51 protein-coding genes and 1 pseudogene (1 of these 52 only partly in view) are annotated in these 55447 nt (G+C 72.5%); 25 read left to right on the forward strand and 27 right to left on the reverse strand.

Going from position 1 to position 55447, the window contains the following annotated elements:
* Positions 1-34 precede the first annotated feature (34 nt).
* The 6 genes from AMK29_RS17155 (at position 35) to AMK29_RS17180 (ending at position 9929) form a co-directional block, all read left to right on the forward strand.
* Positions 35-3841 (forward strand): S8 family peptidase, encoded by a 3807-nt coding sequence (locus tag AMK29_RS17155; RefSeq protein ID WP_073813643.1) that lies wholly within the window; start codon positions 35-37, stop codon positions 3839-3841.
* 137 nt (positions 3842-3978) lie between these two features.
* Positions 3979-4980, forward strand: a complete 1002-nt coding sequence (locus AMK29_RS17160) for a transcriptional regulator TrmB (RefSeq protein WP_073813645.1) — start codon at positions 3979-3981, stop codon at positions 4978-4980.
* Between the two features lie 256 nt (positions 4981-5236).
* Positions 5237-7051, forward strand: coding sequence for an ATP-binding SpoIIE family protein phosphatase (locus tag AMK29_RS17165; RefSeq protein WP_073813647.1), 1815 nt, complete (start codon positions 5237-5239; stop codon positions 7049-7051).
* A gap of 182 nt (positions 7052-7233) precedes the next feature.
* Positions 7234-7863, forward strand: coding sequence for a hypothetical protein (locus AMK29_RS17170; RefSeq protein WP_073813649.1), 630 nt, complete (start codon positions 7234-7236; stop codon positions 7861-7863).
* The gene (locus AMK29_RS17175; RefSeq protein ID WP_073813651.1) at positions 7863-8681 is read left to right on the forward strand and encodes a hypothetical protein; all 819 of its coding nucleotides are present in this window, start codon (positions 7863-7865) and stop codon (positions 8679-8681) included. The genes AMK29_RS17170 and AMK29_RS17175 overlap by 1 nt, the downstream gene beginning before the upstream one ends.
* 189 nt (positions 8682-8870) lie before the next feature.
* Positions 8871-9929: a hypothetical protein gene (locus AMK29_RS17180; RefSeq protein WP_073813654.1), complete on the forward strand. Its 1059-nt coding sequence runs from the start codon at positions 8871-8873 to the stop codon at positions 9927-9929.
* Between the two features lie 74 nt (positions 9930-10003).
* Here AMK29_RS17180 and AMK29_RS17185 read toward each other — a convergent pair whose 3' ends face one another.
* A complete protein-coding gene (locus AMK29_RS17185) occupies positions 10004-11122 on the reverse strand; it encodes a lytic polysaccharide monooxygenase (RefSeq protein ID WP_073813656.1) in 1119 nt (372 codons plus the stop codon).
* 156 nt (positions 11123-11278) lie between these two features.
* Positions 11279-12415, reverse strand: a complete 1137-nt coding sequence (locus AMK29_RS17190; protein WP_073813658.1) for a GH12 family glycosyl hydrolase domain-containing protein — start codon at positions 12413-12415, stop codon at positions 11279-11281.
* 315 nt (positions 12416-12730) lie between these two features.
* On the opposite strand from AMK29_RS17190, the gene AMK29_RS17195 reads away from it, so the two are divergent.
* Positions 12731-14971 (forward strand): glycoside hydrolase family 9 protein, encoded by a 2241-nt coding sequence (locus AMK29_RS17195; RefSeq protein ID WP_073813660.1) that lies wholly within the window; start codon positions 12731-12733, stop codon positions 14969-14971.
* 66 nt (positions 14972-15037) lie between these two features.
* Here AMK29_RS17195 and AMK29_RS17200 read toward each other — a convergent pair whose 3' ends face one another.
* The 12 genes and pseudogenes from AMK29_RS17200 to AMK29_RS17255 form a co-directional block, all read right to left on the reverse strand.
* Entirely contained in the window at positions 15038-15379 is a 342-nt protein-coding gene (locus AMK29_RS17200) for a thioredoxin family protein (RefSeq protein ID WP_073813662.1), read from the reverse strand.
* Positions 15380-15463: 84 nt separating this feature from the next.
* Complete coding sequence (locus AMK29_RS17205; protein WP_073813664.1) at positions 15464-16069, reverse strand: hypothetical protein; 606 nt, start codon at positions 16067-16069, stop codon at positions 15464-15466.
* Between the two features lie 194 nt (positions 16070-16263).
* A complete protein-coding gene (locus AMK29_RS17210) occupies positions 16264-17244 on the reverse strand; it encodes a phosphotransferase family protein (protein ID WP_073813666.1) in 981 nt (326 codons plus the stop codon).
* Between the two features lie 120 nt (positions 17245-17364).
* On the reverse strand, positions 17365-18741 hold the full coding sequence (locus AMK29_RS17215; protein ID WP_073813668.1) for an alkaline phosphatase family protein: 1377 nt from the start codon (positions 18739-18741) through the stop codon (positions 17365-17367).
* A complete protein-coding gene (gene eboE, locus AMK29_RS17220; protein ID WP_073813670.1) occupies positions 18741-19949 on the reverse strand; it encodes a metabolite traffic protein EboE in 1209 nt (402 codons plus the stop codon). The genes AMK29_RS17215 and eboE overlap by 1 nt, the downstream gene beginning before the upstream one ends.
* Entirely contained in the window at positions 19949-20806 is an 858-nt protein-coding gene (locus AMK29_RS17225; protein ID WP_073813672.1) for a TatD family hydrolase, read from the reverse strand. Before AMK29_RS17225 ends, eboE begins: the two co-directional genes overlap by 1 nt.
* Positions 20793-22196, reverse strand: coding sequence for an EboA domain-containing protein (locus tag AMK29_RS37795; RefSeq protein WP_073813674.1), 1404 nt, complete (start codon positions 22194-22196; stop codon positions 20793-20795). Before AMK29_RS37795 ends, AMK29_RS17225 begins: the two co-directional genes overlap by 14 nt.
* Entirely contained in the window at positions 22193-23074 is an 882-nt protein-coding gene (locus tag AMK29_RS17235; protein WP_073813676.1) for an SCO3242 family prenyltransferase, read from the reverse strand. The genes AMK29_RS37795 and AMK29_RS17235 overlap by 4 nt, the downstream gene beginning before the upstream one ends.
* A complete protein-coding gene (locus AMK29_RS17240; RefSeq protein ID WP_073813678.1) occupies positions 23071-24255 on the reverse strand; it encodes an inositol-3-phosphate synthase in 1185 nt (394 codons plus the stop codon). Before AMK29_RS17240 ends, AMK29_RS17235 begins: the two co-directional genes overlap by 4 nt.
* Positions 24248-25279, reverse strand: a complete 1032-nt coding sequence (locus AMK29_RS17245) for a sugar phosphate isomerase/epimerase family protein (RefSeq protein ID WP_073813680.1) — start codon at positions 25277-25279, stop codon at positions 24248-24250. Before AMK29_RS17245 ends, AMK29_RS17240 begins: the two co-directional genes overlap by 8 nt.
* Positions 25280-25417: 138 nt before the next feature.
* A pseudogene (locus tag AMK29_RS17250) lies at positions 25418-25801 on the reverse strand (PQQ-dependent sugar dehydrogenase); the annotation flags it as partial.
* Positions 25792-26346, reverse strand: a complete 555-nt coding sequence (locus AMK29_RS17255; protein WP_443334069.1) for a Gfo/Idh/MocA family protein — start codon at positions 26344-26346, stop codon at positions 25792-25794. The pseudogene AMK29_RS17250 and the gene AMK29_RS17255, both read right to left, overlap by 10 nt.
* Before the next feature lie 110 nt (positions 26347-26456).
* On the opposite strand from AMK29_RS17255, the gene AMK29_RS17260 reads away from it, so the two are divergent.
* A complete protein-coding gene (locus AMK29_RS17260) occupies positions 26457-27650 on the forward strand; it encodes an ROK family protein (RefSeq protein WP_073813686.1) in 1194 nt (397 codons plus the stop codon).
* 121 nt (positions 27651-27771) lie between these two features.
* Here AMK29_RS17260 and AMK29_RS17265 read toward each other — a convergent pair whose 3' ends face one another.
* Positions 27772-28491: a TetR/AcrR family transcriptional regulator gene (locus AMK29_RS17265; protein WP_073813688.1), complete on the reverse strand. Its 720-nt coding sequence runs from the start codon at positions 28489-28491 to the stop codon at positions 27772-27774.
* A 124-nt stretch (positions 28492-28615) separates the two neighbouring features.
* On the opposite strand from AMK29_RS17265, the gene AMK29_RS17270 reads away from it, so the two are divergent.
* The 3 genes from AMK29_RS17270 (at position 28616) to AMK29_RS36725 (ending at position 30506) form a co-directional block, all read left to right on the forward strand.
* Complete coding sequence (locus AMK29_RS17270) at positions 28616-29839, forward strand: saccharopine dehydrogenase family protein (protein WP_073813690.1); 1224 nt, start codon at positions 28616-28618, stop codon at positions 29837-29839.
* A gap of 122 nt (positions 29840-29961) precedes the next feature.
* Positions 29962-30321, forward strand: a complete 360-nt coding sequence (locus tag AMK29_RS17275) for a PRC domain containing protein (RefSeq protein ID WP_073813692.1) — start codon at positions 29962-29964, stop codon at positions 30319-30321.
* 35 nt (positions 30322-30356) lie between these two features.
* Positions 30357-30506, forward strand: coding sequence for a hypothetical protein (locus tag AMK29_RS36725; RefSeq protein WP_198942257.1), 150 nt, complete (start codon positions 30357-30359; stop codon positions 30504-30506).
* Between the two features lie 91 nt (positions 30507-30597).
* Here the strand turns inward: AMK29_RS36725 and AMK29_RS17280 are convergent, their stop codons facing one another.
* A complete protein-coding gene (locus AMK29_RS17280; protein WP_073813694.1) occupies positions 30598-31020 on the reverse strand; it encodes an ATP-binding protein in 423 nt (140 codons plus the stop codon).
* Positions 31021-31409: 389 nt separating this feature from the next.
* On the opposite strand from AMK29_RS17280, the gene AMK29_RS17285 reads away from it, so the two are divergent.
* Positions 31410-31781, forward strand: a complete 372-nt coding sequence (locus AMK29_RS17285; RefSeq protein WP_107422608.1) for an SsgA family sporulation/cell division regulator — start codon at positions 31410-31412, stop codon at positions 31779-31781.
* A 101-nt stretch (positions 31782-31882) separates the two neighbouring features.
* Positions 31883-32458: a dihydrofolate reductase family protein gene (locus AMK29_RS17290; protein WP_073813696.1), complete on the forward strand. Its 576-nt coding sequence runs from the start codon at positions 31883-31885 to the stop codon at positions 32456-32458.
* Positions 32459-32500: 42 nt separating this feature from the next.
* Here AMK29_RS17290 and AMK29_RS37800 read toward each other — a convergent pair whose 3' ends face one another.
* Entirely contained in the window at positions 32501-33061 is a 561-nt protein-coding gene (locus AMK29_RS37800) for a phage holin family protein (protein WP_079196945.1), read from the reverse strand.
* On the opposite strand from AMK29_RS37800, the gene AMK29_RS17300 reads away from it, so the two are divergent.
* The 3 genes from AMK29_RS17300 to AMK29_RS17310 all read left to right on the forward strand — a co-directional run bounded on the left by AMK29_RS17300 (position 33053) and on the right by AMK29_RS17310 (position 37438).
* Positions 33053-34606, forward strand: coding sequence for a hypothetical protein (locus AMK29_RS17300; RefSeq protein ID WP_073813699.1), 1554 nt, complete (start codon positions 33053-33055; stop codon positions 34604-34606). The genes AMK29_RS37800 and AMK29_RS17300 overlap by 9 nt on opposite strands.
* Positions 34607-34736: 130 nt before the next feature.
* Positions 34737-36077: an AAA family ATPase gene (locus AMK29_RS17305; protein ID WP_073813700.1), complete on the forward strand. Its 1341-nt coding sequence runs from the start codon at positions 34737-34739 to the stop codon at positions 36075-36077.
* A gap of 155 nt (positions 36078-36232) precedes the next feature.
* Complete coding sequence (locus AMK29_RS17310; protein WP_073813906.1) at positions 36233-37438, forward strand: vWA domain-containing protein; 1206 nt, start codon at positions 36233-36235, stop codon at positions 37436-37438.
* A 112-nt stretch (positions 37439-37550) separates the two neighbouring features.
* On the opposite strand, the gene AMK29_RS17315 is transcribed toward AMK29_RS17310, so the two are convergent.
* From AMK29_RS17315 to AMK29_RS17325, 3 genes are all read right to left on the reverse strand, one after another.
* On the reverse strand, positions 37551-39086 hold the full coding sequence (locus AMK29_RS17315) for a SulP family inorganic anion transporter (protein WP_079196921.1): 1536 nt from the start codon (positions 39084-39086) through the stop codon (positions 37551-37553).
* Positions 39087-39096: 10 nt separating this feature from the next.
* Positions 39097-39678 (reverse strand): carbonic anhydrase, encoded by a 582-nt coding sequence (locus AMK29_RS17320; RefSeq protein ID WP_073813701.1) that lies wholly within the window; start codon positions 39676-39678, stop codon positions 39097-39099.
* Between the two features lie 88 nt (positions 39679-39766).
* Entirely contained in the window at positions 39767-40150 is a 384-nt protein-coding gene (locus AMK29_RS17325; RefSeq protein ID WP_241845424.1) for a hypothetical protein, read from the reverse strand.
* A 252-nt stretch (positions 40151-40402) separates the two neighbouring features.
* Here AMK29_RS17325 and AMK29_RS17330 point away from each other — a divergent pair, with 252 nt between their 5' ends.
* Complete coding sequence (locus AMK29_RS17330) at positions 40403-40885, forward strand: MSMEG_6728 family protein (RefSeq protein WP_073813704.1); 483 nt, start codon at positions 40403-40405, stop codon at positions 40883-40885.
* Between the two features lie 73 nt (positions 40886-40958).
* Here AMK29_RS17330 and AMK29_RS17335 read toward each other — a convergent pair whose 3' ends face one another.
* From AMK29_RS17335 to AMK29_RS17345, 3 genes are all read right to left on the reverse strand, one after another.
* Complete coding sequence (locus AMK29_RS17335; RefSeq protein ID WP_073813705.1) at positions 40959-42533, reverse strand: carbohydrate-binding protein; 1575 nt, start codon at positions 42531-42533, stop codon at positions 40959-40961.
* 226 nt (positions 42534-42759) lie between these two features.
* Entirely contained in the window at positions 42760-43179 is a 420-nt protein-coding gene (locus tag AMK29_RS17340) for a VOC family protein (protein ID WP_073813707.1), read from the reverse strand.
* A gap of 127 nt (positions 43180-43306) precedes the next feature.
* Positions 43307-44902, reverse strand: a complete 1596-nt coding sequence (locus AMK29_RS17345; RefSeq protein WP_073813708.1) for a hypothetical protein — start codon at positions 44900-44902, stop codon at positions 43307-43309.
* A 290-nt stretch (positions 44903-45192) separates the two neighbouring features.
* On the opposite strand from AMK29_RS17345, the gene AMK29_RS17350 reads away from it, so the two are divergent.
* Complete coding sequence (locus AMK29_RS17350; RefSeq protein ID WP_107422609.1) at positions 45193-45681, forward strand: carboxymuconolactone decarboxylase family protein; 489 nt, start codon at positions 45193-45195, stop codon at positions 45679-45681.
* A gap of 55 nt (positions 45682-45736) precedes the next feature.
* Here AMK29_RS17350 and AMK29_RS17355 read toward each other — a convergent pair whose 3' ends face one another.
* On the reverse strand, positions 45737-47245 hold the full coding sequence (locus AMK29_RS17355; RefSeq protein ID WP_107422610.1) for a right-handed parallel beta-helix repeat-containing protein: 1509 nt from the start codon (positions 47243-47245) through the stop codon (positions 45737-45739).
* Between the two features lie 128 nt (positions 47246-47373).
* Positions 47374-47778, reverse strand: a complete 405-nt coding sequence (locus AMK29_RS17360) for a hypothetical protein (protein ID WP_073813709.1) — start codon at positions 47776-47778, stop codon at positions 47374-47376.
* A 168-nt stretch (positions 47779-47946) separates the two neighbouring features.
* On the opposite strand from AMK29_RS17360, the gene AMK29_RS17365 reads away from it, so the two are divergent.
* From AMK29_RS17365 to AMK29_RS17375, 3 genes are all read left to right on the forward strand, one after another.
* Positions 47947-48954 carry a sigma-70 family RNA polymerase sigma factor gene (locus tag AMK29_RS17365; RefSeq protein WP_073813910.1) on the forward strand — a complete coding sequence of 336 codons (1008 nt, stop codon included), beginning with the start codon at positions 47947-47949 and terminating at the stop codon, positions 48952-48954.
* Positions 48955-48979: 25 nt separating this feature from the next.
* Positions 48980-49501, forward strand: coding sequence for a GNAT family N-acetyltransferase (locus AMK29_RS17370; RefSeq protein WP_241845426.1), 522 nt, complete (start codon positions 48980-48982; stop codon positions 49499-49501).
* A 174-nt stretch (positions 49502-49675) separates the two neighbouring features.
* A complete protein-coding gene (locus tag AMK29_RS17375) occupies positions 49676-50527 on the forward strand; it encodes an MBL fold metallo-hydrolase (protein ID WP_073813712.1) in 852 nt (283 codons plus the stop codon).
* Between the two features lie 108 nt (positions 50528-50635).
* On the opposite strand, the gene AMK29_RS17380 is transcribed toward AMK29_RS17375, so the two are convergent.
* On the reverse strand, positions 50636-51886 hold the full coding sequence (locus tag AMK29_RS17380) for a PP2C family protein-serine/threonine phosphatase (RefSeq protein WP_073813713.1): 1251 nt from the start codon (positions 51884-51886) through the stop codon (positions 50636-50638).
* Between the two features lie 587 nt (positions 51887-52473).
* On the opposite strand from AMK29_RS17380, the gene AMK29_RS17385 reads away from it, so the two are divergent.
* From AMK29_RS17385 to AMK29_RS17395, 3 genes are all read left to right on the forward strand, one after another.
* Complete coding sequence (locus AMK29_RS17385) at positions 52474-52800, forward strand: cupin domain-containing protein (protein ID WP_073813715.1); 327 nt, start codon at positions 52474-52476, stop codon at positions 52798-52800.
* Positions 52801-52858: 58 nt separating this feature from the next.
* Positions 52859-53464 carry a DinB family protein gene (locus tag AMK29_RS17390; protein ID WP_073813716.1) on the forward strand — a complete coding sequence of 202 codons (606 nt, stop codon included), beginning with the start codon at positions 52859-52861 and terminating at the stop codon, positions 53462-53464.
* 80 nt (positions 53465-53544) lie between these two features.
* Positions 53545-54663: an NADAR family protein gene (locus AMK29_RS17395; RefSeq protein WP_073813717.1), complete on the forward strand. Its 1119-nt coding sequence runs from the start codon at positions 53545-53547 to the stop codon at positions 54661-54663.
* 68 nt (positions 54664-54731) lie between these two features.
* Here the strand turns inward: AMK29_RS17395 and AMK29_RS17400 are convergent, their stop codons facing one another.
* Positions 54732-55148, reverse strand: coding sequence for a PPOX class F420-dependent oxidoreductase (locus tag AMK29_RS17400; RefSeq protein ID WP_073813719.1), 417 nt, complete (start codon positions 55146-55148; stop codon positions 54732-54734).
* 168 nt (positions 55149-55316) lie between these two features.
* Between AMK29_RS17400 and AMK29_RS17405 the strand changes: the two genes are divergently transcribed.
* Positions 55317-55447, forward strand: the 5' portion of a protein-coding gene (locus tag AMK29_RS17405) for an ABC transporter substrate-binding protein (protein WP_073813720.1). Its footprint extends 1090 nt past the window's final position; only the first 131 of its 1221 coding nucleotides appear in the window; it begins with the start codon at positions 55317-55319; its stop codon lies beyond the right edge, outside the window.

Here is a 55447-nt window from a genome sequence, read left to right on the forward strand (position 1 = left end):
CACGACGCCGTTCACCGGTCGATAGACCCGTCGCATGCACTCCCTCCCTCATGCCGCCTCCCTCCGGCGCAGGCGCCGGCAGCTGATCGCGGCGGCCACCGCGGTGCCCCTCCTGACAGCGGGGCTCGTCGTCCTTCAGGCACCCGCACAAGCCGCCCCGAGCAAGCCCACCGTCACCGCGAAGCCCTCGGCGACCCACAAGGTCACCCTGGTCACGGGGGACGTCGTCACCGTCACCACGATGGCCGACGGCAAGCAGACCGCCGACGTCGACCGGCCGCGCGACGCGGTCGGCGGTGTGAAGCTCCAGGAGAGCCAGGGCGACCTGTTCGTCATCCCGGACGAGGCGGCGGCGCTGCTCGCCGCGGACGCCCTGGACCGCAGGCTGTTCAACGTCACCGACCTCATCGAGATGGGCTACGACGACGCGCACTCGGCGTCGGTGCCGCTCATCGCGACGTACACCCGGCCGGCGTCACGCGCGGCCGTCGAGCCGACCGCCCCCCGGGGCAGCAGGCTGACCCGCACACTCAAGGGCATCAACGGCGCCGCGCTCAGCACCGAGAAGAGCCGGTCCCGCACTTTCTGGACCACCGTCGCGCCCCACGGCAGGACACAGGGCGACACGACGCAGACCGGCGAGGCGCGGACCGGCACGACGCGGAGCGGCGGCTCCCCCGGCCGCGCGGCGCTGGGCGCGGGCGTGGCCAAACTGTGGCTCGACGGCCGGGTCAAGGCCAGCCTGAAGGACAGCGTGCCGCTCATCGGCGCGCCCGAGGCCTGGGCGGCCGGATACACCGGCAAGGGCGTCAAGGTCGCGGTGCTCGACACCGGCATCGACGTCGGCCACCCCGACTTCGCCGGCCTCATCGACGGCACGGCCAGCTTCGTGCCCGGTGAGGGCGTCACCGACGTCAACGGGCACGGCACGCACGTGGCCGGCACGATCGTCGGCTCCGGCGCCGCCTCCGGCGGCGACCACAAGGGCGTCGCCCCCGACGCCGACCTGTTCGTCGGCAAGGTGCTCGGCGGCGCGGAGGGCTCCGGCCAGGACTCCTGGGTCATGGCGGGCATGCAGTGGGCCGCCGAGTCCGGTGCCGACGTCGTCAACATGAGCCTCGGCAACTCGTATCCCACCGACGGCAGCGACCCGATGTCGCAGACGGTCGACGCCCTGTCCGCGCAGTACGGCACGCTGTTCGTCATAGCCGCCGGCAACTCGGGTCCGGAGAGCATCTCCGCCCCGGGCGCGGCCACGTCGGCGCTGACCGTGGCCGCCACGGACAAGCAGGACCGGCTCGCGTCCTTCTCCAGCACCGGCCCGCTGGCCACCTCCGGAGGCATGAAGCCGGACATCGCGGCCCCCGGAGTGGACATCACCGCGGCCCGGTCGCAGGAGATGACCGACGGCGGCGAGGGCCTCTACCGCACCATCAGCGGCACCTCCATGGCCACCCCGCACGTGGCCGGCGCCGCGGCGATCCTGGCCCAGCGGCACCCGGACTGGACCGGCGCGCAGCTCAAGGAACACCTGACGAGCACCGCGCGGGGCCTCGACGGCGGGTACTCGCCGTACGAGGTCGGCACCGGCCGTCTCGACGTGGCCGCCGCCCTGCGCACCGCGGTGCGCGCCACCGGGTCGCTCTTCTTCGGCAACCACAGCTGGCCCCACGAGCCGAGCGACGCCGCCGTCACGAAGGACCTGACCTTCACCAACACCGGCACCACCGCCGTCACACTCGACCTGGCCCTGACCACCGAAGGCGGACCGTTCACCCTGGGAGCCACCGCGGTGAAGGTCCCCGCGGGCGGCACCGCCGCCGTCCCGGTCACCGGCGACCCGAGGGCCGCCGCGCCCGGCCGGCACGTCGGGCACGTGACCGCCACCGACGCGGCGACCGGGAAGCCGGTGACCCGCACCTCCGTCGCGCTGCTGAAGGAGGACGAGCGCTACGACCTGACCGTCAAGCTGGTCGGCAAGGACGGCAAGCCCGCCTCGGGCCTCGTCGCCGTCAACCTGGCCGGAGACGTCTGGCCCTGGTCGGTCCGTGTCGACGGCCGGACCACCCTGCGCATGCCCCCCGGCCTCTACACCGTCGCGGCCTACCTCGACGTGCCCGGTGAGAAGGCGGACCGCTCGGGAGTGGCCGTGCTCGTCGATCCCGAGACGCTGCTCGACAAGGGCTCGGCCGACGTGGTGCTCGACGCGAGCAAGGCGCGCCTGCTGCAGACGGAGGCGCCGCAGCTCACCGAGGACCGCCAGCGCAAGGTCGACTTCAACGTCCACTACGCGGGCCACGACCCGTACACGGACTTCCGCAGCGCCTACGTGCTGCCGCCGACCTACGACGACGTCTACGTCGCGCCCACGGAGACCATGAAGCAGGGCGAGTTCGTCCTGATCACCCGCTGGCGCAAGGGCGAACCGCAACTCGCCCTGAGCACACCGGGCGGCCGGCTCCGGTTCGAGACCACCGTGCAGGCGGGCAGCGCCCTCGGCACCGCCACGGACACCTGGGGGGCCGTCCACGCCGGTGACGGCGCGGCGGCCGCGTACGAGAAGATCGACGCCAAGGGCAAGATCGCCGTCGTCGAACGCAGCGACGAGGTCTCACCGCAGGAGCGCACGGACGCCGCCGCCGCGGCCGGCGCGAAGGCCCTGATCGTCGTCAACGACGGTGTCGGCCCCCTGATGGAGTACGTCGGCGAGTCACCCCTCCCGGTCGCCACCGTGCACCGCGACGCGGGCAAGGCCCTCCTCGCGCTGGCCCGGAGCGGCAGGACCAGGCTGACCGTGAAGCAGACCGAGCACACGCCGTTCGTCTACGACCTGACCCGGGACTACCCCGGCCGGGTGCCGGGCCGGGCCCTCGTCTACAAGCCGTCCCAGAAGGACCTCGCCCGTGTCGACGCCCGCTACTACGCGGCCGCCGGCGGCCGCCTCGCGGAGGGCTACCGCTCCGACTTCACCCTCAGCCCGTCCCTGAACTTCCCCGACACCGAGTGGCACCCGGGCACCCGCACCGAGTGGGTGACCCCCGGCCAGGTCTGGCGGGAGTTCCACACCCAGGGCGTCGACGGACCGCTGCCGTGGACGATGGTCTCGGGCGACAACACCTACGCCCCCGGCAGCACCACCCGGCTCGACTGGTTCGCGCCGGCGACCCGCCCCGGCCAGAGCGAGTCCTTCGGGGTCTACAACTCCCGCTGGCAGAACCACATGACCTGGAACGTGCAGGCATGGGCCTCCGCCAGCGACTCCATGCGGCTCGGCGGCTACCTGCCGTGGGGGGAGACACCGTCCCACCTCCAGGTCTTCCAGGGCGACACGCTGATCCACGACAACCCCGTCAGTGGAGACATGCAGTGGGTGGAGGTGCCGGCCGGTCGCCTGCCCTACCGCACCGTCCTCGACGCCGAGCGGCCCGCCGACCTCTTCCGGCTGTCGACCCGCACCCACACCGAGTGGACCTTCGTGTCCGACACCGTCGACTCGGACTTCTTCGAACCGTTCTCGGTGCTGAACCTGAACTACCGCCTGGAGTCGGACCTGCACGGCGACATCAAGGCCGGCGCGACCCAGCGGATCGCCCTCGAACCGGTGTCCGCGGACCTGGGGACCGTGCCGGGTCACGTCACCACGGTGGCGCTGGACGTCTCGTACGACGACGGCGCGAGCTGGCAGAAGGTGACCCTGGCCAAGGGCGCCGACAACACCTGGACCGGTGAGTTCAGGACGGCCCGGAAGCCCGGCGGCTTCGTCTCGCTCCGCGCGAGCGCCGCGACGGACGGCGGCTTCGGCGTCAAGAACGAGATCATCAGGGCGTACGGCCTGCGATGAGCCGTGCCGTCGGGCCCCGGGGCGGCGACTCCCCGGGGCCCTTCCCCTCACACCTGCTCCCATCAGGGACTATTCAGGATCTGCCGCCATGGCGCATACTCTCCCCGCTGCGGCAAGTGGAGGGGAGTCGGTCGCCGATGCTGGATGTCCTGGGCCTCGAACCCGACGAGGAGCGCGTCTACCGGGCGCTGCTCGGACGGCCCGGTTCCACCGCCGCCCTGCTCTCCGGCCACCTCGACGACCTCGCGCACGCCCCCGTCGCCAGAGCGCTGACCCGCCTGGTCGAGTGGGGCCTGGTGAGCAGGTCGGCGGACGAGCGGTTCACCGCCGCGCCGCCCGCCATGGCACTCGGCGCCCTCATCAGCCAGCGCCGGGACGGGCTGCGCATGGCCGAGCACGCCCTGGTGACCTTCGCGGAGGAACACCGGGCGGCGATGACGGGAAGCAGCATCAGCGACCTGATCGAGGTCGTCACGGGCGTCGACGCCATAAGGCACCGCTTCCTCCAGGTGCAGCAGGCGGCCCGCACCCAGGTCCGCTCCTTCATCACCGCCCCGTTCGTCGCCCTGCCGCCCGACGAGAACACCGCCGAACCGGTGGCCATCGGCCGGGGCGTGCACTTCCGCGCGGTCCTCGACCGGGCCGTGCTCAGCGAACCGGGCATCATCGAGGACGCGATCGCCTCCCTGGGCAGGGGCGTACACCTGCGGGTCGCCGACGAGCTGCCGATGAAACTCGTCCTCGCCGACGCCGACCTCGGCCTCGTCCCGCTCGCGGTCACCCCGGCGGGCGAGCCCGGCGCCGCGCTGCTGCACCGCAGCGGCCTGCTGGACGCGCTGGACGCGCTCTTCGAGACGGTGTGGCGCAACGCCCTCCCCCTCGAACTGTCGGGCACCGGTGGAGAGACCGGCCCCACCGTCGAGATCGGGGCGACCGGCCCCACCGACCTCGACCGCAGGATCCTGGCCCTGCTCCTGGCCGGTCTGACGGACCTGGCGGCCGCGACCCAACTCGGTCTGTCGGCGCGCACGCTGCACCGACGCCTGCGCCACCTCATGGACCTGGCCGGCGTACGGACCCGCATGCAGCTCGGCGCCCACGCGGTGCGCAACGGCTGGGCGGAGCCCGTCCGCACATGAGCGGCGACCGACCGCGGCTGACAACCGGAGGTTGCCGGACACCGGCCGGTCCTCCGTATGCTGGTGATACGCGAGCCACCTGCCGCGCCACCCCTGCGAACGGCACGCGTACGGGATCGGGCCCGCGGCCTCGGTCCGCCCGCCCGTACCGGCCCGAATCCTGGCGGGCCGACCGGCCGGAATCGGCCCGATCGGCCGGGAACAGGTGCATGCTGGGCACCAACATCGGTCGAGTTCCTGTCTGGAGGCCGGAAGAGTGAACGGCGGCAAGGGGAGACGGCGCCTGGCGGGCCGTGCCACGGCCGGGAGAGGCGCGGCGGCGCGCCGCTCGGCCGGTGCCCGCAGGCGGCTCGGACCGAGCGGCGGCGAGGTCCCCCTCGACCGGATCACCACCCGCGGTCGGCTGGCCTGGCTGAACTCCGCGGGCTCCCGGATCGGCACCACCCTCGACCTGGAACGCACGGCCCAGGAGCTGGCAGAGTTCACCGTGCCAGGCCTCGCCGACGGCGCCGCCGTCGACATCCTGGAGAGCGTCCTGCGGGGCGACGAGGGCTCACGCTGGACGGGTACGGGCGTCCCCCTCATGCGGGCCACCGCCCTGTGCGCCGTCGAGGAACTGTCCTCACTGGAGCCCACCCCGGTGGGCGAGACCTCCGCCCGCGCCGAAGAGGCACACGAGACGCTGCTCCACCGCTACTGCCTGCGCCAGGGCAAGCCGGTCCTCGTGAGCCGCATGCGGAACGAGGACTTCATCAGGGTCGCGCCCACCGAGAGCGCCGCGAAGAAGATGCGGGCCGCCGGGGTGCACAGCTATCTCGCGGTGCCGCTGATCGCCCGCGGGCTGCTGCTCGGCAGCGTGGACTTCGTCCGCGGCCGGGGACGACCGCCGTTCTCGGCCACCGACCTCGCCCTGGCCGAACAGCTCGCCTCCCAGGCCGCCGTCTACATCGACAACGCCCGGCTGTACGGGCGCGAGCGCGAGCACGTCGTCTCACTGCAGCGCACCCTGCTGCCACGCGCCACGCCGGTGACCCCCGGGCTGCGCGTCCAGGCCGAGTACGCGCCCTCGACGGCCCACCACGGAGTGGGCGGCGACTGGTACGACGTCATGGCCCTGCCCGGCGGACGGACGGCCCTCATGGTCGGCGACGTCATGGGCCACGGACTGCCCGCCGCCGCCACCATGGGACGCCTGAGGACGGTGGCCCGCACCCTGATGACCCTGGACATGGCACCGGAACGCGTCCTGGCCCGGCTCGACCTCGCCACACGTGACCTGGAGGACGAGCAGGTCGCCACCTTCCTCTGCGCCGTTTTCGACCCGGCCGACTCCACCTACACGCTGGCCAGCGCGGGGCACCTGCCCCCGCTGCTCCTCGACGGGCAGGGCTCCGCCGAGTTCGCGGACGTACCCGTCGGCGCGCCGCTCGGCGCGGGAGTCATCCCGTACGACCCGATCCGTCTCAAGGTCCCGGCCGGCGGCAACCTCGTCATGTACACCGACGGCCTCATCAAGTCCCGCCACGCCGACCTGGACCACCAGCTGGACTGCCTGCGCACGGCGGCGCGCGGGCTGGCACCCGGGGCCCTCGCAGACGGCGGCCTGATCGCGTGCGCCCCCGCCGACGCGTCCCGGTTCGACGAGGCCGTGCTCCTCGTGGCCACCCACGTCTCGGGCGCCGACGCGCCGGACGCCCCGGCCGACCTGCGCGAGTGGCAGCTGCCCCAGGAGGGGCGCGCCGCGTCCGTCGCCCGGGGCCTGGTCACGGACCAGCTCGCCGCGTGGGAACTCACGGAACTCGCCGACGTGTGCGAGCTCGTCGTGTCGGAACTCGTGGGCAACGCCCTGCGGTACGGCAACGGCCCCGGCCGGCTCCGGCTGCTGCGCGGCGAGCGCCTCGTCGTGGAGGTCTCGGACACGGGCCCCGACCTGCCCCAGATCCAGCACGCGGACCTCAGCGACGAGGGCGGCCGCGGCCTGCAGCTCATCAACATGCTGTGCCGCCGCTGGGGCTCCTGCCGCACCGTCACCGGCAAAGTCGTCTGGGCGGAACAGAACCTGCCCTCCTGAAGGCCGGACGGACCCGCCCCCGAGAACGGAACAGACCTGCCTCCTGACCGATCCGACGCGCGTCGGGCACCGACCTGACGTGCGTCGGGTTTGGCCGCACGACAAGCGGCAAGGCGAATCCCTGGGCGCCCAGCAAGCAGTGACGTACAGCCAGCCAGGAGTCACCTTCCAGGAAGGCAGCCATGTCGACCCTGACCGTAGTTCTCATCATCGTGGTGCTGGTCGCCGCGCTCGTCGGGGCGGGCCTGCTGCTGCGGGCCCGCAGGGGCCCGGGCGGTGAGGCGCGCGCCCTGAAGCGCCGCTTCGGCCCCGAGTACGGCCGCACCCTCGCACGACACGGCGACGACCAGGAGTCCGCCCACCGCGACCTGCACGAGCGGGTCGAACGGTACGGCCGCATCCGGCACCTGCCGCTGGAGGCGGCGACCCGCGAGCACTACGTCGCTCGCTGGACCGTGCTCCAGGAGCGCTTCGTCGACAGCCCGCGGCAGGCCGTCGCCGACGCCGACGAGCTCCTCACGCGCATCGCCGCGACCCGGGGCTTCCCCGAGCCCGACCGCGCCGAGGAACAGCTCGCCGCCCTGTCGGTGCACCATCCGCACCACGTCGAGGGCCTGCGCACGGTACGCCGTGCGGCGCACTCGCCCTCCGTCTCCACCGAGGAGCTGCGCGAGGCGCTGGTGCACGCGCGTGCCCTGTTCGAGGACCTGACAGCGACCGGGACCCCGGCCGGTACCGACCCTGCCCGCACCCGCCCGATCACCGGGCATGACCGCGGGCACCTCCTCAAGCCGAAGGGAAGTGGCGCGTGATGGCACGCGAGAACCGGGACCAGGAGGCCGCGGCGGAAGGGATCGCCCAGAGCTCGTCCGCGCCGACCCCCAGAAGAACGACGGGGCCCGCCGGCGACCCGGCGCCCGCCGGATGCGGGGAGGTCCCCTCCCCGGCCGCCCGGAGCACCGGCCCTCTCGCGACACCGCCGCCCGCACCGCCGGTGGCCGCCTCGCCGCCGCCCGCCCCGCCCACGTCGCCGCCGGTGGCGCTGTCGCAGGCGCCCCAGTCCGCCGTACCGTCCGAAGACCCCGGCGCCACGGGCCGGAACGGCGGGAGCCGTACGAGCGCTCCCACCGCGACCCCCGCCGCGCCCCGCGGACGGGACACGACGGACCGGCCGGGCGGCCACGTCCCCGGCGACGGCCACGGCCCGGGGCGCGTCCACGACGGCGGACACGGCCTCCGCGATGCCGAGCGACCTGGCGGCGAGCACGGCCCCGGCGGTGCCGACCGGCCCACCGGCCCCGCGGCCGGTACGGGACACGGGCCCGGCACCGACGGCCACGGCCCGGCCGCGCAGCTGCTCGGCGACGGCGAACGCGACCGTCTCGGACAGCGTCTGCACGAGGCGCTCGCCGGGTTCGTCGACTCGCCCCAGGAGTCGGTCGCCGAGGCGGCCGAGGTCCTCGCCGAGGCGGAACGGCAGCTCATCGCCTCGCTGAAGGACCGTCGGGCGAAGTTGCAGAAGGGCTGGCAGGTGAACGGCGACGCGGGTGGCTCGCGTCCCGACACCGAGCAGCTCCGACTCACCCTGCGGACCTACCGCGAGGTGACGGAACGGCTGCTCCGGGCGTGACCGGCAGCACCACCGCACAGGACGGAAGCCCCCGCGACAGCCGGGGGCTTCCGTCATGACGGCCCCCGCACCCGGCCATCGGAACCGCGAGCCCAGCGCCCCGGCCCACGAGCCCCGTGCCACTCGCCCCGCCCCGGAACGCCCCGCCCCGCCGCGACCGCCCGACACCGGCTGGGGGACGATGGCGGGATGAACACGCAACGGGGAAACAGTGCACAGGCATCGATCGGGGAGCTCGCCCTGCGGCTCGTCGCGGCGGACACCGACGGCTGGACGCCGGAAGGGGTCAAGGCCGCCGGGGCCGAGATGGGATGGGTCTGGAAGGAAGGGGCCCACGGGCCGGTCCTGGTGACCGGTCGGGCCGCGGGCGACGCCCGCCCGCGCCCGGTCGGCGAGTACGAGAAGCGGTACGTCCACGGCGAGTCGTACGTGGAGATCGCGGTCCCGCTGGCCACGCCCGCGCCGGACGCCGCGGCGCAGGCCGCCGCCTTCCGCGCCGCCAAGGACGAGGTGACCGCGGTGCTGGGCGATCCGTCCGTCATGGGCTCGCACGGCGACATGGGTCCCTTCTACGACAGCGAACCGGACTGGGGCGCCCCCTTCCTGCGCTGGCGCGGCAGGGCGAACACGCTCGAACTGCGCGCCGGCAAGGCGGGCCCGGAGCTGGTCCTGCAGCCCACCGACCCGGCGGAGAACTGGTTCTGGCGTCAGGGGGTCGGTGAGGAACACTCGATCAGCGGCTTCTTCGGCAGCAACCGGGACGAGGCCAACATCGGCCTCGGCTTCCCCGGCGGCTGGACCGCCCGGAGCTGGGAGACCGTCACCCGGTCGCTGGGGGACTTCCTGGGAGCGCTGCCCGCCGAGGCCACCGCCCTGGGCGTCCGGTTCGCGATGCCGTTCTACGGACGCAACAGCCGCAGCGCGCCCCTCCTGTTCGAGGTGGTGTGCGGCGACCGGCTCTCGATCGGCTGCTTCGTCCCGGACGACGTCGACGCGGCCGCCCTCGGCTGGGGCACGGTCGCGGAACACCCGCGCACGGCCGCGGTGTTCGCCGACGACGACCCGAAGTGGCGGGTGGACGCGGGCGGCCCCGGCGAGCCGAAGGGCCGCGCACTCGCGGAGATGCTCGTGGCGACGGCCAGGGCGGCCGGGGTGAGCGAGCCCACCGACCTCATCGTCGGTGGGGAGGCGTGCTACGTGGACGGCTACAGCCTCACGTTCTACGGGCTGGGCCTGCCGACCGGCTGAGCTCCCGCGACGGCGCGGAGGCCGGACAGCGCCGGTTCCCCCCGGACGGCGGGAACCGGCGCTGCCTCCAGCGGCTACGGGGTGACGCAGACGACCGAGCCGACCGGGAAGTCGTTGCCGGTCGACGTCGCCGTGAACCCGAAGGTGACGCTGCCGTTCGGGGGCACGGTCCGGTTGTAGTCGAGGTTCCCGACCGTGAGCGTGCCGTCGGATCCGGTGCTCAGTGCGCCGTTCCACAGGCTGTTGACCCGGGTGCCCGCGCCGGGCGTCCATCGCACGGCCCATCCGTCACGTGGAGTCGTGCCGTGGTTCATGACCTCGACGGAACCCTGGAAGCCGCCGTTCCAGGCGTTGGTCACGTGGTAGACGGCCATGCACCCCGTGTGCGGGTCGGTGGGGGTGGGCGTCGGAGTGGGAGTGGGCGTGGGGGTCGGCGTCGGGGTCGGTGTGGGCGTCGGGGTGGGTGTGCCGCCCGAGCCGCGGATGCCGGTCACTTCGCCGTTTCCGCCGTCGAAGACGACGTCGGAGCAGGAGAAGAAGTTCTCCTGACTGTCCGAGCGCACCCACTGGATGAACAGCACCGCGTCACCCGAGCGGCCCGCGGGCAGGCTCAGATCCCAGTGGTAGTGGCCGCCGTCCGTGCCCGGGGAGCCCGTCTGCGGGGGATCGGTGACGGTCTGGATCAGTTCCAGGTCGTCCCAGCCCAGCTCGGAGGCGGGCGAGTAGCCGGGCTTGGACAGGTACACCCGGAAGGAGCCCGGGTGCGCCGCCCAGTTGCTGTGCCTGACCTGGATCGTCCTGCCCGACGTCAGATGCGTGCGGGGCCAGTCGGTGCGGGCCGCGTTGTACCCGGTGAAGTCGTACGGCGACCGGTCACCGGCGCTGCACAGCTTTCCGTCCGGGACGTACCCGGCTCCGCGTCCGCCCGCCTGGGAGTCGAGCACGGCGAACCAGTTGTAGAGGGCGTTCGCACCGCTCTCGTCGAGCGCCGCCCTGCACGCGGGGTTGGTCGGGTCCAGGGCGCCGGTGCCGGTCTTGGCGTCCAGCCAGCAGAGGTAGGTGCGCGACCCCGGCATCATGGTGACACCGTGCGCCTGCGCACTGCCCTGGCCCAGGAGGGTCAGGCCGATGCCGGCGAGGAGCGTCGCGAGGACCGCTGCCAGGGAGGCGAGTCGTTTCTTCCGTCCAGCCATCGTGTCTCCTGTACGTGGGGGGGGGAACTGTTCTCCGGTCGGTGTTCTCCTCGTGCGGTGGCGGTCCGTGGCGAGCCCCGCCCCCGTGCCCGGTACGGGCGGGGGAGGGGAGGGGGCGGAGCTCGCGGCGGTGATCCGTATCGCTCGCGGATCGGATCAGGTGCAGGTGGCGCCGTTGAGGCGGAACCCCGACGCCGGCGCGAACGTGCCGCTGTACGTGCCCTGGAAGCCGAAGGTCTGGCCGGCTCCGGCCGCGATCCGCGCGTTGTGCGCGAGGCCCGTCGCCGTCACGGCCCCGGAGCTCGCGGTGACGGCGGCGTTCCACGCGTGGGTGACGCGCTGGCCCGAGGGCAGGGTGAAGGACAGCGTCCACGGGTCGACGGGGGCCGACCCGGTGTTGGTGACGGTGACGTCGGCGGTGAAGCCGCCGGTCCAGACGTTCGTCGCGTACGTCACCTTGCAGGCGGTCGACGGGCCGGGTTCGCCGGGGCCGGGCTCTCCGGGACCGGGGTCGCCGAGGTTCACGGCCGAGGAGAAGGAGTTCACGGTGAGCCCGGCGCCGCCCTGCCACGGCTCGAAGCCGGCCTGGACACTGGTCAGGTACCAGGTGTTCTGGGCCATGCCACGGGAGACGGTCTCCCGGACGAAGTCCATGACGTCGAAGCTCCAGCTGGGGACGGCCGACGGCGCGACGAACGAGATGACGTCGTTGGAACCGTTGCTGCCCGTCCACACCTGCCAGGTGCGCCCGCCCACGGTCGTGCTGCCCACCGGTGAGCCGATCGGCTGGACCGGGCCGACCTTGTGGAACCAGATCATGATCTCGGTCCGGTTGACCCCGTCGGTCCGGGGGGTGGGGTCCAGCCAGATGTCGTACGAGGCGTTGTACACGGCGTCGCCGACGAAGCCGTACGAGATGCTGCTGGGGGCGCCGGCGATGCCGCTGAGCCGCGCCGGGAGGGCGGTCCCCGGCGAACAGTTGGTGTAGTGGCAGCCGTTGAAGACCGAGGGGTACGACTTGGGGGCGCCGTCGGTGGGCACGGCGCCGTCGGCACGGGTCACCCGGAAGCCGGTGTCCGTGGCGGTCACGCACTGGGCGGCGCCGGTGCCCCAGCGGTTGTTCTGGACCACGTAGCGGCCCTGGATCGTGGTCGAGCCGTACTGGTCGCAGATCAGGGTGTCGGCCTGGGCCGCCGGCGCGGCGGCCACGAGAGCCGCGACGGTGGCGAGGGCGGTGAGCAGCGCGCCGAGGACGGCGCGGGCGGTGCTGGGGCGGTGCGGTGACGCTCGCATCCGGGGGGCCTCTCCGGGAGGGGGATCGAGGGGCTGGGTCAGGGGAGCGGTCCTCGACAGCTGTCTCTGGGAGCGCTCCCATGCCGCTTTGCAGGGCACTGTAGGAGCACGAGGTGTCCCTGACAACCCGTCGGAACCGAACGCGCTCCGCCGCGTCGGGCGCGAGTCGGGGCCGGGATCGGGCGCGTTCCGTCCGGGCCGTTGACGCGTCCTCGGTCGGGCGTGACTATGTCTCCTGCGATATGGGAGCGCTCCCATCCGTGCGGGCCGCTTCGTCCCCCGCACGTCGCTCCGCCCCCTCCGAGGAGCTCAGACGTGAACAGACGCAGAACCGCCCTGCTGTCCCTGACGGCCCTGCTGGCGACCGCTCTCACCGCGGTGCCCGCCGGCCCGGCGGGGGCGGACGAGGTCGAGCAGATCAGGAACGGCACCTTCGACTCGGCCACCGACGAGTGGTGGACGAACAACGTCACCGTCGCGCCGTCCGACGGCGAACTCTGCGCCGAGGTGCCGGGCGGCACGACGAACCGCTGGGACGCGGCCGTCGGCCAGAACGACATCGCGCTCGTCAAGGGCGAGTCGTACCGGCTCAGTTTCCGCGCGACGGGCGCCCCCCAGGGCAACGCCGTCCGTGCGGTCGTGGGCCTCCAGGTGCCGCCGTACGACACGTACCACGAGGTCACTCCGCAACTGAGCGTCTCCGGCGACACGTACACCTACACCTTCGCCTCGCCGGTGGACACCGCGCAGGGCCAGGTCGCCTTCCAGCTCGGCGGCGGCGCCGATCCCTGGCGGTTCTGCCTGGACGACGTGTCCCTCCTGGGCGGCGTACCGCCGGAGCGGTACGAGCCCGACACCGGCCCCCGGGTCCGGGTCAACCAGGTCGCCTACCTGCCCCGCGGGCCGAAGAACGCCACCCTCGTCACCGACGCGACCGAGCGGCTGCCCTGGAAACTGAAGAACGCCTCCGGCGCCGTCGTCGCGCACGGCTGGACCGTGCCGCGCGGTGTCGACCCCTCATCCGGGCAGAACGTCCACTCGATCCGCTTCGGTGACCACCGCGGCGCAGGGGAGGGGTTCACCCTGGTCGCGGACGGCGAGACCAGCCGCCCCTTCGACATCGGCACCGCCGCGTACGAGAAGCTCCGCCTGGACGCGGCGAAGTTCTACTACACCCAGCGCAGCGGGGTCGCCATCCGCGACGACCTGCGCCCCGGGTACGGCCGCGACGCCGGTCACGTCGACATCGCCCCCAACCAGGGCGACGGGAACGTGCCGTGCCAGCCGGGTGGGTGCGACTACACGCTCGATGTCACCGGCGGCTGGTACGACGCCGGCGACCACGGCAAGTACGTCGTCAACGGCGGCATCTCCGTCTGGCAGCTCCTCAGCACCTACGAGCGCGCCCGGCACGCCCGCACCGGGCAGGCCGCGCGGCTGGGCGACGGCACCCTGAACATCCCGGAGAGCGGCAACAAGGTCCCGGACATCCTCGACGAGGCCCGCTGGGAGATGGAGTTCCTGCTGAGGATGCAGGTGCCGGACGGCGAGCCGCTCGCCGGCATGGCGCATCACAAGATCCACGACGAGCAGTGGACGGGCCTGCCCCTGATGCCCTCCGACGACCCGCAGAAGCGCGAACTGCACCCACCGACGACCGCGGCCACGCTGAACCTCGCGGCGACCGCCGCCCAGGCGGCCCGCCTGTACCGGCCGTACGACCCCCGGTTCGCCGCCGAAGCGCTCGCGGCGGCCCGCAAGGCCTGGGCCGCGGCCCTCGCCCACCCCGCCGTCCTCGCCTCCGAGAGCGACGGCGTCGGCGGCGGCACCTACGCCGACCGTGACGTCAGCGACGAGTTCTACTGGGCGGCCGCCGAGCTGTACCTGACCACGGGCGGCAAGGAGTTCCAGGACCACATCCTGCGCTCCCCGGTCCACACCGCCGACATCTTCGGGCCGATCAGCTTCGACTGGGCGCGCACGGCCGTCCCCGCCCGCCTCGACCTGGCCACCGTCCCGAACCGGCTGCCCGGCCGCGACCAGGTCCGTCGGTCCGTACGCGAGGGAGCCGACCGCTACCTGGCCACGCTGGAAGCCCACCCCTACGGCATGCCGTACGCCCCGGAGGGCCACCGGTACGACTGGGGCTCCACGCACCAGATCCTCAACAACGCCGTCGTCCTGGCCACCGCCCACGACATCACCGGCGGCGCGAAGTACCGCGACGGCGCCGTCCAGGCCATGGACTCCGTCCTGGGCCGCAACGCCCTCAACATCTCGTACGTCACGGGCTACGGCGAGGTCAGCGCCCAGAACCAGCACAGCCGCTGGTACGCCCACCAGCTCGACCCGAAGCTGCCGCGCCCGCCCGTCGGCTCGCTGTCCGGCGGACCCAACTCGAGCATCCAGGACCCGCTCGCGCAGAGCAGACTCCAGGGATGCACCGGGCAGTTCTGCTACATCGACGACATCCAGTCCTGGTCGACCAACGAGCTCACGATCAACTGGAACTCCGCCCTCACCTGGATGGCCTCCTTCGTGGCCGATCAGGGCTGACCCGGAGCGCCACCCGACGGGACCCCCGACGCACCGCGTCGGGGGCCCTGCCGTACCGGGGCGCTCTCAGAGGTGCCCGTCCAGGAACTCCCGGACCTCGGCGCTCGTCATGGTCCCCGGGCCGTGCGCCGCCACCGCCTCTCCCTCCTTCAGCAGGACGCAGGACGGGGCCCCGGTGACCCCGTACCGCTCGGTCGCGGCCGGGCAGCGGGTGATGTCGGCGCGGACGGTCGTCAGCCGGTCCGCGTACTCCTCGGCGATGCCGCCCACGACGAGGTCCATCGCCCGGCACGGCTCGATCGCCTTGGGCCATGTCCCGATGAAGTACGCGAGGACCGGGACTCGGCTCATCCCGAGGATGAAATCGAACTCCGCGTCCTCACGGGGCTGGTGAACGCGCTTCGCCATGGAAGCTCCTGACCTCGTGTTCCGTCGTTCCGCGCCCATCATCCCCCGTGCCCCCGCCCGCACCGGGCGGGGCCCCGACGATCCTCAGGGCCGGAGCCCGACGTGCTCGAGCGCGAGCCTGCTGAGGTCGCCGATGGCCTGCCGGTCCCCGTGACGCCAGGCGTCGGCCCACCCACCCGGCGGGGCCGGGAGCCCGGCCAGCGCGCCCGGAGGTCCGGTGAGGGCGCGCAGGGCGAGCAGGTCTGCGCCTCCGGGAGCCGCGGTGAGCCGGCGCAGGGTGCTGCTGCGCCGGATCCAGAGCAGGCGCGGCGGAAGCCACAGCAGCAGGACGACGAGCACCGGACCGACGATGAGGACCGCGGTGACCACGTCGGCGACCTGACCGACGGTGTCCTGCAGCGACGCGCCCGCGTCGGCGAGGCCGGAGCTCGCGTCGGCCGCGGACCGCAGCGGCCTCTGCAGGACGTCGCCGATGAGCGGTACGTCCGACGCCGCGTCTCCCGCGTTGCCGAGCTCCTCGGCGAGGCTGTCGCCGGAACTCTCCACCGTGCGCCCCGGCTCGGCCAGTAGCATGACCACCTCGCGGACGGCGAGGGCCGCCCACACCGCGGCGGCGATCAGGGCCACGGCGATCACGTCCACCAGCACCTGGCGGGTCCGGCGGGCGGGCGTCTGGGCGTAGAGGCGCAACGGAGGGCTCCCGTTCGGGTCAGGACGTCGAGGAGGTCCGGCCGCCCCGGTCGCGACCCGGCCGACCGGTCGTCGGGTTCAACTCTTCCACCCCGCCCCACGGGCGACCGTGCGGGACACGAGGCGGGCGATCGTCCATACGGGGCCGCGAAGGCAGGTCCGTGCCGCCGCGTGTCCGCCGCGCCGGCCGGTGTTCACCCGTCGAGCAGGGCCACGGTCTCCCGCAGTCGCTCGCACGCCCAGTCGTACTGACCGCTGTCGGTGTGCCCCCGGTAGGTCGTCTCGATGATCTGGATCAGGGCGAGATGGAGGTTGTAGAGCCGGCGGCGGGTCCGCTCGGCGGGCGTGAACGGGCGGTGGCCGTAGCCGCGGACGAACGCCGTGGAGTCCCCGTACGCGCTCGACTCGCTCCCGGCGAAGCCGAACTCCATCAGCGGGTCGCCGTAGAACGCACGCTCGTGGTCGAGGATCGCGACGATCCGGCCGTTGCGGACCATGCAGTTGCCGGGCCACAGGTCCCACTCGACGAAACGGGCTTCGGTCACCTCGTCCAGGGTGTCGGCGTGGGACGTCACGAGCGCGCGGATCGAGGCGTAGTCGTGGCGCAGGTCGACGCCCCGTCGCTCGCCGTCGGCCAGCAGCTCCTCGACCATCCGCAGGAAGGCAGCGCGCCAGGTGCTGTCGCCCGGTCCGGCCAGCGGGCCGAACGCGGAGCCCGGGATGCCGTTCAGCTCGCGGGTGACCGCGCCGAGCGCCTCGCCGTACGCGTCGGTCTCCGACGGGGCCAGGGTGTCGTGGAGGCTGTGGAGGTTGTCCGCGTCGACGTACGTCATGAAGAAGTAGTCGGCGTCGCACAGCTCACGGCTCCGATCGGCGAAGTCGACGGCCGGCACCGGGATGCTCGTGTGCTCCTGGATCAGCCGCAGCGCCTCCAGCTCGGTGGCCATCGCGTCGCGCTCGTAGGTCATGACCTCGACGTCCGGCGGCGGCGCGATCTTGAGAACGGCCTGCGCGCCCGAGCGCAGCCGGATCCGATAGGCCACGTTGAAGCAGCCGTCACCCAGTTCGCCGAGCCAGTCGTCGCCCGCGTCGCACACCTGGTCCGGGCCGTAGGCGCGGGCGACCATCGCGCGAAGCGCCTCGACGGGCTGCCGGTTCTTGGTGATGCTCTCCATCAGTCCTCCACCCGAAGCGTGATCGGACGGTAGCACCGGGACCGCGTGGGCCACTCGGGTAATCCACGGCGCCCGCCCGCGAGGGCACACGCTGGTCCCGCTCGGCGGCCGGCAGCCGCGTCACCCCGTCGCGGCGTCCTCCAGGCAGGAGAGCAGGAACTCCCTCACCTCGGTGGCGTGGATGCGCTCCCGGGCGCCCGCGGGGCTGGAGCACAGCAGGACGGGGCTGTCGTCGGGGTCGTCCGGCAGGCGGCCGTGGCTCCCCCGGACGCAGGACGGGTCGGTGGGCACGACGGACATGGCGGTCCGTACGCCCAGCTTGAACTTGGCCACGGTCATGGCCGCCCTCGCCATGACCAGCGGATCGGCCGGATCGAAGAACAGCTCGGCCGGGTCGTAGCCCGGCTTGCGGTGGATCTCCACCCCGCGGGCGAAGTCCGGGGCCCGCTCGTCGTCCAGCCAGTAGTAGTAGGTGAACCAGCTGTCCGAGGAGGCGACGGCGACGAGTTCACCGGCCCGCGCGTGCCGCAGCCCGGCCTTCTCCTGCTCGTCGCGGTCCAGGACCTGGTCGACTCCCTCGGTCCTCAGCAGCACCTCCCGTACGTGCGGCAGGTCCTCGGGGTCGGCGACGTACACGTGGGACACCTGGTGGTCGGGCGTCGCGAACGCGCGGGAGGTCCAGGGATCGAGGTACTCCATGCCCTGCTGCGTGTACACGTTCAGCAGGCCCTCACGGCGCAGGGCCCGGTTGATGTCGACGGGACGCCGCACCTCCGTGATGCCGTACTCGCTCAGCACCACGACCGTGCTTCCCCGCACCGAGAGGGATTCCAGGAGTGGGGCGAGGACGGTGTCGAGTTCACCGGCGGCGGCCCGCGCCCGGGGGGAGTTCGGGCCGTGCCGCTGGAGGTCGTAGTCGAGGTGGGGGAGGTAGACGAAGGTGAGGTCCGGGTCGTGGTCCGCGAGGACGCGCCGGGTCGCGTCGACGATCCACCGGGAGGACGCGATGCCGGCCTTCGGGCCCCAGTAGTCGAACAGCGGGAACGGGCCGAACTCGGCGGTGAGGCTGTCGCGCAACCCGGCCGGGACCGTGTAGCAGTCGGGGGACTTGCGTCCGTCGTAGTGGTAGACGGGACGCGGGGTGACGGTGATGTCCACGTCCGCCCCCATGGCGTACCACCAGCAGATGTTGGCGACCGTGAGGCCGGGCCGGGAGCGCCGGGCGGTCTGCCACACCTTCTCGCCCTGGACGAGGGCGTTGTGCTGGCGCCAGAACGCGACCTCGCCCATGTCGCGGTCGTACCAGCCGTTGCCGACGACCCCGTGCTCGGCGGGCATCCGCCCGGTCAGGAAGGTGGACTGGACCGAGCAGGTCACCGCGGGCAGGACGGTGTCCAGTCCGGCGGCGAAACCCGACGCGGCGACGGACCGCAGCCGGGGCATGTGGGCGAGGGTCCGCGGGGTGAGCCCCACGACATCCAGGACGACGACACTCATCAGGCACTTCCGTTCGGTTCGGGCGAGCGGTCCCGCTCGGAGTCGGATTCCGCGCCGGACAGGCCGAGTCCGAGCAGCTCGCGGCGCGTCCAGGCGAGCTCGGCGGCGATCCCCTCGGCGAGACCGGCGCTGTCGCGCGGCGGCTCCGGCAGCACCGACCAGGTGTAGGTCTCCGTCTCGAAGTGCCGGGTGACGGGGTGGTCGGCGCGCAGCAGCGCGGCCAGCGCGCCGCGCAGGACGGACCGGGTCGATGTCAGCGGGGGTACCGGGTCGGCGTGCACCGGGATGTGGAAGTGGGTGCGCCACGGGCTGCCGTCACCGAGGGCCGCCGGTCCCGCGCACGCCTCCGGCAGGTCGTCCGTTCCGGTGGCGGGTCGTCCCGCCCGGCGTGTCTGGTGGAGGAAGCGGGGTTCGTCGAAGGCCGCGAGCGCCGCGCGTGTGGCGGGATCGGCCGGGTCCTCCGCGTGCAGGGCGCAGGAGATCTGTGCCTTCACCACGGGGACGCCGGCTCCGGCCAGCCGCCGCAGGGCCTCCGCCGGAGTCTCGAAGGCCACGGCGAGATGGCAGATGTCCAGGCAGAGGCCGAAGTGGCGCGGGTCGAGGTCCGACAGGTGCCGTACCGCGTCCGAGGTCGTCTCCACGAGGCACCCCGGTTCCGGCTCGAACGCCACCCGGACGGTCCGGCCGGTCCGGCGGCCGATCTCCCCGAGCTCGGCTCCGAGGAGCCGGATCTGACGTGCCGCGAGGTCGGAGTGGTGCGGTCGCCAGTCGGTCCCCCATCCGAACGGGAGCGTCGAGATGCTGCCCTCCGCGACGTCGTCGGGCAGGAGCCGGGCGAGGACATGGGCCAGGTGCGCGGTGTACCGGCGCCGGTCCGGCGAGGTCCAGTCCGGCCGGTACACGGCGTGCTTGACGACGGGCCGGTGGAAACCCTCGTACGGGAATCCGTTGAGGGTGACGACCTCCAGGCCCCGCGCGGTGAGTTCGGCCCGCAGCCTCAGCGTCAGGCCGACGTCGGCCGCCAGCGCGGCGGCCACCGGGTGGGCGAGCCACAGCCCGATGCCCAGGACCGGTTCCTCCAGGCGCTCCCGGACGGGCAGGGCGTAGCTGTCGAGCTGGTCCAGGATGCCGTCGAGGTCCTCGGCCGGGTGCACGTTGGTGCAGTAGCCGACGTGGACGAGTTCCCCGCCGGGATGCCGCAGGCGCATCAGCTGCCTCCCCTGCGGATCGAGTTCCCGGCGAACAGGGCCTCGTCCGACGGGCGGTCGCCGTCGTCCAGGACGAGCCTGCCGCTCTGGCCGTAGAACTCCACCGGGTTGCGCCACAGCACCTGGTCCACGTCGTCCTCGGTGAACCCGGCGCCGAGCATGGCGAGCGCGGTCGCGTGGGTGCGCAGCGGGTCGCTGTGGCCCCAGTCGGCGGCCGAGTTCACCAGGACGCGACGGGTGCCGTGCTCCTTCAGGATGGCGACCATCCGGTCCGGGTCCATCTTGGTGTCCGGGTAGATGGAGAAGCCCATCCAGCACCCGGACTCGGCGACGACGGGAGCGGTGACCTCGTTGAGGTGGTCGACCGCGACCAGGGCCGGATCGATGCCGTCGGCACGGACGATCTCCAGCGTACGGACGGTGCCGACGGCCTTGTCGCGGTGCGGGGTGTGCACCAGCGCGGGAAGGCCGTGCTCGCGGGCCAGCGCCAGTTGCACGGTGAAGGCGTGCTCCTCGGCGTCGGTCATCGAGTCGAAGCCGATCTCGCCGACGGCGACGACGTTGTCCTTCACCAGGTACCGGGGCAGGTCGTCGAGGACGGGCAGGCAGCGCGGGTCGTTGGCCTCCTTGGGGTTGAGCGCGATCGCGCAGAAGTGCCGGACGCCGTACTGGGCGGCGCGGTACGGCTCCCACCCCAGGAGCGTGTCGAAGTAGTCGTGGAAGCTGCCGGGAGAGGTGCGCGGCTGACCGAGCCAGAACGCGGGCTCGACGAGGGCGCGGACTCCGGCGGCGCGCATGGCCCGGTAGTCGTCGGTGGTGCGCGAGGTCATGTGGATGTGGGGGTCAAAGATGCGCATGGTGCTCTCCCGTGTCCTGGGGGTCGATCCGGGTCAGCAGGTCGTCGGGGACCGGTCGGCCGGCGGCGGTGCGCTCGGTGGCGAAGGCCCGGAACATACGGACGAGTTCGGGGTCCGTACGCCGCGCGAGACCCGCGACCGCGTCCAGCGGGATGTCCATGAAGACGCACTTCAGGACGGCCTGGCGCCACCCGGGCTGGTCGAGGTACCGGGCCGCGTAGGGCCCGACGGCGGCCGTCACGAGGCGGGCGTCGTGGGTGCGCAGGGCGTCTGCGATCAGCGGCAGCGCCGCGGGGCCGACGCCCCCTTCCTGGTCGAGGAGCGGAAGCGCACGCAGCACCGCGAGCCGCTCGGCCGTGTCCCCCTGCCGGTACAGCCCCTCCAGTGCCGCCGCCCGCTCCGGCGCGGAACCGGGCAGGGCCCCGAGGAGTTGCGCGCGCACCGCCTCCCCGGCCTCCGCGCCCGTCCGGCGGGCCGCGACGGGGAACAGCGTGGTCAGGGCGCGGGGATCGGCGCGGACCCGCCGGACCGCGTCGGCCGTCCAGGGGTGCGCCGAGGCGGCGCGCAGGGCCTTCAGCGAGCGTCCGGCGGTCAGCGGGCCGCTGTGCCCGTGGCGGGGCAGCTCGACGGAGACCAGCCCCCGGTATCCGATGTCGGTCAGCGCGGCCAGGACCGGTGGGAAGTCGATCTCCCCCTGTCCGAACTCCAGATGCTCGTGGACGCCCCGGCGCATGTCCTCGATCTGTACGTTGACCAGCCAGGGCGCCGCCCGCCGGACGCACTCGGCCGGCGGCAGGGGCTCCAGGCACTGGCAGTGCCCGATGTCCAGGGTCAGGCCGAAGGCCTCCGGGTTCCCGAGGGCTCCGCGCAAGCGCTCGTAGCCGTCGAGGTCCGCCACCAGCATCCCCGGCTCCGGTTCGAAACCGAGCCGGACACCGGCGAGGCCGGCGGTCTCCACGACCGCCGCGCACCCCTCCTCCAGGTGGCGGAACGCCTCGTCGTGGCCCATGCCGGGCTCGGGGACGCCGCTCCAGAAGGAGACCGCCTCGGCCTCCAGGTCGGCGGCGATCCCGATGGCCCTGCGCAGGAAGCCGAGCCTGCGCGCGCGTCCCTCCGGCTCGCAGGCGACGAGGGTGGGGGAGTGCTTGCGCCAGGGGTCGAGCACGTAGCGGCCGCCGGTCTCCACCACGACCCCCAGGCCCAGGGCGGTGAGCCTGCGACGGGTCCTGGCGAGTCGGCGGCTCATGCCCGGGGTGTACGGGTCCAGGTGGCCGCGGTCGAGGGTGAGGGCCACCCCGGTGTAGCCCAGGCCGGCGATCACCTCCAGCGCCTCGTCGAGACGGTGGTCGCCGAGGCCGTTGGTGCCGTAGCCGAAGCGCAGTGCGGTCATGTCGGGGACACCTTCCGTGACAGGCTCCTGGCCACGGGGTAGACGGCCAGGAGGGAGAACGCGGCGCGGAGGGAGCCGCCGCGTGCGGTCAGCGCCGCCTGCAGCGGGATCATGGCGTGGATCCCGGCACCCACCGCGTGCCGCAGCCGGGGGGCGTCGGGGCGGACGGTGGCGGCCAACTGGGCGGAGCCCGCCGCCAGGACGTAACCGCCGAGCAGCGCGGTCGAGGCGGTCCGGTGGGCACGGGCGGCGGTCGGCGGGGTCAGCGCGGCGCCGACCAGGCCCACCGCACCGGTGGCCGCCAGCGCGCCGGCCGGCAGCGAGGCGCTCGCGCCGAGGGTCTCCTCGCGGCTCACCGACGTGATCGCGTAGGTGTGCGCGGCGAGGAGGGCCGCCGGAGCGAGGGCGTGCCGGGACCGCCTGGCCCCCGCGCCCATGAGGACGTCGAGGCCCCGGGCCGCCGCCATCGCGGCGGGCCCGTACGGGGTGTTCTTCAGGGCCAGGTCGTAGGCCCAGACGGTGGCCGCGAGCGGCACGGCCACCGCCAGGGTGTCCCGGCCCGCGGCCGCCGCCGACACCAGGCCCGCGCCGGTGAGCGCGGCGGCGGTGGCGAGGGCGGCGCGGGGACTGATCCGACCGGACGGCAGGGGCCGGCCGGGGCGTTCCTCGGCGTCCACCTCCCGGTCCGCGTAGTCGTTGAGCGCCATGCCCGCCCAGTACAGGCAGGTGGAGGCGAGCGCGAGCCGCGCCGTCCGCCCCGCCGTGACCGGCCGGCCGCTCGCGGCGGCACCGGCGAGCGTGTCCCCCAGGACGGTCAGCGCGGCCGGGGCCCGTACGAGCTCCAGCACGGCCCGGGCGCCGGCCGCGGCCCCGGTCACCTTCCGTCTCCGGCGTACCAGGCCCGCAGGGCCTCGAACTGGGTGACCAGACGGTGCTCAGCCGGTGAGCCGTCCGCGTGGAGGGGGTCCTTGAAGAAGAAGGCGAGTTGTTCCTGCGGCCCGACGGCCCCGCGCTCGCGGGCCCGGGCCAGGAAGCGGGCCAGGTCGAGGACGAGGGGCGCGGCGAGCGCCGAGTCGACGCCTTGCCAGGTGAACTGGAGGGTCATGGCGGTGCCGAGGAACCCTTCGAACGCGATGTGGTCCCAGGCCGTCTTCCGCTCGCCCATGCTCGGCACGTAGTCGATGTGGGTGAGGCCCTCCACCTGGTCACCGAGGAGGGCGGTCAGGCCGCTGCGCTTGGAGGTGTTCTTGCTGAGGGCCGCCTCGGGGTCGGCGAGGGTCGCGCCGTCCCCTCCGCCGAGCAGGTTCGTGCCGGACCAGGACCGCACCCGCAGCGCGCGATGGGCGAACATCGGTCCCAGGGCCGTGCGGACCAGGGTCTCGCCGGTCTTCCCGTCGCTGCCCGCGTACGGCAGTCCCCGCAGCTCGGCGAGTTCGCGCAGCGCGGGGAGGCGGACGCCGGGGGAGGGCGTGAACTCCACGAATCCGCAGTCGGCCCGCAGGGCCGCGTAGGCGTACAGCGAACTGGCGGGGAGGACATCGCGGGAGTGGGCCAGGGCCTCCTCCAGGGCGGAGAGGCTCTCGTGCGCGGGGTGCGGGGCGACCGGCGGTTCGGTGGAGGAGACGTCGACGACCACGACCTGATCGAGATCGTGCCGCTCGCGGAACGCGGCGATGTCCTCGGCGAGGGCCGCGGCCGCCTCCCGCTGGGGCCGGTCCGAGTCCGTACGGGCTCCCGGCCGGATCTCTGGGTCGGCCGCCCGGAGCGCCGGCTCGACGACGGCGAGGAGGGATCGCGGGAACACGCCGCAGGCGGCGAGCTGCTCGGCCCGCTTGGGCAGCGGGGTGTCGGTCACGTCGTGGCCGCCGAAGACCAGCCGGTCGAGCGCGGGCAGCCCGGCGGCCGCGAAGACGTCCAGCTCGGACACCATCCCGACGGGAGGGACGACCGCCGCTCCGACCGCGGCGGCGCCGACGACGGCCGTGGTCGCCACGGAGCCTCGGGCGCCGACGAACCACACGCCGGTCCGTCCGGGTCCGCCGGCGGGGGCCTCACTCATGACCGGTTCCTTCCTTCGATACGGGGGTGGCGAAAGCGGCGTCGAAGGACGCGGCGGGGGGCCGGGTCCCGGCGAGGCGCCGGATGAACCCGACCGCCTCGGCGGCGCCGTCCAGGCGGTCCATCCCGGCGTCCTCCCACTCGATGGACACCGGCCCCTCGTAGCCGATGGAGTTCAGCGCCCGGAAACAGTCCTCCCAGGGCACGTCGCCCCGGCCGGTGGAGACGAAGTCCCAGCCGCGGCGGAGGTCGCCCCAGGGCAGGTGGGAGGAGAGCCGGCCGCGGCGGCCGTCGCCGACCCGCACGCGGGCGTCCTTGCAGTCGACGTGGTAGATCCGGTCCGCGAACTCCAGGATGAAGCTCGCCGGGTCGAGGTCCTGCCAGACCATGTGCGACGGGTCCCAGTTCAGGCCGAAGGAGGGCCGGTGGCCGATGGCGTCGAGGGTTCGCCGTGTGGTCCAGTAGTCGTAGGCGATCTCGCTCGGGTGGACCTCGAGGGCGAAGCGGACGCCCTGCTCCTCGAAGACGTCGAGGACGGGGTTCCACCGGTCGGCGAAGTCGCGGTAGCCGGCGTCGATCATGCCCGGAGTGGCCGGCGGGAACATCGCGACGGTGTGCCAGATCGAGGAGCCGGTGAAGCCGACGACGGTGTCGACGCCGAGCAGCGCCGCGGCCCTTGCGGTGTCCGCCATCTCGCGCGCCGCGTTGCGGCGTACCGTCTCCGGGTCGTCGGACCACAGGCGCGCCGGGAGGATGGCGCGGTGCCGCTCGTCGATCGGGTCGTCACAGACGGCCTGGCCGACGAGGTGGTTGGAGATCGCCCACACCGACAGCCCGTGCCGGTCGAGGACCTCTCGTCGGCGGCGTACGTAGGAGGGATCGGCGAGGGCGCGGTCGACCTCGAAGTGGTCGCCCCAACAGGCGATCTCCAGGCCGTCGTAGCCCCATCCGGCGGCCAGTCGGCAGACCTCGCCGAACGGCAGGTCGGCCCACTGCCCGGTGAAGAGGGTGATCGGTCGTGTCATGGCGTGTCCACCTCTGACGTCGAGAGCGGGTGCGGGTGTCGTGCGGATGCGGGGCCCGGTCCCCACCCGCGGTCGGGTGCGGGCGGACACCGGGTGGGGGGAGAGGACTCAGCCGACCTGGCCGAACCTCCATCGCCGGCCGTGGAATCCCGGCTGCTTGATCAGGTTCCACTCGACGGTGCCCTCGGGACCGCGGTTCGCGTTCTCCTGGTTCGCGTCGGGCCCGTAGCCGGCGGTGGAGATCCAGCCCGTCTTCGGGTCGGCCGCGAAGCGGAAGCTGTTGCGGAAGCCCATGGCGTAGATCTCGGGCCGGGTCTTGGCGGTGCCGGGCGCGAGCAGGTTGCCCGCGGGGATCGTGGAGCCGCCGGCGGCCTCGGTGTGGACGCGCAGGAGCTTGCCGCGCAGGTCGTTGGTGTTGCCGGACGAGCGCTGGGCGTCGAACCTCTCGCGGCCCGGCCGCTCGTCGATGGGCGAGTAGCCGCTCGAGTGGAACGGGTCGGTGTCGTCGCTTTTCACGGTGAACCGGGTGACCCGGCCTTCGACAGGCTCAGCGGGTCGCGTACGAGCGCCTGGGAGCCGCTCCGTCCACCCAGCCACAGCTGCTCGGGGTTCTCCTGGTCGAAGGCGAGACTTCCGGCGGCGGCGGACACCTCCAGGAAGAGGCGGTTCTTGCGGCCCGGTGCGACCTGGCTGACGGCGACCGAACCGAGCGCCCCGGAGGCGGTGGCGAACTGCACGGTGGCGAGGTCCTCGGTGAGGACCGGCCCGCCGCCCATGCGCCGCGGCACGACCACCGAGGTCTGGGCGCAGAGCCTGGTGATCCGATCCCCGGTCACGAACTCGACGAGGTCGAACCCGTGCGAGCCGATGTCACCGATGGTGCGTCCGGGACCGCCCTGCTCGGGATCCACCCGCCGGCCCTCCGTGGCGTTCGCCAGGTCCGCTCCCGCGACGCCCACTAAGCGGGCGCCGGCCTGTCGCGCGGCGCGGGCGTGGATCCGGCCGATGAAGCCAGTTCCAACGATCCCTACCCTCACTTCCGCCGACTGTCGTCGTATAGCGAGCATGTTTCGGAGCGTAGGGATGACTTATGACGGGCGTCAAGCATAAGTACGCCGAGAGTTATGATTAGTGGATACCGACCAGTCGTCACACCGACGGGGATGGAGACAGGGAGTTGACCAACGAACCGGCAGGCGCCGGCGCCCTTCTGGCGATCCTGAGGGACGGCCGCGCCCGCACGCGCACCGAACTCGTGCAGCTCACCGGCCTCGCCAGGTCGACCGTGACCCAGCGGCTCGACGCCCTGGCGGACCAGCAGTGGATCCGGCCGACGGACGACGCGATCTTCTCGGGCGGCAGGCCGGCGGTGGCCTTCTCCTTCAACTCCGAGGCGCGGACGGTCCTCGCCGCCGACCTCGGGGTCACGCACGCGCGGATCGCCGTCACGGACCTCGCCGGACGGGTGCTCGCCGAACGCGGCCGCGACATCAAGATCACGGAAGGCCCGGAGCGGGTCCTTGGCCGGCTCGTCGACGAGTTCACGGAACTGCTGACCGAGGCGGGGCGTGCCCTCACGGATGTGTGCGGCGTCGGTATCGGCCTCCCCGGACCCGTCGAGCACACATCGGGCCGGCCCGTGAATCCGCCGATCATGCCGGGCTGGGACGGCTTCGACGTGCCCGGCTGGCTCGCCCCCCGCCTCGGCGCACCCGTCCTGGTGGACAACGACGTCAACATCATGGCCCTCGGCGAACACTGGGCCGCCAGTCCCGAGGTCGAGCACCTCCTCTTCGTGAAGGTCGGCACCGGGATCGGGTGCGGCATCATCACGGAACACCGCCTCCATCGGGGCGCCCAGGGTGCCGCCGGCGACATCGGGCACATCCGGGTGGCCGGGGCCGGGAACGAGCCCTGCCGCTGCGGGAACACCGGCTGCCTCGAAGCGGTCGCCGGCGGCGGCGCCCTCGCCGCTCACCTCCGGGACTCGGGCCTCGACGCCGCGGACGGCCGGGACGTGGTCGCCCTCGTCCGCGCCGGCAACCCGGCCGCGATCCAGATGATCCGCCAGGCGGGCCGCGACATCGGTGACGTCCTGGCCGCGCTGGTGAACTTCTTCAACCCCGGAGTGATCATCATCGGCGGCGACATCTCGGAAGCCGGAGAGCATCTGCTCGCCGGGGTGCGCGAGGTCATCTACAGCCGCTCCCTCCCGCTGGCCACCCAGCACCTCTCCATCCGGGGACGGGAACTCGGCGACCGCGCCGGCGTGATCGGGGCCGCCGTCATGGTCATCGAGCACACCCTCAGCCCGGCGGCGGTCGACCGGGCCATCGCGACCTCGGACCTGCGGGAGCTCACGCCTTCCTGAGGGGGACGAGGACGCGCCGCTTCCCGACTCCCGCGCCGACGCTCCGGGTAGTGGCCCGCGAGACCCCGCGCGGGGTGTTGGCATAAGCGTCCCGGGCCGACGCCCGGCACCCGCACGCGTCCTACGGAGACCGTCGGGCACGCGCCCAGGTGAGCTGCTCCGCGGCGCTGTTCAGGAGCATGTCGAGGACGACGGGGTACGCGCTGTGGGTCATCCGCCCCGCGAGCAGGCCCGCGGTGGCCGCGATGTTCGGGTGGGTGTCGGCCGGCAGCCGGGCGTAGGTGGAGCTCCACATCTCCTCGTCCGCCGCCCTCGCCTCGTCCGTCAGGGCCAGCGATCCGGCGTCCAGGGCGGCGAAGGCCAGACTGAGGTCGATGAAGGCGTGGTAGACGACGACCGCGTCCGCGTCCGGGAAGCCCGCGCCGCGCAGGATGCCGAGGATCGTCTCGTCGACCGCGATCTCCCGCGGCCGGCCGGTGACCCGGCTCGCGGTCAGGACGGCCGCCTCGGGATGGGTCAGGTAGGACGCGTGGACGGCCAGGCCCAGGGCCCGCAGGTCGGTCCGCCACTCCCCGGTGGCCGTCCAGGTGTCCAGCGCCCGCCCCATCAGCTCCTCACCGATGGCCCTGGTCAGGTCGTCCAGTCCGGCGAAGTACCGGTAGAGGGTGCTGGGATCGGCGCCGAGGGCCGCGCCCAGCCTGCGGGCCGTCAGGCCGCTGCTCCCGTGCTCCCGGAGCATCCTCAGCGCGGTCCGCACGATCAGCTTCTCGGACAGCACCGTGCCCTGCCGCGTCGGCCGGCGCCTGCGGCGCTCGCTCTCCGGCACCACCGGCTTTCCCATGGCGCTCGCCTCCCAGCTCCGTCCAGTGGACCTTATGCCAACGCCATTGACCTTAACCTCCGGCGTCCCGTTGCATCGGTCCAGGCCCGGAGACGCCCGTTTCCGGTGACGAAAGGTGTGTGACATGCGAGTACTTCTCGTGGGCGCGGGCGGCGTGGGCACGGCCGTCACCCGGATCGCGGCCCGCCGCGACTTCCTGACCCACATGGTCGTCGCGGACTACGACCTGGCGCGCGCCGAGGCGGCGGTCGCGGCGGTCGGCGACCACGGGCACCGGTTCAGCGCCAGGCGCCTGGACGCCTCCGACGAGGACGCGGTACGCAAGGTGCTCGCCGAGGAGCGGTGCGACGCCCTGCTCAACGCGACCGATCCGCGCTTCGTGATGCCGCTGTTCCACGCGGCCCGAGCGGCGGGCACCCACTATCTCGACATGGCGATGTCCCTGTCCGCGCCGCACGCCACCCATCCGTACGAGCGGTGCGGGGTCAAGCTCGGCGACGCGCAGTTCGAGCAGGCCGGCCTGTGGCAGGAGTCCGGACGGCTCGCCCTGGTCGGCATGGGCGTGGAGCCCGGTCTCTCGGACGTGTTCGCCCGGTACGCGGCGGACGAGCTCTTCGACGAGATCGAGGAGATCGGCATCCGCGACGGAGCCGACCTGACCGTCGAGGGCTACGACTTCGCCCCGTCCTTCAACATCTGGACGACCATCGAGGAGTGCCTCAACCCCCCGGTGGTGTACGAGAAGGACCGCGGCTGGTTCACCACCGCCCCGTTCAGCGAACCGGAGGTCTTCGACTTCCCCGAGGGCATCGGCCCGGTCGAGTGCGTCAACGTCGAGCATGAGGAGGTCCTGCTCGTCCCGCGCTGGGTCGACGCCCGCCGGGTGACGTTCAAGTACGGCCTCGGCGACGACTTCATCGCCAAGCTCAAGACGCTCCACGAGCTCGGCCTGGACTCCACCGAGAAGGTGACCGTCCCCTCGGAACACGGTCCCGTCGAGGTCTCCCCGCGTGACGTGGTCGCCGCCTGCCTGCCCGACCCGGCCACCCTGGGCGACCGTATGACCGGCAAGACCTGTGCGGGCACCTGGGTCAAGGGCACCAAGGACGGCTCGCCGCGCGAGGTCTACCTGTACCACGTCGTCGACAACCAGTGGTCCATGCGGGAGTACGGGTCCCAGGCGGTGGTGTGGCAGACCGCCGTCAACCCGGTCGTCGCCCTCGAACTCGTCGCGGGCGGGGCCTGGTCGGCGAGCGGCGTCCTCGGTCCCGAGGCCCTGCCGCCCCGCCCCTTCCTCGACCTGCTCACCGCGTACGGCTCGCCGTGGGGCATGCGCGAGGGCGGCTGACGGACCTCCCCGAACAGGGCTGGGAAAAGTCGAGTGCAGCGGTGTGAACCGTCCCCGCCGGGCAACAAGCTGGGTCAGCTCGAAGCCATGGGCCCCGGACGTGCCCGAAGGGAGAAGAGGACATGTCCCCTGACATCTGGACCTTTTCGGAGACCGCGGTCCACGCGGCCGACGGCGATCTGACGGGATACAAGGTCGAAGCGACGGACGGAGGCATCGGCAAGGTCGACAAGCACTCGGCCGACGTGGGCCGCTGCCACCTGGTCGTGGACACCGGGCCGTGGATCCTCGGCAGGCAGGTCGTGATCCCGGCCGGCGTCGTCACCGCCGTCGACCGGCCGACGGAGACCGTGTTCGTGGGCTGCACCAAGGAGCAGATCGAGAACGCGCCGGAGTACGTGCCCGAAGCGTCCGACGGTTCGGACGCGTCCGGCCCGCACAAGATGAAGTTCGCCGACTACTACCTGGCGTTCTTCCGGTAGACGCCGCAGGCACCGTTCGACCACAGGAGGGTTTCATGTCCGCACTGTTGACCCGCATCAAGCGATTCAGCCGCAGCCCCCAGGGCCGCCGGGCCATGGCGTCGGTGCGCCGCGCCGCCGCCGACCCCAGGAAGCGGTCCCAGGCGCGTCGCCTCCTCGGCAGACTGCGCGGCGGCCACCGCTGACGACGGACCCCGCCACATGCCTGTGGGCCCGGCCTCGGCCGGGCCCACAGGCATGTGGCGGCAAGATCACCCCGGGGGGGGGTCTTGTCGATCAGGCCGGCTGGCGGGAGGCCGGCGGCTGGAAGCAGGCGGTGACGTCCTTCCCCCGGGGGCAGCGGCGGGTCTGCCAGTCGTCGGCGAGGGCGTCGAGCAGGAGCAGCCCGCGTCCCCCGAGTGCTCCCTCGTCCGCGTGCCGCGGCTTCGGCAACTGGGCCGAGTTGTCGTGCACGGTGACGTGCAGACATTCCTCGTCCCAGGTCAGGATGAGCTGGGCGGCGCTGTGCGCGTGGAGATGGGCGTTGGTGACCAGCTCGGAAACGGCCAGCACCACCGAGTCCACCAGATCCGGCGCCGTACGCGCCCAGCCGAGTGCCACCAGATGCTCGCGCGTCCAATCCCTCGCCGCCTTCACGCCGCTGTTGACGGGCAGCGAGCGCGCCCACCCGACAGCCCTCATGGACGGGTCCTGCGTCATGTGCCCTCCTCCGGCCGACCACCACGTTCCTCCGCTCGTCTGCCCGGCGAAACGGGACGGAACCCCGAACGGAGGACGCCGCCTCCCGCGCCGCGCACGGTTGAGGCTGCGGGCGGCAGCGGTCCGACGACAGGACGGACCGACGATCGGAACGTACGGCCGGTGGGCAGCGGATAGTGATATCGAAGTCACGCCGGTCAAGATGGAGTTGACGATCATCGCGGAATCTTGACGCCGTCGTTTCCGTCACTTCACGCCCGCGCCGCGTAGAAGGCGATTCAGGGGTGAGAAGCGGAGCGACGACCCTTTCTCGACGCCGGAAGCCGGAGAGACCAGTGCCCCAGCCCCGCTCAGCGCCGCTGCCTCCTGCGCAGACCCTCAGCCACAGCATGACCATGGAACTTCTCACCGCGGACCTCCCGGTCGAGATCGACGCCACCCTCACCTACACCTCCCGCGCCCCCTACACCCTGTGCCTCGCCCTGCGGCTCCTGGAGGCCGACCCCGTCGTCTGGCACCTCGACAGGGAGATGGTGCTCACGGGCTCGTACGCCCCCACCGGCGCGGGCGAACTCCAGCTGTGGCCCGCCGTCGGCGACGGGCTCCTGCTCCGCCTGGGAGCTCCCGGACGCTGCGCCACCCTGCGGGGCGACCGCGACCAACTCACCGGCTTCGTACGCCGGTCGTTCCTCGTGGTCCCGCCGGGCACCGAAAGCCGGCACATCGACTGGCAGCCGCTGCTCGACACGCTCAGCAGCTGACCGACGGCGCGTCTCCTCGACCGGGGGATCCCGCGAGCCGTGACGAGGCTCGCGGCGCCGGCGGTCGTAGGGTCGGGAGCACTTCCCGAGGAGGACCTCCGATGCGCAGAGTGACCTATGCGATGAACGTCTCACTCGACGGTTACATCGTCGGGCCGGACGGCGGCTTCGACTGGTCGGAACCGGACGAGGAGGTCTTCCGCTTCTGGATCGACGAGATCCGGGACGTCGGCGTGCACCTGCTCGGTCGGCGGCTGTACGAGACGATGCTGTACTGGGAGAACGTCGACCAGGATGCCTCGCTCGACGACTCCACGCGCGAGTGGATCGCGCTCTGGAACCCGCTTCCGAAGGTGGTCTTCTCCACCACGCTGTCGACGGTGCAGGGCCATGCCCGCCTCGCCTCCGGCGGTCTGACGGAGGAGATCGAGCGCCTGCGGGCCGAGCCGGGGGAGGGCGACATCGCGATCGGCGGCGCGACGCTCGCCGCCGAGGCGGCGGAGGCGGGCCTGATCGACGAGTACCGCGCCATGGTCTACCCGGTGCTGGTCGGCGGTGGCATCCCGTTCTTTCCCCGGCAGGAGCGGCGGGTGGACCTGGAACTCGTCGAGACCCGCACCTTCAGTTCGCGCTTCGTCTACCTCCGCCACCGCGTGGCGCGCCCGAGCACGCCGTAGCGGCCCGGCGAAGGTCACCGGGCCGCTCTCCTCGTCGCACGTTCAGTTCGCCAGCTCGTCGGCCACCTCCTTCACCGCGTCCAGCGATCCCGCCAGCGCCTCCCGCGACGCGGCGCGGGCGCGGCGCAGCCGCTCGTATCCGTATCCGGCGAAGCTCACGGCGCCGATGCCGTATGCGGCAGCCAGCGCCCCGGAGACCCGCTGCGCGGGCCACACTCGCTCCATCGCCCGAACCGCCGCCTCGTGCGCGGCCAGGACGGCGAGCAGTCCGAGCACCCCGCCCGCACCGAGAGCAGCCGTGCCCCGCCGCCCCTCGGACGCGGCGGCCGCCAGCTCCGCCTTCACGTCGTCGATGTCCTCACGGACGATATCGATCACCTCGCGTGACAATGCCTGCATGGGTTCCCGGTACCCCTGACGCCTCCGTGTACGCGAATCTCCTCGTGGCCGGGGTGGGCACCCGCCCGCCGCCGACCGTCGCGGCGCCTCCCGAAAAACCCGCTGCGGCATCGAACGACCGTGATCTACGCTGGCGGAGATGAAGAACTTCTCCTCGAACCGATGGGGGGACTCGTTCGCACAAGGTGAGTGCTGATGGCACATCACTTCGCGAACGAGATTCCGACCCGCCTTCTGATGTGGCAGCGCGTGCGTGCGTACGCCGTGCCACCGTCCATGATCGAGACCGCGACCGCACGACGTGCGGTCGGTGACTGGGCGGGGGCCTGCGCCGCCGCCCGGACCGACGTCGACTTCGATCTGCGCGCCGTGGCCGACCGCCACGGCACCGATCTCACCGCCCGGCTCCGTGCCGACCTGCGCCGCCTGGCGCCGGACCTGCTCCGCTGGCACATGCCACGGATCGCCCCCGACGGGCGGCTCCGGCCCGGCCTCACCCTGACTCTGGCCCGATACGGGCATTCCGGCGCAGCGCCGCTGAGTCTGGTCGTGCGGACCCCACCGGCCTGGGCCGACGCCGGACAACGGATGTCGCTCGCGGTCTGGGAGGGACGTGGAAACCCTGCGCGCGGGCGCCCTGCCCACAGCCATCCCCACCCCTGTCCCGAACCGCGTTTCCGGTTCGACCTGCACCGGCACCTCTGGGACGCGACGCGGAGCGACGACCTGGCGCGGCGTTCCGGAGCCGACCGACCCGACGTCACCGGCGCGTCCACCGCACTCAACCCGCCCGGAGCGTGCGCCGCGCTCGGCGAGCCACGCCTCCAGGACGGCCCGTGGGCGGTCGACCGGTGGGCGGCCGAGGCCGAGGCGCTGCTGCGGGCCGAGGGCGTCCCTCCTCGCGGCGGGCGCGGGGCCTTCACCGTACGGCTCGGGGCGGGACGCCGTGCCGTGCTCGAACTCGTCGCTCCCGACGACAGCCACGCCCCGACCCTCAGGCCGCTGCGGACGACGTTGCCGCCGCAGCAGGTGGCCGCGCTCCCGGTGCTGCCGGACGCGGCGGCCCGGACCCTGCCCGACCTGGAGCTGCTGCGCGCGGGGCTGATCACGGCCGAGCGGCTGCACCCTCTCGTCGCCAGGGCTCTGGCGGCGCCCGCCTCCGCGGGGGCGTCCGGCGGGGAGGGCGCCTCCAGCCCGGCACCGACGGGCGGCCCCCTCTCCGTGACCGGTGACCCGCACCGGGTGGAGTGCAGGGGCGAGGTCCACCGGATCGCCCTGAGGGACGGAATGCTGTCGGCGGTCGACCACGACCAGGTCACCCTGCGCCGTGAGGAGCTGCTCGTGGCCCTCGGCGGGCCGGCGCTCCCCTGCCTGCGGGCGATCGACGCGGTGCACCGCGCCCCGGAGGCCCTGCCCGCCGTCCGGGAGCGGCTCCGCCACGGTGACGTCGCCGGGGCCCTGGCCGTCGTCGAGGGGCTCCTCGGCCCCGCCGCCGTCCTGCGCGACGGTCCCCTCCGGGAGGAACTGGTGGCCGCCGCGGCCCGGCGCATCGACCACGGCCTCTTCCGCGCGGGACTGGTCGCCGAGCACCCCGCCGCCGGTGCGCGGGCGGACGCGGCAGGTGGCAGCGGCGCGTCACGAGCGGCGTCCGCGGGGAGCCGTCGTCCCCGCCTCGACCGCCGGACCCCGTCCGTGATCCGCAGCAAACGCACCAGCCGATTCCGTCCCCGTACGGGCGTGTACCGGTGACCTGCTCCGCCCCCTGAACACCCTTGCGCGTAGCGCGGCGTGTCGAGCGCTCTCGTCACCCCGCTTCCCACTCCACGACCTCCGGGACGGGCGACCGCCCCGTTCCCTTCCTCCCCTCAGGTGATGCCTCATGACGTCCAGCACCCTCATGCCCACCCCCGCCCGTGTTCCCGTCCCGGCGGCCGCCGCTCCCGCATCAGCCACCGCGGCCGACGCGCCCGACGCCGACGCCGACGCCGGCACCGGCGCCCGCCTCGCCCTGGCCGACGACCTCCTCGGGCTCCTGCGCACGACGACGACCGAACCGCGCCCCGACGAACAGCTCGAAGCGCTCACCCTGGCCGTCGCCGCCGACCTGCCCGTCCTGCTCTGGGGCGAACCGGGCATCGGCAAGACCGCCGCCCTGACCCAGCTCGCCACCTCCCTCGACCTGCCGCTGACGACCGTCATCGCCAGCGTCCACGAGCCGTCCGACTTCTCCGGACTGCCGATCGTGGGCGAGGACCCCGCGGTCCAGGGGGTACCGATGGCGCCGCCGCAGTGGGCCGTGGAACTCGTACGCGCCGGGCGGGGCCTGCTCTTCCTGGACGAGCTCTCCACCGCCACCCCCGCCGTGCAGGCCGCGCTCCTCCGGGTCGTCCTGGAGCGCAGGGTCGGCGCGCTGCAACTTCCGCCCGGTGTGAGGATCGTGGCCGCCGCCAACCCGCCCCGGTCGGCGGCGGACGGATGGGAGCTGAGCCCCCCGCTGGCCAACCGGTTCGTGCATCTGCACTGGGTGCACGACCGCGAGGTGGTGGTGCGCGGACTGGGCGGGGTCTGGCCGCGGGCGGAGCTGCCCCGGCTGGCCCCGGAACGGCTGCCGGAAGCGGTGGCCTTCGCCCGTCGCGCGGTCTGCGGCTTCCTGCGGGCCCGGCCGACGCTGATCCACCGACTGCCGACCACCGAGACACGCCGCGGGAGCGCCTGGCCCTCGCCCCGGAGCTGGGAGGCCGCGTTGACCCTGCTGGCCTTCGGGACGGCGGCCTCCGTCTCTCGGGAGGTGCTGGCGCTGCTGGTGCGAGGAGCGGTGGGGGACGGCCCGGGACTCGAACTCCTCGCCCATCTCGACCGCATGGACCTGCCCGACCCCGAGGCGCTGCTGGCCGATCCCGCCGCCGCCGAACTGCCCGAGCGCGGCGATCTGCGCCAGGCGGCGCTGGAGGCGGTGGTGGCCGCCGTCGGCGCGCGCCCGGAGCGAGCGCGGTGGGAGGCGGCCTGGGCCGTACTGGTCCGGGCCCTGGAGACCGGCACCCCGGACCTGCTCGTGGTCCCGGCGACCGCGCTCGCCGCGGTGCGCCGCGACGACTGGGAGATCCCGGAGACCGTGGAACGGCTGGCCGGGGTGGTCGGACTCGCCCGGCGCGCGGACCGGTCGGTGGAACGTGTCGCCGCCGCGGCCGACGCCGCGCGGCGGACGGGAGCGCGCCGATGACCGCCGCCGCGCGGCCCTCGGCGCCGTACCGGAAAGGCCCGCTCCCGCTGCCCCGCCCGATGGCCCCGCCCCCGCCGCCCCGCCCGGTGCGGGCCACCGTCCCTCCGCCGCCCGGCTCCGTCGGCTCGTCCGGCCGGCCCAGACTCCCGCTGGACATGGACAAGTTGCTGGCGGCGCGCCTGCACGCGGTGAAGGTACGCCCCTATCTCGCGGGCGCCCTCTTCGCACTGCACGTGGTGGAGGACCGGTCGGTGCCGACGATGGCGGTGGACGCGTACTGGCGCTGCTACGTCTCCCCGGGCTTCGTCGCGTCCACTCCGGTGGAGGAGCTGGCGGGCGTCTGGGTGCACGAGGTCTCCCACCTGCTCCGGGACCACCACGGCCGGGGCGAGCGGTACGCGAAGGAGCACGGCGAGCACGGGCCGGGGGAACGGCTGCGACGGAACATCGCCGCCGACTTCGAGATCAACGACGACATCTACGGCGACGGTCTGCCCCGGCCGGCCGGGGCGGTCCTGCCCTCCATGCTGCGGCTGCCCGACGGGCTGCTGATGGAGGAGTACCTTCGGCGGGCGTCGATGTCCGGGCTCGCCACCGACCTGGCCTGGCTGGACTGCGGCAGCGGCGCGGACGGCCACGAGCGGCCGTGGGAGCTGGGTCCCGACGGAGCGCACGCGCTGAGCCGACAGCAGCGGGACGCGGTGCGCTTCCGGGTCGCGGAGGGCATCAAGGGCCGGCCCGGCGACGCGCCGGACGGGTGGCGCCGCTGGGCGGAGGAGGCGTTCCACCCGCCGCAGCCGTGGCGACGCCTGCTGGGGGCCGCGATCCGCTCGGCGGCGGGAGCGCCGGGAGTGGGGGAGAACCACAGCTACCGGCGCCCCTCCCGCCGCTCCGCCAGTGTCCCGCGGGTGGTGCTGCCGAGCCTGCGCCGCATGCCTCCGAGGGTGTGCGTGGTCATCGACACCTCCGGCTCGGTCAGTGACGCCGAACTGGGCAGCGCGCTCCTGGAGGTGGCGGCGATCTCACGGGCGGTGGGCGGGCGGCGCGACCTGGTCTCGGTGATCTCCTGCGACGCGGCGGCCGGTGTCGCGGTGCCGCTCTGCCGCGCGGAGAACATCCCGCTGGTCGGCGGTGGCGGGACGGACCTGCGCTCGGGCTTCACGCGGGCGCTCCGCACCCGGCCGCGCCCGGATGTCATCGTCGTCCTCACGGACGGTCAGACGCCCTGGCCCTCCGCGCAGCCGCCCTGCCGCACCGTCGTCGGGCTGTTCCCCCGCCCGGTCGGTGGGATGGACGAGGAGGACCCCGACCACGTCCCCGACACACCGCCCGCCTGGGCACGTGTCGTCACCCTCGCCTGAGCCGTGACCGCCGAAGGGCGGGTCACGGCGTCCGACCCGGCCGGAGGCGCGTGGGCCGCGCCTCCGGGCGGGCCATGACGGTCCGGTGATCCTCAGGGCTTCCGGTGGACCGTCAGGCCGACTCGTTGGAGGCGGCCTTCACGGGCTCCTGCTCCTTCCCGGCCCCGGCGGCCTCCCCGGAACCGGCGGCCTTCGTGGGGTCGGTGACCTTCACGGGTTCCGTCCCGGCGACGCTGTGCCGCTCGGCCCAGGCCTCCAGGGCCGTGCGGCAGGCGTGGTCGAGGTGGTGCAGACCGGACAGGTCGACCACGACCGGCCGATCCTGGGGGAGCGCCTCCAGGCTGTCGAGTATCTTCGGCAGCCGCAGGAAGGTCGCGTTGCCCGACAGGTACGCCTGGATCGGGCCCGCTCCCTTGTCTATGACCTCCAGCTTGATGTGCGACGTCTCCCAGGCGGTCTTGACCACGGACAGGGCCAGTCCGATCAGCACGCCCTCGAACATGTTCACCGTGACGATCGCCGCCGCGGTGACCACCAGGATCAGCGCCTCGCCCCGGTGCCCCCGCCACAGCGACACGACACCGCGGAAGGGGATCAGCTTCCAGCCCGCGTGGACCAGGACGCCGGCGAGCGCGGGCAGCGGGATCAGCGCCAGCGCCCCCGGCAGCAGCGCCGCGAACAGCAGCAGCCACACGCCGTGCAGCACCCGGGACGCCTTGGTCCTGGCGCCCGCGGCCACGTTGGCGGAGCTCCGCACGATGACCGCGGTCATCGGCAGGGCCCCGAGCACACCGCAGACCGTGTTGCCCGCGCCCTGCGCCATGAGCTCCTGGTCGTACCGGGTGCGCGGACCGTCGTGCAGCCGGTCCACCGCGGCGGCGCTGAACAGGCTCTCGGCGGAGGCGATCAGGGCGAAGGCGATGATCGTGCCGATCACCGCCGGGTCGGCCAGGGCGCCGAAGGCCTCGGCGCCGGGCAGCTGGACGGAGCCGAGCAGACCGTTGACCTCGACACTGGCCACCGGCAGGCCGAACGCCTGGGTGACCACCGTGGCCAGGAGCACCGCGGCCAGTGCGCCCGGCACCGTCCGGGCCTTCTTCGGCAGCTTCTTCCACAGCACCAGTACGGCTATGGTGCCCGCGCCGACAGCGAGCGAGGCCAGGGCCCCGGTGCTGCCGAACGCGTCGGCGGCGGCTCCGGGCAGCCCCAGGATCTTGTCGGTGCCGGAGGCGGGGGCCTTCAGGCCGGCCGCTGCGTACAGCTGACCGGCGATGATCACCAGTCCGATACCGGCCAGCATGCCCTCGACGACGGAGACGGAGATCGCCCGGAACCAGCGCCCCAGCCGCAGGGCGCCCATGGCGAGCTGGATCAGCCCCGTGGCCAGCACGATCACACCGAGCACGGATAGCCCGAACTCGCTGACGGCCTCGAACACCAGCACGGTCAGGCCGGCGGCCGGCCCGGACACCTGCAGGCTGCTGCCGCGCATCAGACCGGTGACGATGCCGCCCACGATGCCGGTGACCAGTCCCAGTTCGGCCGGGACGCCGGAGGCGACGGCGACGCCCACGCACAGGGGGAGAGCGACGAGGAACACCACGAGCGAGGCGGTGAAGTCCTGTCGTAAGAAGGGGAAGCGGTTCATGGCTCCGCCCTCACAGCGCTTCGAAGGAGTCGGTGTCCGCGCGGTGCTCGCGTACGGCTCCGGTGTGCACCTCGTAGTACCAGCCGTGGAGGCTGAGCCGCCCCGACGCCAGCCGCGTGCCGACGCAGGGGTAGGAACGCAGCCGCAGCAGCTGCGTCAGGACGTGGTGCTGCACGGCCTCGGACACGGTCGGGTCGGCCGGGTCCGCGCACTTGGGCTCCTCGGCGGCGTGCGCGAGCCAGTCACGCACCGCGGGGACGGCGTCCAGGTCGTCGCCGCGCACCACCGCACCCACGGCGCCGCAGTGCGAGTGGCCGCAGACCACGATGTGCTCGACGCCGAGTACCTCGACGGCGTACTCGATGGTGGCGGCCTCGCCGGTGGGGGTGCCGGAGGCGTAGGGCGGGACGATGTTGCCCGCCGTACGCAGCTCGAACAGCTGGCCGGGCCGGGCGCCTGTGATCAGGGCGGGTACGACCCGCGAGTCGGCGCAGGTGATGAACAGGACCTCGGGGGACTGGCCTTCGGCCAGCCGGGCGAACTCCTCAGGGCGCTGTCCGAACGTCCGGGCGTTGTCGATGAGGGGTTGCATGGCGTGGTGGCTCCTCCTGGCGCGTCATGGGGGACGCGTCGGGTCTTCGGGTCAGGTGTGTGGGGTGGGGCGGGGGCGGCTCCGCCGGTCAGCAGCGGAACACCTGAAGTGCGGTGAGGGAGCGGGCTCCCGACGATCTCGCCGGGTGGCGCTCCGCGGAACCGGGTGTGCCCGGTCGGGGCGCGGCCGCGGCGCGGCGGGGCGGTATCGGCCGCTCGGACGCCGGAGGGTTGTCGGTGGTGCGCTGCCGGTCGCGGGTGCGCAGGGGGCCGGTCGGGTCGCCCGGTGCCTCGGCGTCGCGGCAGACGACGGTCTCGTCGTACGCCACCGCCCCGGAGGGCTTCGTTCCGAAGGGAGCCTTGGCCACGACATGACGAGCTGTGTGTGCAGATGCGAAGGAGGGGAGGGAGGTGAGGAGCTGGAGGGCGGCCAGGACCGGGGCGAGGATCGCCACCGCGGTCCAGGCTGTCACGGCTCGCCGCATATGCCTCCGTCCAGGGGAGTTCGCAATGTCTAAGGGAAACCAACGGCTGGTCAACGGTCAGTCAAGAACGACCATAACTCGGCAAAGGCGTTTGCAGGGTTAACCGAACGTTACGGGTGGGAGCGAGCCCGAAAATCTGCGTTATGTTGACGCGCATCGGCTCTTGAAGGGGCGACGTCGACCGTGTATGCGCGCGGTCGGGACGGGGACGTCGGCGCGGAGTGCGGGTAGGGAGGCCGTATGCAGACTTTTCTTCCGTTTCCGGACTTCACGGAGTCGGCCAGGGCGCTGGACCCCCGACGGCTCGGCAAACAGCGGGTCGAGGCGTTGCAGGTGTTCCGTGGGCTGACCGTCCCCGGATACGGCTGGCGCAGACACCCGGCGGTCCGGATGTGGACCGGCTACGAGGAGGCGCTCGTGCGGTACGGGTTGGACATGTGCCGGGTCTGGACGAGCGAGGGCCGCGCCGACACGTGTGCGGTGACCCTGGTCGACGACTTCCGGGCCCTGCGTCCCGAGGCGGTCGTGCGCTCCCAGCGGCAGCTCGCCCGAGGCGGTGAGGTACCGCCCTGGATCGGCGACCCCGCGTTTCACCGGAGCCACCAGTCGGCTCTGGTGCGGAAGGACCCGGAGTTCTACCGGGACCGTTTCCCCGGGGTGCCGGACGACCTGCCCTACGTCTGGCCCCCGTCCGACCGCGACCCGGAGGTGGCCCCCGGCTGAGCCGCGCCCGGGAACGACGAGGCCGGCCCCGGCGAGAAGAGCCGAGGCCGGCGAGGTGACTGTCGCTATCGGCTCACCAGGTGACCGGCCGCCCGCCGAAGGCCGTGACGAGGCGGCCGTCCGAGGCGTAGGACCAGCTCAGGGCTCCGGCGTACGAGGAGCAGCGGCTGCCGTTCGCACCGGACCAGAACTGGTTCGAGGTGTCGACGTCACCGATGGTCCGGTCGTTCGTCCCGCTGCCGGAGCGGCAGGAGGTGTTGCTCCGGAACACCGACGTACCCGCGTCGAACGAGAAGTTCCGCTGGGCGTTGTCGACGCTGATGTTGCCGGTGATCGTCATCCTGCCCGGGTTGCTGTTGTACGTGAACCCGTGCTTGCCGTTGTGGAAGGCGATCGTGCGCCGGACCACGTGGTCGACGCCGATGTCCTCGCCGCCGAGCTTGAAGCCGTTGCGGTCGCCGGCGCCGGCCTGGGATCCGTCGCTGAGGGTGCCGTTGTCGTAGGCGAGGGAGTCCTCGATCGTCACCACCCCGATCGGGCCGGTGTCGGTCTTGGTGTACAGGTCCCAGCCGTCGTCGATGTTGTGGTGGGCCACGGCGTAGCGGAAGACGTTGCCGCCGCCGACGGTGAGCTTCGCGGCGAAGCCGTCGGCGTCCTCTCCGTCCGAGTCGGCGTTGTCGTGCGACTCCGCGCTCAGGACGAGGTTGTTCGAGGGCCACTGCTCGCGGGGCGTGGTGGAGGCGATGCGGGAGAGCTGGAGCCCGGTGTCGCGGTTGAAGCGGGTCACCGTGCGCTCGATGACGTTGTCGCTGCCGCCGACGAAGATCCCGTTGTCACCGGCCCGTTCGACGACGACGCCGTTGACGTGCCAGTACGAGCCGTTGAGGGCCAGGCCGCGGTTGGCCGGGTCCTCGGTCATGGCCGAGAAGTTCAGCACCGGGGTCTCGCCCGGGTAGGCGTAGAGCTTCTTCCGCGCGCTCGCCGTGCCGTTGTTGCCGGGCGGCACCGTGATCGTCGTGGAGTGGCGGTACGTGCCGCCCCGGAGGTAGATCGTCCCGCCGGCCGCGACGCGGCTGATCGCGGAGGTGAGCGTCGTGGGGTCGGACTGCGTACCGGACGCGCTGTCCGTGCCGTTGGGGGCGACGTACAGCGCGCCGCCCGCCGGCGGCGGCGTGCCGTCGGCCGTCGTGACGTTCAGGGAGTCGATGTTGGGCAGGCCCCCGGACGCGGTGGGGTTGAGCCGGATGGTGTTGCTGCCGGCGTTCAGGGTCACGGTGAGGGTCTTGGTGACCCAGGTCGACCAGGCGCCCGTGGCTTCGAAGGTGGGTGTCTGCACGGTGGTCCCGTTGACGACGAGACCGGTCGGACGTGCGGTGGTGGTGCCGTTGGCGAACCGGACGGCCAGCGTCGCCGTCCCGGCGGCGGGGGCGTTCACGGTGAACTGCGCGTAGGCGCCGGTGGCGTTGGTGCCGTTGCAGAAGCCGCTGCCGGTGTACCCGGCCCAGTCGGAGTCGATGGTGCCGGTGCAGACGGCGGGGGAGGCCTCGGCCTCGTACAGGGAGGAGGCGGCGTGCGCCGGACTCAGGGACAGGGCGGCGAGCGTGCCCGCCACCAGGGTGACGCAGGCTGTGACGGATCGCAGGTGCATCTGGGGTCTCCAGGAGGGGGAGGGATGTCGTTCCGGGGACTGGATTAGAAAGCGCTTTCCAGGGACGCTAGGGGTGCCCTCGTGGAGGCGTCAATGGTCATGCAGCTGACTTTTGTTCAGATGACTGAACATGTGTGGGTGTTGAAGCTCGGCGTGGCAGCACTCGGCCCCGGACCTTCTCCGAGGTCCGGGGCCGAGTCCCGCCGTGCCTGAGGCGCCCCTCCGGTCAGGCGTCCCGCTCGCTGATGTTGACCATCCAGGTGATGCCGAAGCGGTCCGTGCACATGCCGAAGATGTCGCCCCACATCTGCTTCTCCAGCGGCACCGAGACCGTGCCGTCGGCGGAGAGCCTGTCCCAGTAGCCACGCAGTTCGGCGGCGTCCTCGCCGCTCAGGCTCACGGCGATGTCGTTGCCGGGGCGGTGCTCCATCCCGGGCGGGACGTCGCCGGCCATGAGCGTGAAGCCGCTGTCGGTCTCGAGCATGGCGTGCATGATCTTGTCGGCGGCGGCGTCACCGGCCTCCACGCCGCCGGACTCGCCGAAGGTGTGCAGCGCCAGGGTGCCGCCGAAGACGTCCTTGTAGAACTCCATGGCGCGCCGGGCGTCCCCGTCGTAGCTGATGTACGGATTGAGGCGAGAGGGCATGAGGCTTCCCATCGTGACGGAGTGTCAGGTCCGGGCAGCGTAGGCGAGAGGGTGCTTGAGGGCGGGGCGGCTCCCCGGCCGGCCGCCGTAAGTCGACCGGCCGGCGGAAGGGAGCGCCCCTCCCCGGCTACGGCTGGCCGTCGAGCCAGCTCAGCTTGTGCCCGTAGAGCACCCGCTGGCAGTAGTCCGTGCCCACCGGATCGGCGGTGTCCCGGTTCGCCGTGCAGTCGGCGGCCGCCCCCGGGCGATGCTCGGAGAGCGACCAGAGGCGGCCCGTACCGCGCTCGATGTAGAGGTCCTCGGGCCCGCGGGCGGTCTTGACGACCTGGCCGTCCTGGACCAGCGAGCCGTTGTTCCACGTGTAGCGCCAGAGGTTGCCCGGCTCGTCCGTGCCCTTCGACTCGTTCACGTACAGCGTGCCCTCGTGCGACGCCGCGCCCTGGGCGCCACCGTTGGCCAGGGGCAGGTAGTTGGCCCAGCCCTCCGCGGTCACGTCGGCCGAGCGACCCTCCAGGGCCGCGACCGGGAACGACGCGATGCGGCCGGTCGACGGGTAGCCACTCTCCGGCCGGCAGTACTCGCCCATGAGCAGGCGGTCGGGGGTGGTGCTGCGGTCCAGCGAGATGTAGGAGGCCTTCGGGGCGCCGGTGGAGACACAGGCGTACGAACCCTTGGGGTTGCTCTGGGTCGCCTTGAACTTCCACGCGGCGACCTGCGGCATCACATAGCGGTAGCCGAAGCTGTACCAGACGTTGTCGTGCCGGCCGACCTTCGTCTTGACCTCGACGTTGGAGGTGGTCTTCACGCCGTCGGTGTCGGTCCCCATCACGTCGTGCGTGGTGGGGTCGCCGTCCGGGTCCAGGTCCATGATGTAGCGCATGTCGAAGACGCGCAGGCCGTTGCGGGTGTCCGCGACGTAGAGGTAGTTCCCGTACCAGACGATCCCGCCGGCGTGGACGCCCTTCTGGATCGGGTACTCGGCGGCGTGCAGTCCGTCGAAGGAGACGTGGTCGGCGGAGTTCACGTACGTCCAGCCCAGCAGCACGTGCCGGTACTTGACCTCGGGGCTGCCGGTGGCCGGGTTGGTCCGGCTCTGGACGAAGGTGATGCGGACGCCCTTCTGGTTGCAGGCGTCGTTCGCCTCCAGCTCGGCGGTGGTGCAGTCGCCGGTCGCCGGGTTCGGGTCCGTCTCCCGGCCCGGGTCCCAGCCGTCGTACGAGGCGAACAGCTGGATGTTCCCGGCGTCGCCCCACAGCTCGTTGTCCTTGGCGTCGGAGACGCCGGTGATGCCCTGCGGGACCCACTCGCGCGAGACGGAGTCGTCGCTCTGCAGGCAGTACTTGATGTCGGGGTTCGGGGCGGTGCCGAACGAGTCACGGGAGCACCACGGCTCGACGGTGCGGTTCGCGCCGGCCAGCAGGTTCTGCACGCCGGACTTGGGCAGCACCGAGTCCAGTCGGGCGACCCGGGTGGTGGTCTCGGCGTTCAGCGCGCCGGGCGCCATCGTGAAGTCGCCGGGCGAGGCGGCGCCGCCGGGCGCGGTCCAGGCTCGGGTGGTGAGCGGCGAGGTGGTGCTCTCGGCGGTACGGGGCTCCTGGATCCAGGTCTCCGGAACGCTCGGGGTGACGTCCTCCGCCTGGGCCGGCGCCGTGAGGCCGGTGAACGCGAGCGAGGCCGCGGCAGCCGCCGTGAGCCAAGCGCGGTGGGTGCGCCTTGGGGGCATGTGGGGTGGTCTCCGTTGCTGAGGTGTCAGATAAGTCGAACGGAGGGTTCCAGAACGCCAGAGCGAAAAGCAAACCTGATCGCCTGGTCGGCAACGGGAGGCGCACAAGGTGCGGTTAAGTGCGAGTAGGGGGCATATCAACCGGTTCGGGCGTAGGCCGTGAAGAAATGTTCGCGGATGCTGTCACACCGTCGGGTGTCCCTCCGTCAGTGCTGTGAAGACGCCGGCCACGGCGACCCGGAACCGCGCGGCGGGACAAGCCGACGCGGCATCACCCCAGGAGAGCAGTCATGACGAACCCCTCGATCTCCCGCATGCCCGACCCCGGCGTGTTCGTCCCCGAGCTGGCCGACATCAGCGCCGCCCTCTTCCGGGCCACCGGCAACCGCTCGGTGCCGCGCACCACGATGAACCTCGTCCACCTGCGCGCGGGTCAGATCGTCCACAACACCTACCTGACCATCCTGAACACCGCGTTCCTGCGCAAGGCCGGCGAGTCCGAGGAGCGCATCACCGCCGTCTCCTCCTGGCAGGACGCCCCGTACTTCACCGACGCCGAGCGCGCCGCCCTCGCCCTGGTGGAGGCCACGCTCCAGCCGGCCCCGCACGGCCGGGAGCGGGTCACCGACGAGCTGTACGCCGAGGTGGCCGAGCACTACGACGACAAGGCGCTGGCCACCCTCACCGTCGCGATCGGTCAGATCAGCTTCTTCATCGCCCTCGCCGTCATCGGCAAGCCGCAGCCGGTGACCTCCCTCGGCGACGAGCAGTGGGACTGAACCGGCCCGGCCGGCCGTGCGGTCCCCCGCGCGGCCGGCCGCGCACCCCCCGTCCCTACAGTCCCGGGCCGTTGTACGCGCCGCGGTGGGGCTTCGTCGTCGCGGACACGGGGTTCGCCCAGTAGTCGCGGCCTCCGTTGCCGCCGATGACGGAGCCGTTGTTCAGGGCGGGGGAGGTGGACCGCAGACGGTAGCCGTCGACGGAGTGGATCGTGTCGCCGCCGGCGCCGGGGTTCACGAAGCGCGGGTCGCCGACGATGCCGTTCGCGGTGGGCCGGGGCACCCCCTGGAAGACGTTCCACAGCCAGGAGATCCCGGGTCCCACGGGCAGCCGGGAGTCGCTGGTGCCCACCCAGATGTTGTTCTCGACGACGCTCTCGTCGGGCAGCGTGACGTCGAACTTCCGGTCCGTGCAGTAGAAGACGTTGTTGTACATGTGCAGCGCGGAACGGCCGGCGCTGACACTGCTCATCCGGCAGTCGTTCTCGGAGATGTTGTAGCGGACGACCTGCTTGGCGCCGCCGATGGTGCCGCACCCGTCGCAGTCGAGGAAGAAGCCGCCGATGTTGTCGCGGCTGAAGTTGTACTGGATCGTGCAGGTGCCCGTGTTCCCCCAGTCGCAGTCGAACGCCTGGCTGTCGGCCACGGACATCCGGGTGATCCCGTACACGGCGTTCTTCTGGATCGTCGGATCGTGGTCGCCGAGCACCCAGATGCCGGCGAAGTTGCCCCCGGAGAAGGGGTACGTGCCGTTGCCGACACCGGAGGCGTTGTTGTACTGGATCATGGGGGCGTCGGCGTAGCTCGCGATGATGCCGTCGCCTCCCACGTCCTTGATGACGTTGTGCTCGATCAGCACCCCGGAACCCTTGACCGCCATGGCGCCCACACGGATCTTCAGACCGCCGCCACCCGTGTTGCTGATCTGGTTGTGGTGGACGTGGACGTCGTTGAGGGTGGAGTTCGCCCCGCTCGCACCCGTCACGATGCCGGCGGACTGGACGAAGTCCTCGGTGGTCGGGCTGTTCTTGTTCGTCTGACCGGCGACGCGGTCGATGACGAGATGTCCGATGTCGAAACCGCGGTGCGCCGTCCCGTCGGTGGCCGAGATCCGCAGCCCCGCGCGCCGGGCCAAGGACGCGGCGGGGTTGGTCACCTTGAGGTCGCTGATGCGCCAGTGGTCCTGATCGGTGAGGGAGACGGCGCTCGGGGCTCCGCCGCCGTCGATCACGGGCAGGGCGCCGACCCCGTAACGCGTGAGGCTGATCGGGGCGGAGGCGGTGCCGCTGCCCTTGGGGGCGAGGGAGCCGGTGCAGGTCGTGCCCGCAGCGAACGCGAGGGTGTCACCGGGGGAGTAGGTCCGCGCGTTGGCCTGGCTGATGCTGTTGAGCGGCGCGGCGAGGCTGCCGTCACCCGCTGTCGGCCGGGAGCAGTCGACGTGGACGGTGGTCCCCGCGGCCGAGGCGGGCGCGTCGGTGACGGCGACGGTGCCGGTCAGCGCGAGGGCGGCGGCGATGAGCCCGCGGGCCATCGCCTGCCGCCCGGGAAGGACTCCGATGGTCATGGCGCGACACCTTTCTGGGGGCTGGTGCCGCCAGAAGCTATGTGCGGTCGATCATCGAGTCAATGAAGTTCCGTCGATTGATCGAATTTCGATCAGAGTGTGGAGCGGCGGAACGGCGGGTGCGGTGGTCAGGCCGAGGCGCCGGAGCGCTTCGACGGGCGGAAGGGCACGGCCCGGACGAGCGCCAGGACGCTCAGGGTGAACATCAGGACGCCCAGCGGGACATGGAGCGACGGAATGTGCGCGACGCCCAGCACCACCTGCGCCGAAGCGAGCACGAGGAAGCCCGACGCGTACAGGATGGGCCGGGGTGACCCGCCGCCCGGCCGCCACGCCAGGACCGCGGCGAGCACGTACAGCATCGACGCCCCGTACATCACGCGCGATCCGACGTCGTGCAGGACCGCGCCGGCGGCCGAGGACAGCAGCAGCCCGGCGGTGGCCGCCTGGAAGGCCAGGGCCAGGGTCTGCAGGGCGATCGCGATCTGCGGGAACGTGAATCCGCCCCGAACCGCCGTCGTCTGTACGGCCATGATGTGGTCCCCTCGTCAGCCTCGCGGCAGTGGATCGATAGTGTCTCGATGAACCGACGATGTGGGTCCGTGAAGTGTGAGGCGCACGCCGGCCTCACTTCGGCGCGGCGTCTCGTCGACGAGCTGAGAGCGGCGGCGGACGAGAAGGACGTAGGGACGGTCACGACCATGAGCACCCCATCCGAGCCGGGCCCGAGCGAGATCGCCGGCGAGCGGCGCCATCTGCTCAACCTCGCCTACCGGCTGCTCGGTTCCGTGACCGAGGCCGAGGACGCCGTGCAGGAGACGTACACCCGCTGGTACGCGATGCCGCGCCCACGGCAGGAAGCCATCGAGTCGCCCGGCGCCTGGCTGACGACGGTGGCCACCCGGGTCTGCCTGGACCTGCTCGGCTCGGCACGGGCCCGGCGCGAGCGTTACGTCGGCGCCTGGATTCCCGAGCCGCTGCCCGACCGGACGGAGTGGACCGGCGGTCCGTCGGGCGGGGCCGGGGCCGACTCGGCCGATCCCGCCGATCAGGTCACCTTGGACGAGTCGGTGAGCATGGCCTTCCTCGTCGTACTGGAGTCGATGACGCCGGCCGAACGCGTGGCGTTCGTCCTGCACGACGTCTTCCGGTACCCCTTCCCGGAGGTCGCCGACATGGTCGGCCGGACGCCTGCGGCCTGCCGGCAACTGGCCTCCTCGGCCCGCCGACGCGTACGCGCGGCACGGGGTGAGGTGGGGGCGGTGGGACGCGCTGCCGTGCGGCCAGGAGGCCCAACTGCCGCTGCGACAGCTACGATTCCGACGACGTCTGCGGCCGGGCCTGGGCAGGCCGTCCTGGTACGGCGCTTCAAGGAGGCGTGGGAGGCCAAGGACATCGGGGCTCTCGTCGACCTCCTCGACCCGGGCGCCACGATGACGGCCGACGGCGGCGGCCTGGTCGGCACCGTCCTCCGCCCGGTGGACGGCAGCGAGCGGATCGCCCAGTACCTGATCAACATCGCCGACAAGGCCCCCGGCCTGACGCTCCTGGAGCGCACGGTCAACGGCCTGCCCGGCCTCGTCGCCCAGCAGGCAGGCATCACCATGACCGTGGCGGCCTTCAGCCTCGCCGACGACCGGATCTCCCGCATCTGGGCGATCCGCAACCCGGAGAAGCTGAGGCCGTGGACCGAGTACGGCCAGGAGTGACACCGTGAGTCCCACGACGATTCGCTTGATCGAGCCCGCCGACGGCGCCGCGCTCGCCGGCCTGCTGTCCCGGGACCGGCAGGCGTACGCGCGCTGGCTGCCCGAGCGGCCGGCCGAGTTCTACACGCCCGACGGGCAGGCCGCGGTCATCACATCCCTGCTGGCCTCGCATGACCAGGGGCTCGCGTGGCCCGGCGTCGTGGTCTCCGACGACACCGTGATCGGGCAGGTCGGCATCAGCTCGATCCTGCGCGGCCCGTTCCAGAAGGGTTTCCTCGGCTACTGGGTCTCCTCCCTCCACCAGGGACGCGGACACACGAGCCGCGCCGTGGGCCTCGCACTGCGGATCGCCGAGGACGAGCTGAAACTGCATCGGCTGGAGGCCCACACGCAACTGGAGAACCTCGCGTCCCAGGCGATTCTCCGCAGACACGGATTCCGCTCCTGGGGCATCGCCCACGAGCACTTCCACGCGGACGGCGCCTGGCGCGACGAGGTGTTCTGGGAACGGATCCTGACTCGGCCCAGCGGCCGCCGGCCCGGATGACCCATGAGCGTCGAACGCCTCGGCAGTCGGGAGCGAGACCTGCCTGTGCAGATCGTGCACCCGTCGTCGCAGGCCGGAGCCGGCCGCCACGCGTCCTGCGCTTGACGACGGCCCGGCGCGGGGCTGCACTGGAATCATGGCCGCTGCGGCGACTCCGCCCTAAGGAGAGCAGCGATGACGACCACGGACAGTTTCAGCCTTCTGCAGCCGTACAAGATCGCCGAGGAGACGTTCGTCATCCCGTGGGCCCTCGAGGCCCCTCCGGTCGGCCACTTCCCGATGAACTCGATGGTGATCCGGGGAGCCGAACCGGTCCTCGTGGACACCGGCGCGCCCGCGGTGCGCGCCCAGTGGCTGGAGGCGGCCTGGTCCGTCGTGGATCCCCTGGACGTACGGTGGATCTTCCTCACCCACGACGACCGCGACCACGCCGGCAACCTCATGGCGGTCCTCGCGGAATGCCCGAACGCGACCCTGCTGACGACCTGGTTCTCCCTCGGCCGCATGGCCGAGGAGTGGGAGACCCCCATCAACCGGTGCCGGTTCCTGATCGACGGCGACACGATCGACGCGGGCGACCGCACCCTGGTCGCCAAGCGACCGCCCCTCTACGACAACCCGACGACCCGCGCCCTCTTCGACCCGAAGGCCGGCGTCCTGTGGGCGGTCGACACCTTCGCCACGAACGTGCCGACCCCCATGCCCGAGACGGCAGCGCTGTCGCCGGACGAGTTCCGCGACGGCCAGCTCTTCGGCGGACGGCTGGTCTCCCCCTGGGTCGCCCTGCTGGACGCCCGGAAGTTCGGGACGGTCGTCACCGACTTCCAGCACCTGAACGCCGAGGTCATCGCCGGGTGCCACTGCCCTGTTCTCCGCGGCCCCCAGATCCCCGAGGCCTACGACCTCCTCCGCCGGCTCCCCGAGGTCCCACCGTGGACGGAGTTCACCCAGGCCGACCTGGACCAGTGGATGGAGGCCGCCGAGAGCTCGGTTCCGCCGGAGCAGCCGCGGCCGTCGGGGACGTGAGGGGCGGGACCGGAGCGGACGAGGCGCCGTCAGGCCTCACAGGTCGTACGGAGCCGTGGGCGGGCGCCGTACGAACCGGCCCGGCTCCGGGGCGGCGTCCCCTCGGGATCAGCATCCGGCATCGGGCCGTTCCGCCGTCGACGGTCGCGAGGCGTCGGTGAGGTCGGCGCCGGTCGCGGCGTCCCGCCGGGAGTTGGCGACGCCGTGCCAGTCCAGGCACATGATCGTGGCGTCGTCGTCCAGCTGACCACGGCCGGCGTCGACGACAGCCCCGATGAGGGTGCGGGCGGCCTCGCGGGGATGGAGCGCGCGGGTGCGAACGATCAGCTCCGGCAGGTCGAGGTCCTCGGCGTTGCGTTCCAGCATGCCGTCCGTCAGCATCACCAGCCGGTCGCCCGGCCGCAGGTCCAGCGACTGCACCCGGTAGTGGTGCGCGTGTGCGGTGTGGATGCTGAGACCGAACGGCAGGTCCACCCGGGGAGCGAGTTCCTGCACCTCCCCGTCTCGCATCCGCAGCGGCCAGGGGTGCCCGGCGTTGACAAGCTCGGCCCGGCCGTCGAGCAGGCTGATGCGCAGCAGCTGCCCGGTGACGTAACCCATGCGTCCGTGATCCCGCATGGCCTGGTCGGCCTGGTGCGCCTGTTCCGCGAGTCCGGCGCCCGCCCTCCGCGCCCTGCGCAGAGCACCCACCACGAGGGTGGCCAGCAGCGCGGCGTCGACATCGTGGCCCATGGCGTCGGTGACGGAGAGCTGGACCGTGTCCCGGTCGATCACGTAGTCGAAGGTGTCGCCCCCCACGTGTTCGGCGGGCTCCAGTGCCCCGGCAATCGTGAACTGCGCCGCCTCGCACGCCAGCGATGCCGGGAGCAGCCGGTGCTGGATCTCCGCGGCCAGGCTCAGCGGGGTGGTGCGGCGCCCCCACTGGTACACATCGGTGTGCGACCGGTTCGCGATGACGATGTACCCCAGCGCGTGCGCGGTCTCGCTGATCTCCCGCATCACCTCCGCACCCGGCGGCGCGGGCAGGAACAGTTCGAGGAGCCCGATGGCATCGCCGCGGTTGGTCACCGGGGCGACGACCCGCACCAGCCGGCCCCCGCCACCGTCCTCCACGCTCGGCCGCTGGCTGCGGATCACGTCGTCGTACAGAGTTCCGCGCAGCGAGATACGCCGGGCCGGCTCATCGGTCTCGACACTGCCCGCGGCCCCCAGCCGCACGACCGAACTGCCGGTGAAGTCAGTGATCAGGAACGACACCGACGCTGCCCCGAGACGCTCCCTGAGCATGCGCGCGACCACGTCGAGCGACTCCACGGGGGCTGCCGCCTCCGCCGCCTCCAACGCCCCGGCCAGCGTCATCACTCCGCCCCGACGGCTGCCGCCCGCGGTGAGACGTGGAACCTGCCCGTCGTCCGGCCTTTCCGAGCCCACAGTGATCCCTTACTGCTCGATGCCGGCCCGGGGCCGCGTCCGGAGTACGAAGATCCGTAACAGGCCGACGCCTGACGCTTCACATTGCACCACGAAAGCATCGTCTCCTGGCCACTCGCCGACGAAGAGACGCATACGGACGCGCCGCCGCGGACCCCTCGTTCGGATCAGCCGTGACGGCGGCGGCCCCGGACGGGATCGCGTCCACCGGCTGGGCGAAACGGACACCCGCCATATGGGGTGACGTCGTCCACGGAGCCGTCACCCTCCGCAAGCCTTCCTCGTTGATGACGCGGGACCTCTCCCCGTCCCTCACCGCCACGGCGGTCGCTGCGCGAACGGCCCTCCCGGCTCGTCTCCGAGCTTCCCCCGTGTCGTACCTCTCAGCCTTCCCGGCTCCGGTGACGCGGTCCGACCCATGAGGAGCGCGGCGGCCGGCACCGGGTCGGACCGGACGACAGCGTCCCCTGAACCCCCTAGCCGACTTCGATCACAGCCAGAAAGGAATCCGCCTCATGCTCGCAGGATTCGAGGTATCCCACGTCGACCAGGCGCCGCAGCAGCAGGTCACTGACGGCATCGCCGTCACGATGCTGCGGGAGGGAGACGACAACAGCGCCCTGTCCGCGATGCTCATCGAGTTCGCCCCCGGTGCCGTCTTCGGCAAGGAGATCCACGAGAGGCAGGAAATCCTCTTCGTTCTCGAAGGAGAGTTCCACGACGGTGAACGCGTGCACCCGGCCGGGACGCTGATCACGGCGCAGGAGGGCAGCACGCACTGGCCGCAGTCCCAGACCGGTTGCCGCTTGCTCGTTCTGTACCCCCACGGGGCTACGAGGTGAACCGCCGGTAGGGACCGGCATGCGTGACCACGAGCACCCCATGGCAGGCTTACACCGCATGATCGATGACTTCGCGAAGGACAACCTGCACGGGAGACTGCGGCGGGACCGCGAGGCGCTGCTCTGGAAACTCGACGGCCTGTCCGAATACGACGTCCGCCGGCCCCTGACAGCGACCGGGACCAACCTCCTCGGCCTCGTCAAACACGTGGCCACCGTTGAGGCCAGGTACTTCGGCGAGGTCTTCGACCGCCCTTCCCCGGAACCCGTGCCCCGGTGGCAGGACTCCGACGGCAGCGATCTGTGGGCGGCCGAGGACGAGACCCGCGAGCAGGTCATCGGGTTCTATCGGCGCACGTGGGAACACTCGGACGCGACGATCGACGGGCTTCCCCTCGATGCCCCCGGCCACGTGCCGTGGTGGCCGGAGCCCCATGCCGCCACGAACCTGTTCGCCATCCTGGTCCATGTGCTCGGTGAGTCCATCCGGCATGCCGGGCACGCCGACATCCTGCGCGAAGGTCTGGACGGCCGGACCGGGTTGCGCCCCGAATTCGAGAGGCGGATCGACGCGGAAGCCCGTGCGGCCCACTGCGCGAAGATCGAGCAGGCCGCCAGGTCGGCCGCACCGAGCAAGGCCTGGAGGCCGTCTCACGCGACCTGATGTTCGTGCGACGTGATGCCGGTCGGGGATCTCCCGGGAGATCACGGTCTACTCGGCCGTCGCTGCGACACAATCGCGGGATGATCGGCAGACGAATCACCTATCGCACCGTGGACGGTGTCCGCATACCCGGGACCTGGCGGCCCGCCTTCATCCACAACGGCAGGTACTTCCTCACCGAGCTCTTCATCTATGCCGACGGACTCATCGACTGCTGGGGCCTGGTCACCGTCGAGGAGTTCGAGGAGAAGCTCCGGACGGGGAGGGTGGCCACCACCCTTCCGGACGGCGCCCAGGCGGCCGTGCACGGTGTCGCGCGCTGGAAGTTCAGCGAGCCGCAGAGCCGGCTCACCCCTGAGCTGCTGGTCGCCGAAGTCCGCGACACCATCGACCGGCTGAACGAGCGGCCGGACTCGACCGGCCGCTGCCTCGCCGCCGTCGACGCGTTCCTCGCGGATCGCACCGAGGAGAACCGGGCCGCGGCGCGCACCGCGTTCCTCGCCATACCGGCCTCGAAGCGCCGCTACGCGCTGGGCGACATGGACGCGAAGGACGGGCCGCTGCGGTTTCTGGTGGCCGGGCCAGGAGGCCGGACCTACCGGCCGACCGAGCCCCCGGTCTCGCAGGAGGCCTACGACAGGGCCCTCACGTACTTCGAGGAGCGCGCCCGCCTGCGCGAGGAGCACGCCGCGCTCGTCTCCGCGGACGGACCACCCGCCCCGTACGCCCCGGCTGTCCGGCTCGGCCACGCGTACCAGAACGAGCCGGTGGCCGATCCCGGCCACCTCGGACTGCGCAACGACTACCCCGCCCCCATCACCGTCGGGGACGTCGTCCACCCCTCCGTCGCGCACGCCTACTGGGCCCTGTCGGTCACTCAGCCGGAGGTCCGTAGCGCGATCACGGCAGCGGACACCGTTTCCGCGGCCCGCAAGCTCGCGGCCGGTACAGAACGCCGTGAGGACTGGGAGCACGTACGCGCCGCCGTCATGACCGGTCTGCTCCGCGCCAAGTACGACCAGCATCCCGAGCTGGCCGAGATCCTGCTGGCGACGGACGACGCCACACTCGTCTACGACGACGTGGACTCGGCCTTCTGGGGCGACAACTCCGGCCGCGGCCGCAACTGGACCGGCCGTCTCCTCGAACTCGTCCGCTCCGAACTGCGCATGGGGCGAAACGGGATCCCCGGGCTGTGACGAGGGCCGACCCGTCGACGGCGGCCTCCGCGGCCGGTTGTGACGAGATCACACCCACCGGACCGTTCTCAGGCAGCCCTCGTGGCGTTGCCGAGGAGTTTGGTGGGGGTGACGCGGACGACCACGCGGACCTCTTCCGGCGGAGCCGCCAGGTACTCCGCGCCGCCGCCGGGGCCCACGTACTCCTCCGCGATGCGGACGGCCACCGCGCGGCCGATGTCCTCGGTGACGGTGGCCGTGCCGCGGATCTCGACGTACAGCTCCGGGTCCGCGAGGTCGAACACGGTCAGGCCGACCCGGGGGTCGCGGAGTATGTTCCGTTCCTTTCGGCGCCCCCGCTCCGTGGAGATCAGCACCTCGCCGCCGTCACGGCTGACCCAGACCACCGAACTCTGCGGGCTGCCGTCGGGGTTGAGGGTGGCCAGGACGGCAGGGTGCGGGGCGTCGAGCAGGGCACGTACGGCGTGGTTCATCTCGATGGGCATGCCGGGGAGGCTAACCGGCCACTCCGGCGCGCGCACCGAATTCCCTTCCGCCGCGCGGGATCGGTCGCGTATCCGAGGAGCCGCGCCCCGCCCGTACCCGAGCGGTGAGCCGTGTGCCTCGCCCTGCAACACTGGTTCCCCACCGGCGACACAGGGAGACGTCCACGTATGAACGTGCCATCCGTGCGAACCGCGGCGGAGCGCTCCGACACATCCGCCGTCCGGATCGGTGCCCTCGTCCCGCTGTCTCCGCCCGGCTGGGTCGAGGCGGGCCGGCACCTGCTCGCCGGGCTCGAGGC

It is taken from the genome of Streptomyces sp. CB02261, assembly GCF_001905665.1.
Classification (GTDB): Bacteria; Actinomycetota; Actinomycetes; order Streptomycetales; family Streptomycetaceae; genus Streptomyces.

Excerpts from the sequence above, each read along its gene's own strand:
- AMK29_RS17310 (WP_073813906.1), top strand. The coding sequence starts at position 36,233 with ATGGACAAGTTGCTGGCGGCGCGCCTGCACGCGGTGAAGGTACGCCCC.
- AMK29_RS17375 (WP_073813712.1), top strand. The coding sequence starts at position 49,676 with ATGACGACCACGGACAGTTTCAGCCTTCTGCAGCCGTACAAGATCGCC.
- AMK29_RS17285 (WP_107422608.1), top strand. The coding sequence starts at position 31,410 with ATGACCATGGAACTTCTCACCGCGGACCTCCCGGTCGAGATCGACGCC.
- AMK29_RS17180 (WP_073813654.1), top strand. The coding sequence starts at position 8,871 with ATGAACACGCAACGGGGAAACAGTGCACAGGCATCGATCGGGGAGCTC.
- AMK29_RS17345 (WP_073813708.1), bottom strand. The coding sequence starts at position 44,902 with ATGCCCCCAAGGCGCACCCACCGCGCTTGGCTCACGGCGGCTGCCGCG.
- AMK29_RS17335 (WP_073813705.1), bottom strand. The coding sequence starts at position 42,533 with ATGCACCTGCGATCCGTCACAGCCTGCGTCACCCTGGTGGCGGGCACG.
- AMK29_RS17400 (WP_073813719.1), bottom strand. The coding sequence starts at position 55,148 with ATGCCCATCGAGATGAACCACGCCGTACGTGCCCTGCTCGACGCCCCG.
- AMK29_RS17170 (WP_073813649.1), top strand. The coding sequence starts at position 7,234 with ATGTCGACCCTGACCGTAGTTCTCATCATCGTGGTGCTGGTCGCCGCG.
- AMK29_RS17315 (WP_079196921.1), bottom strand. The coding sequence starts at position 39,086 with ATGAACCGCTTCCCCTTCTTACGACAGGACTTCACCGCCTCGCTCGTG.
- AMK29_RS17350 (WP_107422609.1), top strand. The coding sequence starts at position 45,193 with ATGACGAACCCCTCGATCTCCCGCATGCCCGACCCCGGCGTGTTCGTC.
- AMK29_RS17255 (WP_443334069.1), bottom strand. The coding sequence starts at position 26,346 with ATGCTCGCTATACGACGACAGTCGGCGGAAGTGAGGGTAGGGATCGTT.
- AMK29_RS17155 (WP_073813643.1), top strand. The coding sequence starts at position 35 with ATGCACTCCCTCCCTCATGCCGCCTCCCTCCGGCGCAGGCGCCGGCAG.
- AMK29_RS17305 (WP_073813700.1), top strand. The coding sequence starts at position 34,737 with ATGACGTCCAGCACCCTCATGCCCACCCCCGCCCGTGTTCCCGTCCCG.
- AMK29_RS17210 (WP_073813666.1), bottom strand. The coding sequence starts at position 17,244 with ATGGAGAGCATCACCAAGAACCGGCAGCCCGTCGAGGCGCTTCGCGCG.
- AMK29_RS17200 (WP_073813662.1), bottom strand. The coding sequence starts at position 15,379 with ATGGCGAAGCGCGTTCACCAGCCCCGTGAGGACGCGGAGTTCGATTTC.
- AMK29_RS17360 (WP_073813709.1), bottom strand. The coding sequence starts at position 47,778 with ATGGCCGTACAGACGACGGCGGTTCGGGGCGGATTCACGTTCCCGCAG.
- AMK29_RS36725 (WP_198942257.1), top strand. The coding sequence starts at position 30,357 with ATGTCCGCACTGTTGACCCGCATCAAGCGATTCAGCCGCAGCCCCCAG.
- AMK29_RS17395 (WP_073813717.1), top strand. The coding sequence starts at position 53,545 with ATGATCGGCAGACGAATCACCTATCGCACCGTGGACGGTGTCCGCATA.
- AMK29_RS17240 (WP_073813678.1), bottom strand. The coding sequence starts at position 24,255 with ATGAGTGAGGCCCCCGCCGGCGGACCCGGACGGACCGGCGTGTGGTTC.
- AMK29_RS17275 (WP_073813692.1), top strand. The coding sequence starts at position 29,962 with ATGTCCCCTGACATCTGGACCTTTTCGGAGACCGCGGTCCACGCGGCC.
- AMK29_RS17225 (WP_073813672.1), bottom strand. The coding sequence starts at position 20,806 with ATGCGCATCTTTGACCCCCACATCCACATGACCTCGCGCACCACCGAC.
- AMK29_RS17185 (WP_073813656.1), bottom strand. The coding sequence starts at position 11,122 with ATGGCTGGACGGAAGAAACGACTCGCCTCCCTGGCAGCGGTCCTCGCG.
- AMK29_RS17385 (WP_073813715.1), top strand. The coding sequence starts at position 52,474 with ATGCTCGCAGGATTCGAGGTATCCCACGTCGACCAGGCGCCGCAGCAG.
- AMK29_RS17175 (WP_073813651.1), top strand. The coding sequence starts at position 7,863 with ATGGCACGCGAGAACCGGGACCAGGAGGCCGCGGCGGAAGGGATCGCC.
- AMK29_RS17215 (WP_073813668.1), bottom strand. The coding sequence starts at position 18,741 with ATGAGTGTCGTCGTCCTGGATGTCGTGGGGCTCACCCCGCGGACCCTC.
- AMK29_RS17365 (WP_073813910.1), top strand. The coding sequence starts at position 47,947 with ATGAGCACCCCATCCGAGCCGGGCCCGAGCGAGATCGCCGGCGAGCGG.
- AMK29_RS17280 (WP_073813694.1), bottom strand. The coding sequence starts at position 31,020 with ATGACGCAGGACCCGTCCATGAGGGCTGTCGGGTGGGCGCGCTCGCTG.
- AMK29_RS17190 (WP_073813658.1), bottom strand. The coding sequence starts at position 12,415 with ATGCGAGCGTCACCGCACCGCCCCAGCACCGCCCGCGCCGTCCTCGGC.
- AMK29_RS17330 (WP_073813704.1), top strand. The coding sequence starts at position 40,403 with ATGCAGACTTTTCTTCCGTTTCCGGACTTCACGGAGTCGGCCAGGGCG.
- AMK29_RS17380 (WP_073813713.1), bottom strand. The coding sequence starts at position 51,886 with ATGACGCTGGCCGGGGCGTTGGAGGCGGCGGAGGCGGCAGCCCCCGTG.
- AMK29_RS17300 (WP_073813699.1), top strand. The coding sequence starts at position 33,053 with ATGGCACATCACTTCGCGAACGAGATTCCGACCCGCCTTCTGATGTGG.
- AMK29_RS17320 (WP_073813701.1), bottom strand. The coding sequence starts at position 39,678 with ATGCAACCCCTCATCGACAACGCCCGGACGTTCGGACAGCGCCCTGAG.
- AMK29_RS17265 (WP_073813688.1), bottom strand. The coding sequence starts at position 28,491 with ATGGGAAAGCCGGTGGTGCCGGAGAGCGAGCGCCGCAGGCGCCGGCCG.
- AMK29_RS17340 (WP_073813707.1), bottom strand. The coding sequence starts at position 43,179 with ATGCCCTCTCGCCTCAATCCGTACATCAGCTACGACGGGGACGCCCGG.
- AMK29_RS37795 (WP_073813674.1), bottom strand. The coding sequence starts at position 22,196 with ATGACCGCACTGCGCTTCGGCTACGGCACCAACGGCCTCGGCGACCAC.
- AMK29_RS17355 (WP_107422610.1), bottom strand. The coding sequence starts at position 47,245 with ATGACCATCGGAGTCCTTCCCGGGCGGCAGGCGATGGCCCGCGGGCTC.
- AMK29_RS17290 (WP_073813696.1), top strand. The coding sequence starts at position 31,883 with ATGCGCAGAGTGACCTATGCGATGAACGTCTCACTCGACGGTTACATC.
- AMK29_RS17245 (WP_073813680.1), bottom strand. The coding sequence starts at position 25,279 with ATGACACGACCGATCACCCTCTTCACCGGGCAGTGGGCCGACCTGCCG.
- AMK29_RS37800 (WP_079196945.1), bottom strand. The coding sequence starts at position 33,061 with ATGTGCCATCAGCACTCACCTTGTGCGAACGAGTCCCCCCATCGGTTC.
- AMK29_RS17270 (WP_073813690.1), top strand. The coding sequence starts at position 28,616 with ATGCGAGTACTTCTCGTGGGCGCGGGCGGCGTGGGCACGGCCGTCACC.
- AMK29_RS17390 (WP_073813716.1), top strand. The coding sequence starts at position 52,859 with ATGATCGATGACTTCGCGAAGGACAACCTGCACGGGAGACTGCGGCGG.
- eboE (WP_073813670.1), bottom strand. The coding sequence starts at position 19,949 with ATGCGCCTGCGGCATCCCGGCGGGGAACTCGTCCACGTCGGCTACTGC.
- AMK29_RS17160 (WP_073813645.1), top strand. The coding sequence starts at position 3,979 with ATGCTGGATGTCCTGGGCCTCGAACCCGACGAGGAGCGCGTCTACCGG.